The 40,547-nt window shown below is 67.0% G+C and carries 36 protein-coding genes and 1 tRNA gene; 10 read left to right on the plus strand and 27 right to left on the minus strand.

What is annotated here, in order from left to right:
* Positions 1-73: 73 nt before the first annotated feature.
* The gene (locus tag ACUH78_RS15935) at positions 74-373 is read right to left on the minus strand and encodes a hypothetical protein (RefSeq protein ID WP_445333981.1); all 300 of its coding nucleotides are present in this window, start codon (positions 371-373) and stop codon (positions 74-76) included.
* Between the two features lie 238 nt (positions 374-611).
* Here ACUH78_RS15935 and feoB point away from each other — a divergent pair, with 238 nt between their 5' ends.
* The 3 genes from feoB to ACUH78_RS15950 all read left to right on the plus strand — a co-directional run bounded on the left by feoB (position 612) and on the right by ACUH78_RS15950 (position 4,610).
* Entirely contained in the window at positions 612-2,570 is a 1,959-nt protein-coding gene (gene feoB, locus ACUH78_RS15940; protein WP_445333982.1) for a ferrous iron transport protein B, read from the plus strand.
* Positions 2,571-2,580: 10 nt separating this feature from the next.
* A complete protein-coding gene (locus ACUH78_RS15945; RefSeq protein WP_418363728.1) occupies positions 2,581-2,835 on the plus strand; it encodes a ferrous iron transport protein A in 255 nt (84 codons plus the stop codon).
* A gap of 134 nt (positions 2,836-2,969) precedes the next feature.
* Positions 2,970-4,610 carry an acyl-CoA synthetase gene (locus ACUH78_RS15950; RefSeq protein WP_435750634.1) on the plus strand — a complete coding sequence of 547 codons (1,641 nt, stop codon included), beginning with the start codon at positions 2,970-2,972 and terminating at the stop codon, positions 4,608-4,610.
* Between the two features lie 81 nt (positions 4,611-4,691).
* Here ACUH78_RS15950 and ACUH78_RS15955 read toward each other — a convergent pair whose 3' ends face one another.
* From ACUH78_RS15955 to ACUH78_RS15990, 8 genes are all read right to left on the minus strand, one after another.
* On the minus strand, positions 4,692-5,018 hold the full coding sequence (locus tag ACUH78_RS15955) for a branched-chain amino acid transport AzlD family protein (RefSeq protein WP_445333983.1): 327 nt from the start codon (positions 5,016-5,018) through the stop codon (positions 4,692-4,694).
* An 11-nt stretch (positions 5,019-5,029) separates the two neighbouring features.
* The gene (locus ACUH78_RS15960) at positions 5,030-5,734 is read right to left on the minus strand and encodes an AzlC family ABC transporter permease (protein WP_445333984.1); all 705 of its coding nucleotides are present in this window, start codon (positions 5,732-5,734) and stop codon (positions 5,030-5,032) included.
* A 92-nt stretch (positions 5,735-5,826) separates the two neighbouring features.
* Entirely contained in the window at positions 5,827-6,402 is a 576-nt protein-coding gene (locus ACUH78_RS15965) for a TMEM165/GDT1 family protein (RefSeq protein ID WP_445333985.1), read from the minus strand.
* A 63-nt stretch (positions 6,403-6,465) separates the two neighbouring features.
* Positions 6,466-9,543: an efflux RND transporter permease subunit gene (locus ACUH78_RS15970; protein WP_445333986.1), complete on the minus strand. Its 3,078-nt coding sequence runs from the start codon at positions 9,541-9,543 to the stop codon at positions 6,466-6,468.
* Positions 9,540-10,595, minus strand: a complete 1,056-nt coding sequence (locus ACUH78_RS15975; protein ID WP_418363734.1) for an efflux RND transporter periplasmic adaptor subunit — start codon at positions 10,593-10,595, stop codon at positions 9,540-9,542. The genes ACUH78_RS15970 and ACUH78_RS15975 overlap by 4 nt, the downstream gene beginning before the upstream one ends.
* A gap of 62 nt (positions 10,596-10,657) precedes the next feature.
* Positions 10,658-11,572 carry an adenylate/guanylate cyclase domain-containing protein gene (locus tag ACUH78_RS15980; protein WP_435750630.1) on the minus strand — a complete coding sequence of 305 codons (915 nt, stop codon included), beginning with the start codon at positions 11,570-11,572 and terminating at the stop codon, positions 10,658-10,660.
* A 214-nt stretch (positions 11,573-11,786) separates the two neighbouring features.
* Entirely contained in the window at positions 11,787-12,686 is a 900-nt protein-coding gene (locus ACUH78_RS15985; RefSeq protein WP_445333987.1) for a ribose-phosphate diphosphokinase, read from the minus strand.
* Positions 12,687-12,773: 87 nt separating this feature from the next.
* Positions 12,774-14,366: a thymidine phosphorylase family protein gene (locus ACUH78_RS15990; protein WP_435751451.1), complete on the minus strand. Its 1,593-nt coding sequence runs from the start codon at positions 14,364-14,366 to the stop codon at positions 12,774-12,776.
* A 219-nt stretch (positions 14,367-14,585) separates the two neighbouring features.
* On the opposite strand from ACUH78_RS15990, the gene ACUH78_RS15995 reads away from it, so the two are divergent.
* On the plus strand, positions 14,586-15,008 hold the full coding sequence (locus ACUH78_RS15995; protein ID WP_418363738.1) for a CBS domain-containing protein: 423 nt from the start codon (positions 14,586-14,588) through the stop codon (positions 15,006-15,008).
* A 34-nt stretch (positions 15,009-15,042) separates the two neighbouring features.
* Here ACUH78_RS15995 and ACUH78_RS16000 read toward each other — a convergent pair whose 3' ends face one another.
* The 14 genes from ACUH78_RS16000 to ACUH78_RS16065 form a co-directional block, all read right to left on the minus strand.
* The gene (locus tag ACUH78_RS16000; RefSeq protein WP_435751452.1) at positions 15,043-16,149 is read right to left on the minus strand and encodes a DUF5924 family protein; all 1,107 of its coding nucleotides are present in this window, start codon (positions 16,147-16,149) and stop codon (positions 15,043-15,045) included.
* Entirely contained in the window at positions 16,146-16,886 is a 741-nt protein-coding gene (locus ACUH78_RS16005) for an SDR family oxidoreductase (RefSeq protein ID WP_435751453.1), read from the minus strand. Before ACUH78_RS16005 ends, ACUH78_RS16000 begins: the two co-directional genes overlap by 4 nt.
* Before the next feature lie 13 nt (positions 16,887-16,899).
* A complete protein-coding gene (locus ACUH78_RS16010) occupies positions 16,900-17,529 on the minus strand; it encodes a class I SAM-dependent methyltransferase (protein WP_418363741.1) in 630 nt (209 codons plus the stop codon).
* A gap of 137 nt (positions 17,530-17,666) precedes the next feature.
* Positions 17,667-18,128 carry a CopD family protein gene (locus tag ACUH78_RS16015; RefSeq protein ID WP_418363742.1) on the minus strand — a complete coding sequence of 154 codons (462 nt, stop codon included), beginning with the start codon at positions 18,126-18,128 and terminating at the stop codon, positions 17,667-17,669.
* An 82-nt stretch (positions 18,129-18,210) separates the two neighbouring features.
* Positions 18,211-19,023 (minus strand): enoyl-CoA hydratase/isomerase family protein, encoded by an 813-nt coding sequence (locus tag ACUH78_RS16020; protein WP_435751454.1) that lies wholly within the window; start codon positions 19,021-19,023, stop codon positions 18,211-18,213.
* A 248-nt stretch (positions 19,024-19,271) separates the two neighbouring features.
* Complete coding sequence (locus ACUH78_RS16025) at positions 19,272-20,039, minus strand: 3-hydroxyacyl-CoA dehydrogenase (RefSeq protein ID WP_418363744.1); 768 nt, start codon at positions 20,037-20,039, stop codon at positions 19,272-19,274.
* 19 nt (positions 20,040-20,058) lie between these two features.
* Complete coding sequence (locus ACUH78_RS16030) at positions 20,059-21,258, minus strand: thiolase family protein (RefSeq protein WP_418363745.1); 1,200 nt, start codon at positions 21,256-21,258, stop codon at positions 20,059-20,061.
* A 16-nt stretch (positions 21,259-21,274) separates the two neighbouring features.
* Positions 21,275-22,411: an acyl-CoA dehydrogenase family protein gene (locus ACUH78_RS16035; protein WP_418363746.1), complete on the minus strand. Its 1,137-nt coding sequence runs from the start codon at positions 22,409-22,411 to the stop codon at positions 21,275-21,277.
* 150 nt (positions 22,412-22,561) lie between these two features.
* Positions 22,562-24,412, minus strand: coding sequence for an AMP-dependent synthetase/ligase (locus ACUH78_RS16040; protein WP_418363747.1), 1,851 nt, complete (start codon positions 24,410-24,412; stop codon positions 22,562-22,564).
* A gap of 8 nt (positions 24,413-24,420) precedes the next feature.
* Positions 24,421-25,233 carry an ABC transporter ATP-binding protein gene (locus ACUH78_RS16045; RefSeq protein ID WP_418363748.1) on the minus strand — a complete coding sequence of 271 codons (813 nt, stop codon included), beginning with the start codon at positions 25,231-25,233 and terminating at the stop codon, positions 24,421-24,423.
* 3 nt (positions 25,234-25,236) lie between these two features.
* Positions 25,237-26,406 carry an ABC transporter substrate-binding protein gene (locus ACUH78_RS16050; protein WP_418363749.1) on the minus strand — a complete coding sequence of 390 codons (1,170 nt, stop codon included), beginning with the start codon at positions 26,404-26,406 and terminating at the stop codon, positions 25,237-25,239.
* Positions 26,407-26,455: 49 nt separating this feature from the next.
* Entirely contained in the window at positions 26,456-27,496 is a 1,041-nt protein-coding gene (locus ACUH78_RS16055; RefSeq protein WP_418363750.1) for a branched-chain amino acid ABC transporter permease, read from the minus strand.
* Positions 27,496-28,380 (minus strand): branched-chain amino acid ABC transporter permease, encoded by an 885-nt coding sequence (locus tag ACUH78_RS16060; protein ID WP_418363751.1) that lies wholly within the window; start codon positions 28,378-28,380, stop codon positions 27,496-27,498. Before ACUH78_RS16060 ends, ACUH78_RS16055 begins: the two co-directional genes overlap by 1 nt.
* A 1-nt stretch (position 28,381) precedes the next feature.
* Entirely contained in the window at positions 28,382-29,215 is an 834-nt protein-coding gene (locus ACUH78_RS16065; RefSeq protein WP_418363752.1) for an ABC transporter ATP-binding protein, read from the minus strand.
* A gap of 248 nt (positions 29,216-29,463) precedes the next feature.
* Between ACUH78_RS16065 and ACUH78_RS16070 the strand changes: the two genes are divergently transcribed.
* From ACUH78_RS16070 to ACUH78_RS16085, 4 genes are all read left to right on the plus strand, one after another.
* Complete coding sequence (locus ACUH78_RS16070) at positions 29,464-30,489, plus strand: AraC family transcriptional regulator (RefSeq protein WP_418363753.1); 1,026 nt, start codon at positions 29,464-29,466, stop codon at positions 30,487-30,489.
* Positions 30,490-30,581: 92 nt separating this feature from the next.
* Complete coding sequence (locus ACUH78_RS16075) at positions 30,582-31,415, plus strand: class I SAM-dependent methyltransferase (protein WP_418363754.1); 834 nt, start codon at positions 30,582-30,584, stop codon at positions 31,413-31,415.
* Positions 31,416-31,565: 150 nt separating this feature from the next.
* Complete coding sequence (locus ACUH78_RS16080; protein ID WP_418363755.1) at positions 31,566-31,871, plus strand: monooxygenase; 306 nt, start codon at positions 31,566-31,568, stop codon at positions 31,869-31,871.
* Between the two features lie 91 nt (positions 31,872-31,962).
* Positions 31,963-33,141 carry a multidrug effflux MFS transporter gene (locus ACUH78_RS16085; protein WP_445333988.1) on the plus strand — a complete coding sequence of 393 codons (1,179 nt, stop codon included), beginning with the start codon at positions 31,963-31,965 and terminating at the stop codon, positions 33,139-33,141.
* A gap of 25 nt (positions 33,142-33,166) precedes the next feature.
* Here the strand turns inward: ACUH78_RS16085 and ACUH78_RS16090 are convergent, their stop codons facing one another.
* Both ACUH78_RS16090 and ACUH78_RS16095 read right to left on the minus strand, forming a co-directional pair.
* Positions 33,167-34,951, minus strand: coding sequence for a putative bifunctional diguanylate cyclase/phosphodiesterase (locus ACUH78_RS16090; RefSeq protein ID WP_418363757.1), 1,785 nt, complete (start codon positions 34,949-34,951; stop codon positions 33,167-33,169).
* Positions 34,948-37,218 carry a sensor histidine kinase gene (locus ACUH78_RS16095; RefSeq protein ID WP_435751461.1) on the minus strand — a complete coding sequence of 757 codons (2,271 nt, stop codon included), beginning with the start codon at positions 37,216-37,218 and terminating at the stop codon, positions 34,948-34,950. Before ACUH78_RS16095 ends, ACUH78_RS16090 begins: the two co-directional genes overlap by 4 nt.
* Before the next feature lie 428 nt (positions 37,219-37,646).
* Between ACUH78_RS16095 and ACUH78_RS16100 the strand changes: the two genes are divergently transcribed.
* Both ACUH78_RS16100 and ACUH78_RS16105 read left to right on the plus strand, forming a co-directional pair.
* Positions 37,647-39,281 (plus strand): methyl-accepting chemotaxis protein, encoded by a 1,635-nt coding sequence (locus ACUH78_RS16100; protein ID WP_418363759.1) that lies wholly within the window; start codon positions 37,647-37,649, stop codon positions 39,279-39,281.
* Between the two features lie 182 nt (positions 39,282-39,463).
* A complete protein-coding gene (locus ACUH78_RS16105; protein WP_418363760.1) occupies positions 39,464-40,195 on the plus strand; it encodes a pentapeptide repeat-containing protein in 732 nt (243 codons plus the stop codon).
* A gap of 17 nt (positions 40,196-40,212) precedes the next feature.
* On the opposite strand, the gene ACUH78_RS16110 is transcribed toward ACUH78_RS16105, so the two are convergent.
* Together ACUH78_RS16110 and ACUH78_RS16115 are read right to left on the minus strand one after the other, a co-directional pair.
* Positions 40,213-40,309 (minus strand) — tRNA-Sec (locus ACUH78_RS16110).
* Positions 40,310-40,363: 54 nt separating this feature from the next.
* A partial coding sequence (locus ACUH78_RS16115; RefSeq protein WP_445333989.1) for a SelB domain-containing protein occupies positions 40,364-40,547 on the minus strand: 184 nt, incomplete at its 5' end.

Here is a 40,547-nt window from a genome sequence, read left to right on the forward strand (position 1 = left end):
CGATCTCTGAAGTCGCCGGCTCCGCCGGGGGGGCGGGGTTGCTCGGACGGTTACCCTTCGGATACCTTTGGCATCAGGGTTGTACGCCGCAGACGTGCGAAGAGCGCGAGCGAAGCGGCCTCGAAGTCGAAGCCTTGTCGCGCCCGCCCGCAGCGGCGGACGCCCACGCCGGAACTGGCGGCGGGCGGTTGAAAATTGCCTGTTCGAGTTGTTCGCATGATCGGATCAGCTCCTGGTCGATCGGGCGGGTATCGAGCTCCCTCAACAGCACCCCGGCCTCGTGCGCAGCACGCGGACAGCCCGTGTCCAGATAACGCGCCAAATGGGACAGCAGCCCGGCGAAGAGGGAGGCTTCCGCAGATGGATCATGCATGACAATCTCCTTGGTGCGAACGGTTCTCATTATTGTTATTAATATCCGAGAGGTCAACCCTCCACTGCCGGCTTTCAGGCATTCCGGAATCTGCCGCAGGAAGTCCATGGAGCAGACGCAGCGCACCCCCTTGAACGGGGTACCTAGATCTCGCTCGCTGTGGCGTGCTTGACGGAGATCAGAACGAGGAAAAGTGCGACCCATTATCATTTTGCGGATCACCATCAACTAGCGCGCCATGAATCACGCCCTCGCCGCCAGCGCGGCTTCATCCTCTCCCGTCCTCGCCCTCGTCGGCCATCCCAACGTCGGCAAATCGGTCCTCTTCCACCGCCTCACCGGCACCTACGTCACGGTGTCCAACTACCCCGGCACCACGGTCGAGGTCTCGCGCGCCACCCCGCGCTTCGACCGCGGCGCGTCCCTGCTCGACACGCCGGGCGTGCTCGCCCTGCCCTCGCGCAGTGATGACGAGCGCGCCACCATGCGTGCGCTGCTCAACGAGGACATGCGCACGCTGATCCAGGTCGGCGACGCGAAGAACCTGCGCCGCACGCTCAACCTCACTGCGCTGCTCGCGGAACTCGGCGTGCCGATGGTGATGGCGCTCAACATGACCGACGAGGCAAAGGCGCGCGGCGTGACGGTGGATACGGGTGCACTCGCCGAGGCGCTCTCCATCCCTGTGGTGGCGACCGTGGCCACCGGCGGCGAAGGCGTGACTGCCCTCACCGATGCGCTACCCAAGGCCGCCGCACCCGCTGCGCTGCTGCGTTACGACCAAGCGCTGGAACAGCAGATCGCGGGCATCGAGCAACTCATCCTCACCCACTGCCCGCACCCGCGCCTAGCCGCGCGCGGGCTGGCGATCCTCGCCATCGGGAGGGATCCTGAAGTGGGTGCCTGGCTTGAGGCGCAGCCCGGCAGCGCACCCGTGTGCGCGGCGATCGCCGACCTCACCGCCCCTACCGGACGCGACTCGCTGCCCGCGCGGCTGGCACGCGAGCGCAGCACCGCCGCCGAGGCACTCGCGCGCACCGTCTCCCGCCAGGCCAGCGGCAAGGATCGTACGCTGTCGATGCTGCTCGGCCGGGTCGCGGTTCACCGTGTATGGGGCTGGCCGATGCTGCTCGGCGTGCTCTATCTCGTCTATCTGTTCGTCGGCGACTTCGGCGCCAGCACCCTGGTCGGGCTGCTGGAGGAGGATTTCTTCGGCGAGGTACTGAACCCCGCCGTCACCGATTTCGTCACCCGCAACATCTCCACACCTTGGCTCGCCGATCTCTTCGTCGGCGAGTACGGGCTCTGGACGATGGGCATGACCTACGCACTGGCGTTGATCCTGCCCATCGTAACCACCTTCTTTCTCGCCTTCGGCATTCTGGAAGACTCGGGTTACTTCTCTCGCCTCTCGGTCATCGCCAACCGCATGTTCGCCGCGATCGGCCTCAACGGCCGCGCGGTGCTGCCGATGGTGCTCGGCCTGGGCTGCGTGACCATGGCCACGCTCACCACCCGCATCCTGCACACCCCGCGCGAGCGCCTGATCACCATCTACCTGATGGCGTTGGCGATTCCGTGCTCGGCGCAGCTGGGCGTGGTGCTCGGCCTGCTCGGCGGCATCTCCTTCGGTGCCACCGTCATCTGGGTGCTGGCGATCGTCGGCGTGCTGCTATTTACTGGCTGGCTGGCAAGCAAGGTCGTGCCCGGACGGCGCGTGCCCTTGATCACCGAACTGCCGCCGATGCGCATGCCGGTGCTGGGCAACGTGCTCAAGAAGACCGGCGGGCGACTGAAGTGGTACCTGATCGAGGTGATCCCCCTTTTCCTCATCGGCACGCTGATCATGTTCGCCCTGGATCGCGTCGGCGCCCTGCCCTGGATCATCGAGGCCGGCAAGCCCCTGGTGGTGGGCTGGCTCGGTCTTCCGCCGGAGGCGAGCGCCGCCTTCGTGATGGGCTTCCTGCGCCGCGACTTCGGCGCGAGCGGCCTGTTCGCGCTGCAGGGCGAGCTGTCGATGGTGCAAGCAGTGGTCGGCATGGTCACGATCACGCTCTTCGTGCCCTGCATCGCCAGCCTGATGATGATCATCAAGGAACAGGGCATGAAGGTCGCCGCACTGATGCTGGCGATGATCATCCCCACCGCCTTCCTGATCGGCGGCCTGCTCAACCACGGCCTGCGCCTGATCTTCTGAGGACTCGAGCATGAACGCGACCCACGCCCCCACGCACGAGCGCATCCGGCTGCTCGGCACCCCTGTCGGCCGCATGGTCCGCGTTGCAGACTTCGGCGACGAGATCGACCCCCTGCAGCGAGAACAACTGCACGCCTACGGACTGTCCGCAGCGCATGCAGTGCGCGTACTGCAGCAGCACCCAATGACCGTGTTGCTATGCGAACACGTGGAACTGGCGATCGAACACGAGGTGGCACGCCATGTCTGGGTAGAGCTCGCCTGAACGGGTAAACCCGTAGCAAAACCCGAGACAATTGCTGCGCCATCCTCCATACTTGCCGGTATGGGAAAGACGCGCCCGAGCGGGTGCGCCCACTCCATGCCTGCAAGCTTTGTCCGTAGATGGGAGAGGAAAGCATGTCGCAAAACGCATACGAAAAAGGTCTGGACAAGAACCGGGCCAACTATGTAGCACTATCCCCGCTGAGCTTCATCGAGCGCTCCGCCATGGTGTACCCGACGCGCACCAGCGTCGTGCATGGCAGCCGCAGCTACACTTGGTCCGAAACCTACACGCGCTGCCGCCGCCTGGCCAGTGCGCTGGTCGCCCACGGCGTGAAGAAGGGCGACACCGTCGCCGTCATGCTGCCCAACGTGCCGCCCATGGTCGAAGCCCACTTCGGCGTACCGATGACCGGCGCCGTGCTCAACACCCTGAACACCCGGCTCGACGCGGAGGCGATTGCCTTCATGCTCCAGCACGGCGAAGCGAAGGTGCTGATCACGGACCCCGAGTTCGCCGGCGTAATCCGCGCCGCGCTCGAACTGCTCGAAGGCGACAAGCCGCTCGTCATCGACGCGCTCGACGACGAATACCCGGGCAAGGACTGCGTCGGCGGCATCGAGTACGAGGAATTCCTTGCCGGCGGTGACCCGAACTACGCCTGGCAGATGCCCGAGGACGAGTGGGACGCAATCTCGCTCAACTACACCTCCGGCACCACCGGCAACCCCAAGGGCGTGGTCTATCACCACCGCGGCGCCTACCTCAACGCTGCCTCCAACATCATCAGCTGGGGCATGCAGCCGCACGCCGTGTACCTGTGGACGCTGCCGATGTTCCACTGCAACGGCTGGTGCTTCCCCTGGACCATGGCGGCCAACGCCGGCGTCAATGTCTGCCTGCGCAAGGTCGACCCCGCCCTCATCTACGAGCTCATCCGTCGCCACAAGGTCACCAACATGTGCGGCGCGCCCATCGTCTACGGCATGCTCATCAACGCCCCCGACGGCCTGCGCGCGGGCATCGAGCACAGCATCGCCGGCCTCATCGCCGGTGCCGCGCCCCCGGCCGCGATCATCGAAGGCGCCGAGCGCGTGGGCTTCGACATCACCCACGTCTATGGCCTCACCGAGACCTATGGCCCAGCCGCCGTGTGCGCCAAGCACCCCGAGTGGGATGCGCTGCCCATCGACCGCCGCGCCGAGCGCAACGGCCGCCAGGGGGTGCCCTATCACATGCAGCAGGCGATGACAGTACTCGACCCGGTCACCATGGAGCAGGTACCCGCCGACGGCGAAACCATGGGCGAGATCATGTTCCGCGGCAACCTCGTCATGAAGGGCTACCTGAAGAACGAGAAGGCCACGCAGGAGTCCTTCGCCGGCGGCTGGTTCCACACCGGCGACCTGGCCGTGCTGCACCCGGACGGCTATGTGAAGATCAAGGACCGCTCCAAGGACGTGATCATCTCGGGCGGTGAGAACATCTCCTCGCTCGAGGTCGAGGATGTGCTCTACCGCCACCCGGCGGTGATGACCGCGGCCGTGGTCGCGCGCCCCGACGAAAAGTGGGGTGAAGTCCCGGCGGCCTACATCGAGGTCAAGGAAGGCGCCGGCGTAACCGCGGAGGACATCATCGCCCACTGCCGCGAGCATCTCGCCCGCTTCAAGGTGCCCAAGCACATCGAGTTCTGCGTCCTGCCCAAGACCTCCACCGGCAAGATCCAGAAATTCGCCCTGCGCGAACTCGCCAAGTCCGCCTCGGCCATCGAGTAAGCCGCCGGCAAGGCCGCGGATCGACGGGGCTTCGAACTCCGGATCCGCCCGCAGCCAAGGGGCTGGTGCGGGTAGCGCAAGCTACCAGCCCAGCCCTTTCCTCATCAGCAGCAGCACCGCCATGCCCAGGATGAAGGGCAGCCAGGGGTTGCGCGAGCGCAGCGCGAGCAGGATCACCAGCGCCCCCGCAGCGAGCTTGGGATTGAGCGGATCGAACACGCCCCCATCGAGCAGCAGGTCGGGCATCACCAGTGCCGACAGCGCCGCCGCCGGCGCATAGCGCAGGGCGCGCTGCAGGGCCGGCGGCAGGCGACCCTTCTCTCCGGCGAGGATGAAGCTGCCGCGGGTCAGGACGGTGGTCGAGCCGATCGCAAGCAGGGTCAGCCACAGCCACAGGCCTTCGCTCATCACGCCCTCGATCATCGCGCAGCCCGCCCCGCCAGCATGCGTTCAGCGGCAAAGCCGGCGGCGATGCCGAGCGCGATGCCTGCGATCAAGCCCAGGCGCAGCGGCAGGTCACGCAGCAGCACCGCGCCCAGCCCGCCCACCAGCCCCGCCACCCACATCGGACGCTCCCGCAGCATCGGCACCATCATCACCATCAGCGCGATCGTGGTCATGAACTCCAGTGACCAGCCCTGCGGGATGACGCCCGCGCCCAGCACCCCGATCAGGGTGCTGCACTGCCACAGCATCCAGCAGTAGATGGAAGGAACAATGTAGTAACCCCAGCGCCAATCCGGATCTTGCGCGCGCCGCAGCTTGTCGGCACCGACCGCGAACATGCCGTCGACGAGCAGGTAGCTCGAAGCCAGCCGGCGCATGAAAGGATGGCCGTGGAAAGCCGGTGCCAGCGTGGCACTGAAGATGATGAAGCGCAGGTTGAGCACCAGCGCAGTAAGGAAGATCAGCCACAGCGGCGCACCGCTGCCGATCAGCGGCAGCGTGCCGAGTTGGGCGGTCCCGGCATACACGAGCAGATTCATGCCCATGGCCTCGAGCGGTGACAAGCCGATCGAGCGCATTGCAATGCCGGTGACCATCGCCCAGGGCACGAGTCCGACCGAAAGTGGCAGAAAGTCGCGCATGCCCTCGCGGGCGCCGCTACGGAAGGTGGATTCCATGAGGGCTGACTGCAAAAGCGCTCTAGCATAGCAGGCGTCGTGCATCGGCGCCGCCGTGCGCGAAAGGGGTCACGAAAGGGGGTACGAAAGGGTCAGAAACCGAGCGACTCGCCGGCGCCCGCAAGGGTCGCGATCCCCAGCCCGAGGAAGATCGCCGCTGCAATCCCATGCACCAGCTTCACCGGCATGCGCTGGGCGATTCGGTCGCCAAGCAGCACTGCCGGCACGTTGGCGATCATCATGCCAAGCGTTGTGCCGATCACCACTGCAAGCATGGCCTGGTACTGCGCCGCCAGCGCCACCGTGGCCACCTGGGTCTTGTCGCCCATCTCGGCAAGGAAGAAGGCGATCAGCGTCGTTCCGAACACCCCGAAGCGCGGAAGCCGGGCGTCCTCTTCATCGAGCTTGTCGGGGATCAGGGTCCACACCGCCATCGCGAGAAAGGACAGGCCGAGCACCCAGCGCAGGGTGTGCGGCCCCATCAGCGTGGTCAGCCAGGTACCGACCGCGGCAGCGAAGGCATGGTTGGCGAGGGTCGCGACCAGAATGCCGAGCACGATCGGCCATGGTCTGCGAAACCGGGCGGCGAGGATGAAGGCGAGCAACTGCGTCTTGTCGCCGATTTCAGCGAGCGCGACGATGGCGGTGGAAACGAGAAAGGCGTCCATTACAGCGGATCCGGTGTTATGCGCAGCGGCCGAACGCCTGCGCCTCGACCCGAGCGCGGCATTCTAGCGGCCGCCGCGCTCCATCGCCATGCGATACACCAGCGGAATGGCGAAAAGGGTCAGGACCGTGGAAAAACCCAGGCCCCACACGATGCTCGCCGCCACCGGACCCCACATCAGCGACTTGCCCCCCAGCCCGATCGCAAGCGACAGCAGCCCACCAATGGTGGTGGTGGTGGTGATCAGGATCGGCACCACGCGCCGGCGCGCGGCGTAGATCGCTGCATGCTGCACGCTCATGCCCGCCGCACGACGCTCGTTGGCTGCGTCGATCAGCACGATCGCCGAATTCACTGCGATTCCGGTGAGCGCGATCACGCCGTACAGGGTGTACAGCGACAGCGGATTGCCCGACACCAGCAGCCCGAGCACCACACCGGTGAAGGCCAGCGGCACCGTTACCAAGATGATCAAGGGTTGCCAGTAGCTGCGGAACTGGGTCGCGAGGATCAGGTAGATCAGGCCAATGCCGAGCATGAAGAGCTTGCCCATTGCGTCCAGGCTCTCCTCGATATCCTCGAGTTCACCCGAGAAATCAAGCTCCACACCAGGGAACTCCGGCTGCATGCGCACCCACGCGGCCTTGAGCCGGTCGTTGGCCTCCACGGTGTCGATCTGCGACCTGTCCAGATCGGCTTCAACGGTAATTGCGCGGGTGAGCTGATAGTGGCGGATGTAGCCCTTGGACAGGCGCAACTCATGATCCACCAGATCGCCCAACTGCACGCTGCGGCCATCGGCGAGCGGGACCACCCGCTGCAGCAACTCGGTGACGTCGTTGAGGTTTTCCGGACGGGCACGGACGACCACCTCGATCTTCTCTCCGCCCTCGCGGGTCGTGGCGACGATCTCACCCTCCCCGTACAGGCGCAGCAGGCGTGCGACCTCGGCCGGATTCACCCCTGCGCGGGCTAGCTTCTCGCGGTTCAGCAGCAGGCGCATCTCGCCACGGCCGGGCACGTCGTCATCCATGAGGTCCTTGACCCCGGGCAGGAGCGCAACCTCGGCAAGAAACGCGTCCGCGGCGGCGCGCAACTGCGGGTAGTCGTCAGACTTCATCTTCACCGAGATCGGCTTCGCGGTCGGCGGGCCGCCCTTCATCTCCATGAAGGAAAACTTCGCCTCACCCTCCAGCGCCTCGATCCGCGGACGCACCGCGGCGATGATCTCGCCGGTTTCGCGCATGTCGCCGTGGCGTGGCAGAAGGGCTACCAGCACCTGCCCGTACTGGTCGCCATAGACCGGCTCGGTGTCGGTGAACTTGAGGCCCGAATAGCTGGCGATCGACCGCAGCTCCGCCGGGTCGACCGCCTCCTGCAGCACGCGGGCGGCGCGCTCGGCCTCGGCCAGGGTCCGCTCGGGACGGACCCCGGCGGGCATGTCCACGCTGACATAGAAGAAGCGCATCGAATCGAAAGCGAAGAACTGCACCTTCACCAGGCCACCCGCCACCGCCGCACCGGCCCCCACCATGAGCAGCACGAGCACGGCCATGCCGATCCGGCGCCGGCGAAGCACTGCCACCAGCGCACGCGCGTACTTCACCCGCAGCCAGTGCGTGAAGCGCTCGCGCAATACCTGCGCACGGGTGCGCCGAGCAGAGGGCTGCAGGCCCAAGGCAAGAACGTGGGTGGGCAGGATCCAGAACGCCTCGGCCAGGCTCACCAGCAAGCCCACCGTGACCACGAAGGGCACGACGAACATGAAGCTGCCGAGGATGCCGGGCAGCAGCATCAACGGCAGGAATGCAGCAATCGTGGTGAGCACCGAGGCGATCACCGGCAGCCCCACCTCACGCACCCCGCCCACCACCGCCTCCTGCGGCGCCTCGCCACGCTGCAGGCGGTAGTAGATGGCTTCCACGATCACCACCGCGTCGTCCACCAGCATGCCGAGCGCGATCACCACCCCGAGCAGAACGGTGAGGTTGAGGGTCGAACCGATCAGATCGACGCCGATGAAGGTGCCCGCAAGCGAAAACGGCACCCCCAGCCCCACGAGCAGCGCCAGGCGCGAGCCGAGGAAGATCCAGCACATCAGCAGCACCGCACCGAGGCCGAAGAGTGCGTTCGACTCCATCACGCCGATCGCGCTACGGGTCGCGTGGGTCTGATCATCGATCAGGGTCAGCTGTACCCCCTGGCCGGCGAGCAACGGATTGCGCGCGCCAGCGAAAGCCTGCAGGCGCTCCACCAGCTCCAAGGTGTTGGCGTCGGGTTGCTTGGTGACGGACAGCATCACCGCGGGCTGGCCGTTGTAGATGACCAACTGGCTCGCGCGCTCCTGGCCACGTGCAACGCTTGCGATCTCGTCCAGCGCCACACGGCCTCCTGGCGTGATGACGGCTGCGCCTGCCAGGGTTTCCGGGTCAGGCGTCTTGCCCTCCATGCGCACCAGCCACTCGCGGTCCTGCACGCGCACGCGACCGCCGAGCGTATTGCGGAACCACGCAGCCACCGCATCGGACACCTGCACCGGCGACAGGCCGGCTGCGGCCACCCGCGCCGGATCGAAATCGACCTGCAGCTGCGGCTCCTCGAAGCCGGCGGTGATCACCTGGTCCACCCCCTCCAGCGCCTCGAGCTCCTTCTTCATCACGAAGCCGGCGCGCCGCAGGCGTTCACCGCCAGCGCCATGCAGCACCATGATCGCCGTCGGAAAACCATTCGAACTGGTGATCTCCATGACCACCGGGTCGGTAGCGTCCGGCGGCAGCTCGGCCGACGCCTTGTTCTGGATCTCACGCCGCAGGTCATTGACGCGCTTGTCGAAGCGGCGCTCGGACAGCTCCTCGAAGCGCACCAGGATGGACGACACCCCCTCGCGGCTCGAAGAGGATGCGAAGCGCACATCCTTGACCTGCTTGATCGCATCCTCGAGCGGGCCGGTGAGCTCACGCTCCACATCCTCCGCCGAGGCGCCCGGCAGCGCGGTGATGATGCTGACCCAGTTGAAGTTGATCTCCGGATCCTGCGCCCTCGGCATGGCCAGATAGCTGAGCAACCCGCCGAGCAGCACCATCACGAAGGCGATGTTGGCCAGCGGATGATTGTCGATCAGCTTGCGGTAGAAGGCGCTCACTGCGCGCCTCCGGACGCACCAGCGCCAGCAGTCTGCGCATCCAGCCCGAGCGCGAAGCGCCCTTCATCGACGATCAGCGTGTCGCCCGCCCAGTCGACCGCCACGGCACGTCCCGCCTGTGCCTGCGGCAGCACCCTGAACACCGGCACCCCGTCCTGCATCACCCAGGCCCCCAGCGCACCCTTGCGCTCCTGCACGAAGCCCGCCGGCAGATGCGGCGTACCGCTGCGCCAGCGCAACTCCCCACCCAACCCGGGCGACAGTTCCGCATCGCCGCGGAAGATCGCCTCGCGGGTCTGGCCAGCCACATCCAGCAGCGGCGATATGCGCTGCAACTGCAGGGCGTGCTCGCGCCCGCCCGCCGCCAGCGTCCATTCCGGGGCGGCGCGCAAGCTGTCGATGTGCATGGAGGGCACTTGCGCGCGCACCTCGGCATCGCCCGTCGCGGCGAACACCAGCAGAGGCGCACCCACCGCCGCCAACTCGCCCACGGCCACCCGGCGCTCGCGCACCACCCCATCGAAAGGCGCGACGATGCGCGTGCGCGCCAAGGCGAGCTCGGCCGCCGCCCGGGCGGCGAGCGCCGCGTCGCGCTCGCGCTCGAGCACGCCCAGCTCGGTTTCGCGGATGCGTAACCCGTCGGCGCTGATGAAGTCGCGCTGCGCCAGCGCACGCGCCTGGTCGAGCTGGGCGCGCGCGAGGCTGATCCGGCTGTCGATCAGGGCCAGTTGGGCACGCACACGGTCAAGCTCGATACGGTAGGCAGCGTCGTCCAGTTGCACCAGCAGCTTGCCGCGCGCGATCGCCTCCCCCTCGCGCACCGGCATGTCGACGACACGCGCGGCAACTTCCGCGGCGATGCGCGCTTCCTCCCGGGCGACCACCTGCGCCGGAGCGCGGAACTCCGGGTAACTCGCGAGCTCAGCCAGGGGCCGGGCATCAAGCGAACCCACGCCGGATTCGTCCGCGGCATGGACCGTTACGGCAAGGAGTAGCAGGAAAGGCGCAACGAGGCGGGAAGCAATGAAGCAGGGGGCGGTCAGGCGATTCACAATGCGTCGGTCCGGTTCTTGTCGTTGGAGAGGCGGGCGCCTCGACCGCGCAGCAGGGCGGATCAGCCCTCGTCGATGACGCGGAAGCTCAGCGTAGGGGCGGTAAAATCGTCCGGGGTCGCCCCCACTCCGATCTCGCCCTCGCCATAGAGGGTGCAGCTGTCGCGGCGCAGCACCACGGGGGCGCAGGTGCCGGCGAACCGTACCCAGCTGCCGTTGCTGCTGAAGTCGGTAAGCAGGCACTGGCCGGCCGCCCATTCGATGCGCGCATGACGGCGCGACACGCGCGGATCGTCGATCGAGAAACCCGCGCCGTCTCCGCGCCCGATGATCAGGGGCGCTTCGTCGTCGTGCAGTTCGATGTGCTGATCGAGCCGTGCCAGGTCAACACGGCGGATCGGCCGCCCCGCATCGATCAGCCCCTGAAAGCCGAGCAGCGCGGTCAAGGTCGTTTCGGCAGTGCGCGAGAAATCGACGCGCCAGACCCGCACTGGCTCGGCCTTGCCCTTGATGGTAATGCGGTCGAGGCTGTGACAGGCCAAGCGAACGGGGTCCGGCAAGCAGGAGAAAACGGACTCGCTGATCAGCGTCTCCCCCGCCTCGGCACGGTCGCTGAGGCGGGCGGCCACGTTCACCGCGTCGCCGTAGCAGTCACCGTCGTGTTCCACGATGGCGCCCCGGTCGATGCCCGTCTTCACGCCCAGCGGGCCGCGCTGCAACTCGACCGCCGTCAGCTCGCGCAGGACTTCCTGCATGCGCGCGCCGGCCTGTACCGCCGCGACCGGGTCGTCAAACAGCACCAGCACCCCGTCACCGAGATACTTGACCACCTGACCGCCAGCACAGGCGAGATGACGGCCGAGCACATGCGTGCAACGCGTGACGATCTGTGTCGCCGCGACATTGCCTGCAGATTCAAACAGTCCGGTGCTTCCCGTAAGATCGGCGAACACCACGGTCCTGACCGATTGTTCCACGCGCCTCCCCGTTTATTTTCGTTGTGGTACGCAGCGACGCCAAGCCACGAATCGACCACAGACCGCTGCCGTACCAGCCGCGATGCTAGCACTAAGGCTTGATCACGTCATCGGTCGCGCAAGTCGCGCGGCATGAAAAATGCTTGGAAAGGCTTTGCGGGCAGCAAAAACGAGAAACGACCCGCCCGTCGTGGCACAGCGGCCCGCGGGCGGATCAGGCGGGAAGAATGGCGCGCAAGGCCTCGGCGAGCAACGGCGCAACCTGTACCGCATTGCTCGGGTGCACGATGCAATCGGTGCTCCAGATCTCGCCAACCCCAGCGTTGTGAATGGCCTCGAGCGCGCCTTGCGCAAAGAGCGCATGCGTGACCGCCACGTCGACCGAGCGTGCACCGGCCTCGCGCAGCAGGACCGCAGCGCGGGCAAGCGTCTGACCCGAGCTCGCCACGTCATCGAGCAGGATCACGGCACGCCCTGCTACCTCGGCGCCCGCGGGCAGCGCAATCACAACATCATGGTCGCCACGGCGAATCTTGCTGCACACGATACTGTCAAGACCATGCCGTCCGGCTGCGGTCTCGATCCACTGGCGCGATTCGGCGTCAGGACCGACGAGCAGCGGGCGCTCCCGACGCTGCACGGCGATGTCCGCAAGCAGGCCGGCACCCGAAAGCGCGATCGCGTGTGGGGCGGGGATCGCCTCGGTCAGGGTATCGACGCGGTGCAGGTGCGGGTCGACGGTAATCACCGCATCGAAAAGCCCGGCCAGGAATTCACCCACGATGCGCTGGCTGACCACCTCGCCCGGACGGAAGGCCTTGTCCTGGCGCATGTAGGCCAGATAGGGCGCGACCAGGCTGATATGCGCGGCACCCAGCTTCCCGGCACTGCGCGCGACCAGCAGCAACTCCAGCAGCTTCTCGTTGGGGCGGTGCAGGCTGCGAAAGAGCACGACATGCTGCGGCAGCGACGGAGGCAGCCTCAACCGCAACTCGTCATCCGGAAAGCGGTGGCGTTCGATCAGTGCTGCGTCCAGGCCGGCGGCGCGCGCCAGCCGGGCGGCTTCATCCGTCTCGTCCTCGAAATGCAGCAGGAGGGGCGTGTTGTTCTTCATCGGTAAAAGCCTACCCGGGTCCCTCCCGCGCCGAAAGTTGATCCGGGCCTCGTCTGCGAAGGAATTCACACCCGCGCGACTGGGGGCTCAGAACTCCACGAACAGATGCGGCACTTCCTCCGCGCCACCGATCGCATAGCCGCTGGCGCGAGCGCTCGCCTGGCGGGCAAAGTCGAGGTCGGACGGGTAATCGGCATGGACCCTGTAGAGTGCCTCCCCCTTCTGCACCGGATCTCCGAGCTTCTTCAGCAGATCCACGCCCGAAGCGAGCATCTTGGGCGCGCCTGCCAGACGGGCAATGCGCGCGAGCTGCAGGTTGTCGATGCCGGTGATCACCCCATCCGCCTCGGCCAGCACGTCGAATGCGAGGCGGGCGAGTTGCGGCGCGTTGTGATCGAAGGCCTTGCCGCCCTGCGCGCGGACGATGGCGTCCATCTTCGCCAGCGCGCGCCCCGAGTCCAGAATGTCGCGCGCAATGGCGAAGCCGTCCCCCCCACGCACGTCCGGATCGAACTCCAGCATGCGCCCCGCGAGGCGCAGCGCCTTCTGGCGCAGATCGTTGGGCGCACGCGGATCGTTCTCCAGCACCTGCATCACGTCGCGCGCCTCGAGCACCGGGCCGATGCCGTTGCCGATCGGCTGGCGGCCGTCGGTGATCACCACGTCGATGGTCAGGCCCATGCGCGTGGCGACAAACTCGAACAGCTTGCGCAGCTTCTGCGCCTCCGGCATCGAGCGCACCTTCGCGCTTGGTCCCACCGGAATGTCGAGCACCAGATGGGTCGATCCGGCGGCTACCTTCTTGGACAGGATGGAAGCGACCATCTGCCCGGGCGAATCGATCGACAGCGGGCGCTCGACCGAGATCAGCACGTCGTCGGCCGGCGAGAGCTTGGCCGTGCCGCCCCAGGCGAGGCAGCCGCGGTGCTCGCGCACGATCTCGTTCAGGCGCTCCACCGGAAGCTCGACCTGCGCCAGCACCTCCATGGTGTCGGCCGTGCCCGCCGGCGAGGTGATCGCGCGCGAGGAGGTCTTCGGGCACAGCATGCCGTGCGCGGCGACGATCGGCACCACCAGCATCGAGGTCCGGTTGCCCGGGATGCCACCGATGCAGTGCTTGTCCACCACCGGCCGCTCCTGCCAGTCGATGCGGTGCCCCACCGCCGCCATCGCCTCGGTGAGGAAATACACCTCCTCGCGGTCGAGTTCGCCCTGGTTGGTCGCGACCACGAAGGCGGTGAGCTCGATCTTCGAATAACGATGTTCGGCGATGTCACGCACGATCGCACGGAAGTCATCCCGCGCGAGCCGCTCACCGGCGATCTTGCGGTGCAGCGCAGGGATGGAGGTCGGCGGCTCGGCCTGCGCAATCATCGCCGGGTGCCCATTCTCGACCCCCATCTGCGCAAAGGCGTCGATCGACAGCCCGACCTCATGGCAGCGCACGATGCGCGGATCGTCCACCACATTGAGCGTGGCGAGGACACGCCGGCCATTGGCGCGCACCTCGACCTTGGACAGTGCCTGGAAACCTTCAGCGCGGTAGATCTCGCAGTCCCGGTGCAGGTAGGCGACGTTTTCGCGGTAGGTATCCACTGCCACGCGGCGCAGCCTGAGCGGGAAGGCATCCCCCTCTTGCGGCGGCGGCAGGGCGGGATGGTCGTCATTCTGTGCATTCATGGTGCAAGACTACACCCTGGCTCCACACCCATGAAGCCGCTCGCAGGCACGGATGCGTCACATGACACAGGGACACCCACGTCACGGACAGACACACCGGGACCGCCAGCATTACGCCTGGCGAAACCCCTGCGCAAAGCTTAACGAACGTCAACATGGTCAAGCCCGATCGACCATAAAATGAGTACAAATTCACACACCAGCACAACGGAGGGCGACATGACGAACCGAAACATCTCTTTCATCGTCAAGGACCAGAACCCCTTGATGCTGCGTCCGACGGATACCGTCCAGAGCGCGTGCCAGGCAATGTGCGAGCGCAGCGTGGGCGCGGTACTGGTAACGGACACCAGGGCCCACCTGAAGGGCATCTTCACCGGCCGCGATGCGGTGCAGGTGATCGCCAATGGTGGCGACCCGGCGACGGTTCATCTGTCCGAAGTCATGACCCGCGACCCCGACACCATCGAACCCGACCGCAAGGCGATCGACGCGCTGCACAGGATGTGCGACGGCGGCTACCGGCACTTGCCGGTGACGGTCGACGGCAAGGTGGTCGGCATCATTTCGCGCAGCGACTTCAAGGGCCTCGAGCTCGACCAGTTCGAGGACGAGCAGAGCCTGTGGGAACGCATCTGCTGACCCCCACTCGACCCGGCGCGCCCGGTCCAGAAGCTCAGTCGACCCGAAACCGGAGCGTGCCGATCATGCGGTCGTCCGCAGTGAGCACGCGCACTTGCCAGCGCCCGCGCGGATCATCCGGGAAGTTGCGCTTGTACGTCCACGCGCGGTAGCCGTCGGTTCGTCCGCCGGTCACATCCAGTTCGATGCGGTCGACCTCGCGCCCTTCGTGCAGCCAGACATGACTCACCCGCTCCGTGAGCCCCAGCGGCGCGCGGATTGCAGTGTAGGCGTAGAGGCCTGCCTCGCGCAGGTGCGCGGCATCCAGCGCCCGCAGGCTCTGCGCTGGCGCCCGTTGCTCGACATCCATGGCCGTGCTGACCGCCACCTGGGTCAGCCGCAGGGTGGCAGGCGGCACCCACAGGCGCGCCAGCCATCCGGCGAGGCCTAGGGCCACCAGCAAGACCAGCACCAGCAGTCCGCGCCACCAGCGTGGCATGGTGACCGCGCCCGCCAAGGTCGGAAACGACAGCACCACGGCAACCGCGAGCGCTGCCTGATAGCTCGCCATCGCCGGGACCTGCAGCACCAGCGGCAACACCACCAGCAGCAGCGCGAACAGGGTCAGCGTGTGATAGCTCAGGAAAAGCCAGCGTCGCTTCGCCAAGCGCCCGTAGTACAGCGGATCGATGATCGCTACCAGCGCCATCACCCCAAGCGCGGCGGTGAACATCGCCTGACCGCTGTTCCAGGAGGTACTGGCGACGAAGAAAGGCAGCGCAAAAAACAGGCTCTCCTGGTGCGTGAACTGCGTCAGGTAGCGCACCAGCGCGGCGGGCACACCGAAGCCGAAGCGCCGTTTCAGCGCGCGATCGAGCACGCGCTCCAATACCAGCAGCAACCAACCCGCCAGCATCGCTACCGCCATCACCCTCGCCACGCCCTCATGACGTTCGACGAGAAGGAAGCTGAGCACACCGGAAACGAAGCCGAAGCTCGCCACCAGCCAGGGGTGGCGGCGCAGCCACACCATCAGACGCAGTCCGCGCCATTTCAGTCGCTTGAGCCGGCTGCCGCGCCCACCCGGCGCCGCCGATACGGGCAGCGCGGGCTCCGCATCCGGGGGCAACCCAGCCCGTGGCTCGACGGGGCCGGCGCTCACTGCATCAGGTCGCGCAGATCGGCGACCGGCGAACGGCCGAAATCCGCGTCGAGCATGAAATCCACCAGATGCATCGCACACGCCTCGGGGGCCACCAGGCTGCCGCTGCGCTTCAGGTCGACGAAGCGCTCCCGCATGGGAAAGCGCTCGGGGGCGATCGCACGGATCTCGCCCTGCATGTCGGTGTCGATGACGCCCGGCGCCAGCGCGCAGATGCGCAGCCCGGGCGTGGCATCCATCTGGACCGCACGCGCATGGTGGTCAAGTGCCGCCTTGGTGGCGCAATACACGCTCCAGCCCGAATAGGCGGCGCGCGCTGCGCCGCTCGACACGTGCAGCACGCGCCGCTCCCGAATCCCGTCCGCCTGTGCGAAAGCCGCCGCCAGCATCAGCGGCGCCGCCACGTTTATCGCCACGGCGTGCGCCACCGCTGCCGGGTCCTGCAGCGGCAAAGGCCCCATCGGCTGCAGGGTGCCGGCATTGTTTATCAGTAGCGCTTCATCTGCATCACCCAGCCAACCGGCGAGCCCGCCCGCCGCAAGCCAGGCTGCGAGGGCTTCGGTATCGGCCAGATCAAGCGCCACCTCGGCGAGCTGCCCGCCGTGCGCCACCGCCAGGGCGGCATTCCCCTGCCGCGCCAGCCCAAGCACCGGAACACCGCGTTCGAGCAGTTCCGCCGCAATCGCCGCACCCAGCCCGCGGCTGTGTCCACTCACGATTGCCCGGATACCCGTCATCGTGCTTCTCCGCTCACGCAGCCGGTTTGCGCGCGACCAGGCCTACCAAGGCCGAATGCCCCTTGTGGCCGACCCCTTCATCGAGCACGTCCTCGTATTCCTGCAGATGCAGGATCTCGAGCGCGCCGAAGGCTTCGCGCAGCATGTCCGCGGTGTACAGATGGTCGACCGCCGACGGCCCGCCGGTACGGAACTCGAGTTGCTTCGGCGTATAGCCCTGCAGGATCAGATGGCCGCCCGGCTTGAGCGCGCGAACCATGCCCGCAAAGATGCTCGCGCGCTGCGCCGGCGTGGCGAACTGGATGAAGATCGCCACCACGAAATCAAACGCGGCCTCCGGATACGCCCAAGCAACCGCATCCGCAAGCACGAAGTCGACCTCGACGTGACGGCCAGCCGCGAGCTTGCGCGCCTTCTCCAGCGCCACCGGCGAGATCTCGGTCGCCGTCACCTGCAGGCCCTGCTCGGCCAGCCACACCGCATTGCGCCCCTCGCCATCGGCCACCGAAAGCGCATTGGCGCCGGAAGCCAGCAAGGCCGATTGCGCTGCCAGAAAACGGTTTGGGGTGGTGCCGAATACATAGTCCTCGCCCGCGTCGCGAAAGCGCGAAGACCACATGCGTTCCTGTTCGTGTGCGTTCATCGTTTCTCCTGAAATCGTGCTGCGACATCGCGCCCGTGCGCATCGCCGCCCCCCCGTGGCTCGCGGACCCAGCCACCCGCTACCAGGGCAGGCGCTCGCCCGCGCCCGGATGCATCCGAACGGTCAACACGGAATGCTCAAACCAGCCAGCGGCCGAGTGTCGCCATCGCGATGGTCAGCAGGCCCAGGGTCAGGTTGGTCCCGACAAGCTGACGGATGCGCCCGAGCGCCGCGCCGCCCGATTTCCATTCCTCCGTTGCGACGGCCTGCTTCAGGCCTGCATACGGAACGAAGAAGACGAAGGCGTAGATGGCGATCATCACCAGGCCCATCAGGAGCATCAGGTGCTGGTAGAGCGGTGCCGCAGCAAAACCATAGCCCAGGATCAATGCGAGCCCGCTCGCGAGCACGGCCACGACCGACACCCACACCCAGACAAAGAAGCGCGCAAGCACCCCGCGCCACAGCCGCAGGCGCGGCGGCGGCTCGAGCTGGCTGGCTGCCTCCGGACGCAGGCAGACATAGGCAAAGAACATGCCGCCCACCCAGACGACGACGCCGGTCACGTGCAGGAGGAGCAGAAAGGAATCAAGAGCCATGGCGCCACCTCAAAAGGTATCGAAAGCGTCCTGATTGTGCCGCAAAAGAGGCCCCGCGCGGCAAGCGCCGCGATCGGCCCTGCTATCGGCCCTGCCAGCGCGCCGGACGCCGCTCGCAGAAGGCGCGCACGCCCTCGCCGAAGTCCGCATTTGCCGACATGGCGAGAAAGCTCGCCTTCTCCGCATCAAGCGCACCCGCGAAGTCGCTGTTCAGCCCCGACCGCAGCAATCGCTTGATTCCGGCCTGCGCTGCCGCCGGCCCGTCTGCGAGGCGGCGCGCCATGGCGAGCCCGCTGTCCTGCAGCTGCGCCACCGGCACGACCTCGGCCACCAGGCCGATATCCTTCGCCTGTGCGGCATCGATCTGCGGATTGAGCAACGCGATCGCCAGCGCGCGCTGCAGCCCCACTCGGCGCGAGAGATGCCAACTCGCCCCGCCGTCCGGCGTGGTGCCGATCGCGCTGTAGGCAAACACGAAGCGCGCATCGTCGGCCGCAACCAGAATGTCACAGGCGATCGCCAGCGACATGCCGAAACCCGCCGCCGAGCCGGCCACCAGGCCGATGACCGGGCACGGCAGTCTCGTGAGGCCCGCAACCGCCTCGTGCACCGCATCGATCAGGCACCCGATCTCCTCGGCGCATTCCTGCTGCGAGTCCTGCAGCAGGGCATCGAAACGGCGCACATCGCCACCGACCATGAAATGTGCGCCGCTGCTGCGCAGCACGACCGCCCGTGGCGGCTCCGCTTGCAAGGCGCGCACGGCATCGCGCAAGGCGAGCCCCATCGCGAGATCGAGGCTGTTGCGCGAGGCCGGACGGTCAAGGGTGATGAAGGCAATCCCGCCCTCACGCTCGAGGCGCACGGATGAATCGGCAGCGGTGGAATCAGACATCGGCATAATCTCCTTGAGTACATTCTTTGCGTATGCGGACGAGGATACGCGATGCGCCATCGCCGGGCACCCCCCCCCCGCCACACCCCTCGCCCACCCCCTGACCCGACACGCCCCGGCCCGCACGCCCGCGCCCGCACAGACACACGTGGCCGCGCCTGCCTCAGGGGCGAGGCCCTACCGGGAGAAGAGGGGGAGCGAAACAGCGAGCAGGATGGAAAGCGAAATGCGCAACTCGAACACGCAGCTTACTTGGCCGCCATGCGGATCGCACCGTCCAGGCGGATGACCTCGCCGTTCAACATCGGGTTCTCGCAGATCGACTTCACCAGCTGCGCGTATTCGCTGGAACGACCCAGGCGCGAGGGGAAAGGCACCATCTGGCCGAGCGAATCCTGCACCTGCTGTGGCAGCCCGCGCAGCATCGGCGTCTCGAAGATGCCGGGCGCGATGCTCATGACGCGGATGCCGTAGCGCGCCAGCTCGCGCGCGATCGGCAGCGTCATGCCGACCACGCCGGCCTTGGACGCCGAGTAGGCCGCCTGGCCGATCTGGCCGTCGAAGGCGGCGACCGAGGCGGTGGTGACGATCACGCCGCGCTCGCCCTCCTCGTTCGGCGCGGCCTTGCTCATGGCGTCGGCGGCGAGGCGGATCGGGTTGAAGGTGCCGACAAGGTTGATCGTCACCCCGCGCATGAAACTGTCGAGGCGGTGCGGGCCTTCCTTGCCCACGACCTTTTCGCCCGGCGCCACGCCGGCGCAGCACACCAGACCGTGCAGGCCGCCGAAGCCCGTCACCGCGGCATCGACCGCTGCCTGCGTCGACGCCTCGTCGGTGACGTCGGTGCGCACGAAGCAGGCCGCTGCGCCCAGCTCCGCCGCGAGCGCCTTGCCCGCCTCTTCATTGAGATCGGCAAGCACCACCTTGCCGCCGCCTTCGACCACCATGCGCGCGGTGGCGGCGCCCAGGCCCGAGGCGCCGCCGGTGACGAGGAATACCGAGTTTGCGATCTTCATTGCGTGTGCTCCCTGTGTCTCAGATGCGTTCGATGATGGTTGCGGTGGCCATGCCGTGGCCGACGCACATGACCTGCAGGCCGAAGCGGCCGTCGCGCTGCTCGAGGCCTGCGAGCATCTTGGCCATCAGGCCGGCGCCGGTGCCGCCCAGCGGGTGGCCGTGGGCGATCGCGCCGCCCCAGGGGTTGAAACGGTCCATGTCCGGCGCGAACTCGCGCATGAAGCACAGGGCCACGCTGGCGAAAGCCTCGTTGACCTCGATCCAGTCCATGTCGCGGATCGACAGCCCGGCCATCTCCAGCGCGCGGCGCGCCGCCGGGATCACCCCGGTGAGCTGCATCACAGGGTCCGAACCGACCGCGACGCGGGCGCGGAAGCGCGCGCGCGGCCGGATGCCCAGCGCATCGGCCGCCGCGCGCCGACCGACCAGCACCGCGGCCGCGCCGTCGGACATCTGGCTGGCGTTGGCCGCAGTCACGCCGCCCTCGCCCGGCTGGCGGAACACCGGCTGCATGGCGCGCATGCGCTCGACATCGATCACCGCACGGATGCCTTCGTCGTGCGCCAGCGTGATCGTGCCACCCTCCTTGTCCACACCCGCCACCGGCAGGATCTCGGTGTGCAGGCCGGCCGCGCGCGCCGCCTCGGCACGGCAGTGGCTTTCCATCGCGTAGTCATCCATCTCGGCACGCGAGATCTGCCACTGGTCGGCGATGCGCTCGGCGCTCTCGACCTGATGCGGAATGGCGAAGCGCGCGAGGATCTTCGGATGCAGATTGTCGAAGCCACGGAAGTCGCCCTGCCCCAGGGTCAGATCGAGGAACATCGGCACCCGGCTCATGCTCTCGACGCCGCAACCGATGGCAAACTCGAGGTCGCCCGCAGCCACCGCCTGCGAAGCGGCATGGGTGGCGAACTGGCTGGAGCCGCACATGCGGTTCATCGACACGCCCGGCACCTCAGCCGGCAGCCCGGCGATCAACAGCGCCTGGCGGGCGATGTTGGCGCCCTGCTCGCCGGCCTGGCTGACGCAGCCGGCCAGCACGTCGCCGACCTTATCGGCCGGCAGTCCGGTGCGCGCCAGCACGCCGCCGATGGCGGTGGCGAGCAGTTCGTCCGGGCGGGTCTCGCGCAGCGCCCCGCCGCGGCGGCCGAAGGGGGTGCGGACGGCGCCCAGAATCAGCGCTTCGTTCGGATTGGAGGAATTGGATGGGGTCATTGCTGGGTCCTCGGGTTCAGGCCCGCTGCAGTTCGCGGGCGATGATGTTGCGCTGGATCTCGCTGGTGCCTTCGTAGATCTGCAGCACCTTGGCGTCGCGGAAGAGCTTTTCCACCGGGTATTCGGTCGAGTAGCCCATGCCGCCGAAAATCTGCACCGCCTCGGTCGCCGCCCACATCGCGGCATCGGCGGCGAAGGCCTTGGCGATCGAGGCCTCGATCGTGTTCGGCCTGCCCTGGTCGAGCAGCCAGGCCGACTGGTAGGTAAGCAGGCGCGCGGCCTCGAGCTTCATGCGCATCTCGGCCAGCTTGTGCGCCACGGCCTGGTGGTCGATCAGGCGCCGGCCCATACTGCTGCGCTGAGTGGCGTAGGCGAGCGACTCGTCGAGGCAGCGCTCGATGAGGCCGACGCCGAAGGCGGCCACCATCGGCCGCGAGTGGTCAAACACCGCCATCGCCAGCGCGAAGCCGCCGCCCTCCTCACCGAGGCGGTGATCCTCGGGCACGAACACCTGATCCAGGAAGACCTCACAGGTGGGCGAACAGCGTTGACCGAGCTTGCCCAGCGGCTCACCCACCGTCAGACCCGCACTGGCACGCGGGACGATGAAGGCCGTCATGCCACGATGTCCGGCATCCGGTGCGGTCTTGGCGAAAACGACGAGAAATTCGGCCAGGTTGGCGTTGGAAATCCAGATCTTGCTTCCGGTGAGGCGATAACCGCCCTCCACCCGCTCGGCGCGGGTCCGCACGCCGGCAACGTCGGAGCCCGCGCCCGGCTCGGTCATGGCGAAGCTCGCGAGCGCGCCGTTGGCAGCCGCGCGCAGATAACGATCACGCTGCATCTGGCTGCCGGCGATCGCAATCGGCTCGGTGGCCAGCGCATTCACGCACAGGGCAGTGCCGATCCCCAGACAGCCGCGGCAGAAGGCTTCGGTAACCAGCACCAGTTCGAGGCAGCCCAGACCGCCCCCACCCACCGCCTCGGGCAGGTTGATCCCCAGCAGGCCGAGTTCCTGAGCGCGCTGATGCACCTCGACCGGGAAGGCCTTGCTGGCATCGGCCTCGGCTGCGCGCGGCACGATCTCGCGCTCGGCGAAGCGGCGGGCGAGATCGCGGATCTCGCGCTGCTCCGCATTCAGTTGGAAATCCATGATGTCTCCGGCGCGGCGACCCCGGGCAGGCAGCGCCGCGCACAACAGGCTCCGGCGTGCCCGCGCACGCCGCGCCGAAAAGAAGGGAAAACGTCGTCGAAAACCCCGGGGACTCAGCCCGGTGGCGCACCCGCACGCGCCGGGGAGTGGTCACGCATGGGCGGCCTCTCCCCGGTACATGGCTTCGATCACGTCGGCATAGGTCTTGTAGATGCTGGAACGGCGCACCTTCATCGTCGCGGTCACCTCGCCGTCGTCGTGGTCCAGTTCCTTGGTCAGCAGGTGGAAGCGGCGGATGTGCGAGACCTGCGCGAGCTGGCCATTGCCGCGTGCGATCTCGGCGTCGATCAGCGCGCGCACCTCCGGGTGCTCGACCAGCGAGCGGAAGTGGGTGAAGGGGATCTGGCGGCCCTCTGCCCACTTCGCCACCGTCTCGTAGTCGATCTGGATCAGGGCGGAGACGAACTTGCGCCCGTCGGCGACGACGATGCACTCCTTGATATAGGGGCTGGCCTTCATCGTCTTCTCGATCTCGGACGGCGTCAGGTTCTTGCCGCCGGCGGTGATCATGATGTCCTTCAGGCGATCGACGATGTAGAGCTGGCCGTCGCGCGCCTCGACCACGTCGCCGGTGTGCAGCCAGCCGTCGCGGATGCTGTCGGCGGTCGCCTCCGGGTTCTTGTAGTAGCCGGCGAACACCATCTCGCCCCGGATCAGCAGTTCGCCGCGCTCGCCGATCCGGTGCTCGACACCGAGGATCGGCGTGCCGACCGAGCCGAAGCGGGCCGCATCCAGCGGCTGGCCGGTGATCATGCCGGTCGATTCGGTCAGGCCATAGACCTCCACCAGCGGCACGCCCAGCGTGCGGAAGAACTGCACCACCGCGGGCGGGATCGGCGCGGCGCCGGTCAGCGCCACCTGCGCCCGGCGCAGGCCGATGAAGTTCTGCAGCGCGCGCAGGATGAGCCAGTACCAGAAGGCGTAGCTCAGGCGCTCGCCCGCGGTGCGCTGCGCCGCCGCCTTGTGCGCGAAGGGCGCGCAGGCGGCCATCGCGCGGTCGAACAGCCAGCGCTGCAGCGGACCGCTCTCCTGCATCTTGATGCTGATCGCCGAGTGCAGCTTTTCCCAGATGCGCGGCACGCCCAGGAACATCGTCGGCGCGATCTCGCGCAGGTCTTCCTGCACGGTGCGGATCGACTCGCCGAAGGCCACCGTGGAGCCCAGGTAGATCGGGCAGAAGGTGGTCAGCATCTGCTCGGCGACGTGGCACAGCGGCAGGTAGGACAGATGGCTGGTGTCCGCCGACAGGCCCAGGCGATCGGCGATGCCGGGCGCCACGCCGCGGATGTTGGCGTAGCTGATCATCGCGCCCTTGGGTTTGCCGGTGGAGCCCGAGGTGTAGATCATCAGCGCGATGTCCTCGAGCCGCTGCGTCGCCAGCGTCTCCTCCACCAGGTGACGGTGGGTGGCCTCGTATTCGACCCCGAGCGTCTCCAGGTCGGCGAAGGACAGGATGCGGTCGCGCACACGCTCATCGGCGTTGCGCAGGCCCTTGGTCTCCATCACCACGATGGCGCGCAGATGGGGCAGCTGGTCGAGCGCCTCGACCACCTTGTCGGTCTGCTCCTGGTCCTCGCACACCACCACCTCGACGTCGGCGTGGTTCAGCACGTAGGCCACCTCGGGCGCCGGGCTGGTGGGATAGACACCGACCGCGATGCCGCCGACCAGGCCGCAGCCCATCTGCGTCAGCACCCATTCGATGCGGTTCTCGGCGAGCACGCCGACGTGGCCGCCGGCGGACAGGCCGAGCGCACGCAGCCCCAGGCCGACATGGCCGGCGCGGCGGTAGTAGTCGTCCCAGGAAATGCCCTGCCAGATGCCGAAATCCTTCTGGCGGATGGCGATGCGTGCTGGATGCTGCCTTGCCTGCTCGCGCAGCATCTGCGGCAGGGTCAGCCTGGGAAGCGGATTGACTTCGGGGTTCTTGCTCATGGCCATCCTCTCGCTCACGACAGCCAGCGCTTGCGGCGCTTGTAGTGCTTGATGTCGCGGAAGCTCTTCATCTCGCCGTGCCCGCCCATGCCGAGGTAGAACTCGCGCACGTCCTGGTCGGCGGCCAGGCGTTCGGCCGGGCCGTCGGTGACGACCTTGCCGTTCTCCATGATGTAGCCGTAGTGCGCCACCGCCAGCGCCACCGAGGCGTTCTGCTCCACCAGCAGCATCGACACCTTCTGCTCGGCGTTGATGCGGGCGATGATCTGGAAGATGTTCTCCACCAGCAGCGGCGCCAGGCCCAGCGAGGGTTCGTCGAGCAGGATCAGCTTGGGCCGCGCGATCAGCGCACGACCGATCGCCAGCATCTGCTGCTCGCCGCCCGACAGGTAGCCCGCCAGGCCGTTGCGGCGCTCGTACAGGCGCGGGAAGTACTCGTAGACGAGGTCGTAGTCGGCCTTCGCGCCGCTGCGCCCGGTGAGCGCATAGGTCGCGGAGACGAGGTTTTCCTCCACGGTCAGGTCCTCGAACACGCGGCGCCCTTCCATTACGTGGAAGAGCCCCGCGCGCACGAGTTCGTGCGGCTTGGAACCCGCCAGCGGCTTGCCTTCGAAGCGGATCTCGCCGCGCGTCAGCTCGCCGTTCTCCAGCCCCAGCAGGCCGGACACGGTCTTGAGCGTGGTGCTCTTGCCCGCGCCGTTGGAGCCGAGCAGTGCGACGATCTGCCCACGCGGCACCGACAGCGACAGGCCACGCAGCACCTGCACCGCCTTGTTGTAGATCACCTCGATGTTGTTCACCTCGAGGACGGATTCGGCCGCACTCATCGCTTACTCCAGCACGATCCAGTCGGAGGCCGGCACCATGCGCTTGGCCTTGGTGTCGGCGCGGTAGATGCGGCCGACCGGGATGGTGTTGCCACGAATGGTGATGGGCACGCCGATCAGGCCGCCGGTGTCGAAGTTCTCGATCGAGTTCAGCGCCGCCTTGAAGTTGGCCGCGGTCATCTCCTTGCCCGCGGCGATCGTGCGCCGGGCAGATTCGGCGTAGAGCATGGCGGACAGGAAGCCCTGGATGTAGGGCACGTTCTGGTACTCCGGCCGCATCGCGCGGATCTTCTCCAGCATGGGCGCCGGGGTGGAGTCATCGTAGTAATAGCTGTAAGGCATCACCCCCATGAAGCCCTCGGCGACGTCGCCCATCTGCATGACCGTCGAGTTGTCCATCGTCCAGAAGGTGCCCATGAACTTGGTGTCCAGGCCGAGCTGGCGCGCCTGGCCGATGAACTCCGGGATCGGGCCGAGGATGTAGCCGTGGAAGATGATGAAGTCCGGCCTCGCCCGGCGCATCTTCGCCATCTCGGTCGACACATCGACCGCGCCCGGCGGGGTCATGATCTCGATGGCAACGTTGAGCCCCAACTCCTTCGCGACGCCGCGGCTGCTCTCGATCGGGTCGCGGCCGAACTCGGTGTCGGAATAGACGAAAGCCACCTTGGCGCCCGGTTTTTCCTTGGCAATGTAGCGCAGCAGGATGCCGAACTGCTGGGTGTAGTCGGGGCCAGCGATGAACTGGTAGGGGTACTTCTTCGGGTCGTTCAGCTCCGTGGCGAAGGAAGCACCCGACATGATCATCGTGCCGGCGCGGTCGAGCTCGGGGTTGATGGTCTTGCTGAAGGCGGTGGAGTCGCCGTAGTAGAAATTCACCTTGTTCTGGCTGGTGATCTTCTTGAACGCGGCCACCGACTGGTCGACCTTGTAGGCGCTGTCCTCGGGCACATAGCGCAGCTTGTGGCCCTCGATGCCACCGGCGTCGTTGACCATCTTCACGTAGTCCTGGATGCCGGCGTGGATGCCGATGCCGGCGAAGGCGAACACGCCGCTCATCGGGATCGAGCCGCCGATGACGATTTCCTTGTCTGCCGCCTGGACCCCGGGCATGCCTGCGGTGGCTGCCAGGACCGCGGTGGCCAGCAGGCTCTTGAGTACGGTTCTTCTCATGCTTGTCTCCTTCTCTTTATGTGTGGTGATGCGATGAGGCGAGGAAAACTCAGGCCCGGAACGGCCAGAGGTGGAAGAAACGGCGGATGCGGCGCCAGATTTCCTGCAGGCCGAGCGGCTCGAACACGAGGAAGCCGACGATCAGCGCGCCGAACACGATGGTGCGCACCGGCGACAGGATCAGCGTGGCGTCGGCCGACAGCGGCAGCCAGCCGACGATGAGCTTGAGGGCCTCGGGCACCATGGTCATGAAGACCGCGCCGAGGATGGCGCCGAGGATGGTGCCCATGCCGCCAACGATGACCGCGGCGAGGAAGAAGATCGACATGATCAGCGGGAAGCTCTCCGGCGTGACCACGCGGAAGAAGTAGGCCCACATGCCGCCCGCCACCCCGGCATAGAAGGACGACAGGCCGAAGGACAGCAGCTTGTAGCGCAGCAGCGGGATGCCCAGCACCTCGGCCGAGATGTCGCGGTCGCGGATCGCGATGAAGGCGCGGCCGATACGGGTGCGGAACAGGTTGGCAGCACCCAGCACCATCAGGATGGTGATCGGCACGAACAGCCAGTACAGGCGGAACGAGGTGTCGAAGCTGAGGCCGAGGATCTCCGCCGGCGCCACCGTGATGCCGGCATGGCCGCCAGTGACCGAATGCCAGTTGGCGAACACGAAGTGCAGCACCACCGACGCGGCGATGGTGGCGATCGCCAGGTACAGGCCCTTGACCCGCAGCGAGGGCAGGCCCACCACCAGCCCGCCGAGCATCGCGACGAAGCCGCCGGCGAGCAGGTTGAGCAGCACCGGCGTACCAAGCTTCTGCTCCAGCGCCGCCACCGTGTAGGCGCCGATGCCCATGAAGGCGGCCTGCCCCAGGCTCACCAGCCCGGTGTAGCCGGTGAGGATGTTGAGCCCGGTGGTGCTGGCGATGTTGATCGCCACCAGGCAGGCGAGGTAGAGCCAGTACTCGTCGGCGAAGAAGGGGAAGCCGAGCAGCGCGACGGCGAGGACGGCCAGCCAGGCGTACTGGGTGCGGCTGTCGAACAGCGACTCGTCGTGGCGGTAACTGGAGCGTGCGGTTCCGATGCGCATTACAACCTCTCGATTTCATGGGTGCCGAACAGGCCGTAGGGACGGACCAGCAGCACGACGATCAGGATCATGAAGGTGGCCAGCAGCTTGAACTCGCCGCCGAGGAAGCCCCCCGCAAGGGATTCGACGACGCCGATGAAGAGGCCGGCGACCAGTGCGCCGAGCACGCTGTCCAGCCCGCCGACGATCACCACCACCAGCACCGACAGGCCGAACACCCCCATGGTCGAGGAGATGCCGCCCACCGCGCCGACGATGACGCCGGCGACGGCCGCGATCATTGCCGCCACCGTCCAGGACAGCGAGAACACCTTGGGCACGTTGATGCCCATCGAGTAGGCCGCCTGCTGGTCCGAGGCCGTTGCCCGCAGCGCCACGCCGCCGCGCCAGAAGCGGAACACCGCCAGCGCCACCCCGATCAGCACCGCCGCGACGAGGAAGCCGTAGAACACCTTGGGCGGCACGAAGGCCTCGCCGATCATCACCGGCGTGCTCGGCATGAACTCCGGCAGCCGGCGCGGCTCCGAGGTCCAGATCAGCTCGACCACGCCGACCAGGATGGACGCGAGGCCCACCGTGACCATGAACACCGAGATCGGCGACTCGCCCAGCATCGGCCGGATCGCCACCCGCTCGAGCAGCGCACCCGCCACGCCACTGCCGATCACCGCAACCAGGATCGCCAGCCACATCGGCATGTTCATCGCCGTGGCGAGACCGAAGCACAGGTAGGCACCGATCATCAGCATCTCGCCGATCGCCAGGTTCACCACTCGTGTGGCCTTGTAGATCATCACGAAAGCGAGGCCGGTCAGTGCGTACAGGCCGCCGGCGCCGAGGCCGGCCAGCACGATCTCGGCCAGGAAAAGCCAGTCGAATTCCATCTCAGGCTCCCACTGCAAGAGGTTGATGGAGGCGCTGGCGCAACTCGGAGACGTCACCCGAACCCAGGTAGGCCTTGATCACTTCCGGGTTGGCCTGCACCTCGGCCGGCGTGCCGTCGGCGATGACCTGGCCGAAGTTGAGCACCACGACGTGGTCCGACAGGTCCATGACCATGCCCATGTCGTGCTCCACCATCAGCACGGTCACGCCCCACTCCTCGCGCACGTCGAGGATGAAGCGCGCCATGTCCTCGGTCTCCTCGCGGTTCATGCCGGCGACCGGTTCATCCAGCATCAGCACCTTGGGTCGCATCGCCAGCGCGCGCGCCATCTCCACCCGCTTCTGCAGGCCGTAGGACAGCACCGACACCGGCATGTGGCGGATGTGGTCGATCTCCAGGAAGTCGATGATGCGTTCCTCGACCTCCTGGCGCAGCTTCATTTCCTCGTGCCGCGCACGGCCGAAGTAGAACAGCGCGTCGAGCACGTTGGTGCGCAGGTGGGCATGGCGACCGAGCTTGATGTTGTCGAGCACGGTCATGCCGCGGAACAGCGCGATGTTCTGGAAGCTGCGCGCCAGACCCAGCTTCGCGCGCTCGGGCGGCCGGGTGGCGGTGATGTCCTCGCCCTGGAAGCGGATGCGCCCCGTCGAGGGTTTGTAGAAACCGGAGATCGTGTTGAACAGCGAAGTCTTGCCCGCGCCGTTCGGACCGATGACGGTGGTGATGGACCCCGGAGCGACTTCGAAGCCCACATCGGTCAGCGCCTTGATGCCGCCGAACGACAACGTGAGCCCCTCGACCTCGAGGATCGGATTGGCCTTGCCTGGATGCACCTTGTCTCCTCCTGCCAGCCGCCTCTTGCCGGACGGACTGCGCGTGCTGTGCTTTAATTGCCAGCGAACGCGAACCTTTTGGGGATCGCGAGCCGCCGGCTTGGGCATTAATCTTTTTTCTGCCGCTATTTGCAGGCCATACTAGGCAGTACGGGCCTGGTTGTGGATGGCAGAACCGGCCGATCGATTGACATTTCCTGCCACTTGATCGAGACATCCCGACCTCGCACTGCAGCATCGCAAGCGCCATGACCGAACGCCTGAACGCCCCCGCCGTCACCGTGCCGATCCGCATGATCGGCCAGCTACTCGACCGCCTCGTCGAACACCGGCCGCTGGCGCTCGACTGCATCGGCCGTGCCGGCATCGCCCCGGCGCTGCTCCAGCAGGACTCGGCTCGTGTCACGGTGGAACAGTTCGCACTGTTCTACCGCACGCTCGCCATCGAGCTCGACGACGAAACGCCGGGCATGTTCTCGCGGCCCCTGCGCGCGGGCACGCTCAAGTTCCTGTGCCTCGGCATGCTGGACGCCGCCAACCTGCGCGTCGCCCTGCACCGGTTCTGCTGGTTCTTCCGCCTGGTGCTGGACGACCTGCATTACGAGATGGGCGAGGAGGACGGACTGACGCGCATCACCTTGGTCGAGCGCACCGACCTCGGCCGCCACCGGATGCTGATCCTGGAGCTGATGCTGATGCTGGTGCAGGGAATCGCGTCGTGGATGATCGAGCGCAAACTGCTGTTCGCAAGGGTGGATCTGAACTACCCCGCCCCAGCGCATGCCGGCGAGTACATCAACATGTACGCCGGCCCGGCGCGCTTCGACCAGGCGCTTACCGCACTGCACATCGAGCCGGCCTTCATGGACGCGCCGATCCGCCAGGACAAGGCCTCGCTATCGGCCTTCCTGCGCAAGGCGCCGATGGACTGGATCCACGTCTCGGTCAGCGAACGCCTGTTCACCCACCGCGTGCGCGACCTGCTGGAAGCCGGGCTAGGCCGTCCGCAGACGGTGGAGGACGTGGCGCGCGCCATGCACATCTCGCCACGCACGCTGGCACGCCGGCTAGACGCCGAGGGCACGCACTTCCAGGCGGTCAAGGACGCCCTTCGGCGCGACGTGGCCATCGCCCGCATCTCGCGGACCGACGAACCGATCGCCAGCATCGGCGCCGACCTCGGCTTCGACGATCCGGCCGCTTTCAACCGCGCCTTCAAGCAATGGACCGGGACGCCGCCGGGCAGCTATCGGCGCGCGCGCGCCAAAGTCTGAGCGCTCGTCCGCGCAGAAACCACACTTGGTACGCGCCCGGCGTCAGGGTACATTCGGCCCATCCTCCCGGCCTCCTCCTTCTCTTCCAGTCCATGACCGCCCAGCACCCCGAGATCCGCCCCGACCAATCCATCGAGCTGCTCAAGCAGCTCCATATCCTCACCCGCGACGGCAAGCTCAACCAGGACAGCCGGCGCAAGCTCAAGCAGGTCTATCACCTCTACCAGTTCATCGAGCCGCTGCTGGCCGAAGCGCTGGCCGAGCACCCCGACCTGCAGCTGGTGGACCACGGCGCGGGCAAGTCCTACCTCGGTTTCATCCTGTACGACCTGTTCTTCAAGCAGCACGCGCCGGGCGGGCGCATCCACGGCATCGAGACGCGCGACGAGCTGGTGACGAGCTCGCGCCGGCTGGCGGACAAGCTCGGGTTCTCTGCGGGCATGCGCTTCCAGAACCTCAGCGTGGCCGAATCGATCGACTCGGACCGCCTGCCCGGGCGCATCGACATCGTCACCGCGCTGCACGCCTGCAACACCGCCACCGACGACGCGATCCGCTTCGCGCTGCACAAGGGCGCACGCGCCATCGTGCTCGTGCCCTGCTGCCAGGCCGAGGTTGCCGCGGTGCTGCGCAAGCACAAGCAGCAGGCACTGCGCCACCCGATCGCAGAGCTGTGGCGGCACCCGATCCACACGCGCGAATTCGGCAGCCACCTCACCAACGTGCTGCGCTGCCTGCAGCTCGAGGCACACGGCTACGAGGTCACCGTCACCGAACTCGTTGGCTGGGAGCACTCGATGAAGAACGAACTGATCATCGCGCGCCATCAGCCCGACCGGCCGCGCAAACGCGCTGCCGAACGCCTCACCGAGCTGCTCGGCACCTTCGGCCTCGACGAACTCTCCGAACGCTTCTTCACCGCCTGAGGGCGATCTGCGCGACACCCCGGCCGGCCCAGTTGCGCCCCTGGAGGCGCGCTGGTGTCACAGGGCGGGAATCCTCCACCTGATACACTGCGAACGTCCGGCCGGCAGAGAAGCGCTACGCCGGCCACATACACTTACACGGAGGTATTCATGGCTGTCCTGCTGCAGGTTGACTTCCCTTTCAACGGCCCCTGGGGCGAAGAGATGAGCACGGGCATGCGCGATCTTGCGGCCTCCATTGCCGGGGAGCCTGGCCTGTCCTGGAAGATCTGGACCGAGAACCGCGACACTGGCGAGGCGGGCGGGATCTACCTCTTCGAAGACCGCGCCAGCGCCGAGGCCTACCTCGACATGCACCGTGCACGCCTGCTTGGTTTCGGCGTACCGACGGTCAACGCCAAACTTTTCGAGGTCAACGTTCCCCTTTCGCAGATCGATCGCGCCCCGCTGGTCTGAAGAGGTTTACGACTTCCTTCGGCGCGACGAGCACCCTGTGGGTCGCCGGACCCGATGCCTGACCGAGCCCCCTGAACGTGAAATACGACCCATGGCGGTGACGCCCTCCTCCCTGCTCGCAGCGCTCATCGTCGCGCTGACCGCCCTCGGCCCGCTGTCCACCGACTTTTATCTGCCCTCGCTGCCCGCGATCGCAGATGCGCTCGGCACCGACAGCGCCGGGGTGCAGCTTACGCTGTCGGTGTACCTGCTCGGCTTCGGCACCGGCCAGCTCGTCATCGGGCCACTGTCCGACCGCTACGGCCGGCGCCCGGTGCTGCTGTGGGGTATGGCAGTCTTCCTCGTCGCGTCCGCAGCCTGCGCGTTCGCGCATTCACTCGAGGCGCTCGTGGCAGCCCGCCTGCTGCAGGCACTGGGCGCCTGCACGGGGCCGGTACTCGGACGCGCGGTGGTGCGTGACGTGTATGGCCCGCAGGAGTCGGCCAGGGTGCTCTCACACGTCTCCACGGCCACTGCGCTGGCGCCACTGCTCGCGCCCATGCTCGGCGGCTGGCTCACCTCGGGCTTCGGCTGGCGCGCGACATTCGTCGTGCTCACGCTCTACGCGGCACTGCTGATCGTGCTGCTGTGGCGCGCACTGCAGGAAACCAACGCCCACCCCGACCCGCAGGCCCTGCAACCTGCCCGCATGCTGGCCAACTACCGTACGCTGCTGGCGGACCCAAACTACCGCACCGCGCTGCTGGTGGGCTGCGGCGCATTCGCGGCGCTGTTCGCCTTCATCTCGGGCTCGCCATTCGTCTACATCGGCCTGTACGGCATGAGCCCGGAGCAGATGGGCCTTGCCTTCGGCGTGAACGTGACCGGCTTCATGCTCGGCACCATCCTCTCCGCACGCCTGTCGCGCCGCATCGGCCCTGCGCGGCTGATGCGCCACGGCGTGCTGCTCGGCGCGGTGAGTGGCACCTTGCTCGCCGGACTCGCACTTGCCGGCGTGGTCCACCCTGCGGCGGTCATGGTGCCGATGTGGGGCGTCACCGCGGCGATCGGACTCACCCTGCCCAACGCCACCGCCCTTGGCCTGGCCGGCTACCCGAAGATGGCGGGGGCAGCTGCTTCGCTGATGGGTTTTGTGCAGATGGGCCTGGGCGCAGGCGCAGGCATGGTGGTCGGCCATGGCGTGCAGGACAGTGCCTTGCCGCTGGCGCTGATGGTGGCGGGCGCGATGCTGTTCAGCCTGCTGGTGTGGGCGCTCGGACCGAGGCGCTGACGCGCGGCGCCTTCGGCGGAGATCGTCAGCCCGCTGTCCCGAACGCCCCAAACCCGCTCGCCACGGCGCGCAGCAGCGCCTCCTCCGCAAGCGGCGGCGCAAACAGGAAGCCCTGCACGACATCGCACCCCATGTGCGCGAGGCGTTCGAGTTGCTCCACGTTCTCGACCCCCTCGGCCACGGTAAGGAAGCCGAAGTGCCGCGCCATGTCGATCACTGTGCCCGTCAGGCGCTGGTCCTGCGGGTTGGTGTGCAGGTCGCGGATGAAGGCACGATCGATCTTGAGTACCGACACCGGCAGCGCCTTGAGGTAAGCGAGCGAGGAGTAACCCGTGCCGAAGTCGTCGATCGCAATGCCGAACCCGGTGCGCGCAAGCGTCTCGAGCTGCGTCATGGCCAGCGCCATGTCCTGCATCAGGCCCGACTCGGTGACCTCGATCTCGAGCAGGGCGGGCGGCACACCGCGCGCCTGCGCAGCCGCGATGATTTCGTGGGCGAACTCGGGGCGCATCAGCTGCACGCTGGCGACGTTGACCGCGAGGCTGAAGTCCGGCGGCACCACCGCCTGCCGACGCCAGCGCGCGAGCAGATCCATCGCCTCGTGCATCACCCATGCGCCGATCGCGACGATCTCGCCGCTGGCCTCCGCGAGCGGAATGAACTCCGCCGGTGACACCGGGCCGAACTCGGCGCTGTTCCAGCGCAGCAGCGCCTCGGCCCCGCACACCGTACGCGTCTTCAGGTCGACCTTGGGCTGACAGGCGAGGTGGAGTTCTCCGCGCGCGATCGCGTGGCGCAGGGCGTGGGCCATGCGCGTGCGACGGCGGAGCGCCTCCTCGAGCTCGGCCGAGTAGGCCTGACACAAGCCGTCACGCGCAGGCAGCGCCAGCGCCGCCCTGCGGATCCAGTGCTCCGCGGACCCCGCGGCGGCGCCTGCGCTGCGACCTATGCTGGCGCGCAACTGCAGGCTCATGTCTTCCACCTCGAAGGGCGTGGCGAAATGCTCGAGCACGGTCTCGCCAAGCGCCCCATGCGCATCATCACTGCCGGCGTGATCCGTCAGCAGCACCCACTCGGAGCTGTTCCAGACCCCCAGCATCGCGTCTGCGTCCGCCTGCAAGGGGCGCAGGCGCTGAGCGAGCTGCATGCCGAGCCGGTCGGAGATGACGTAACCATGCAGGCGTGCGATGTCATCCAGCCCACCGATGGCGATGAACAGCACACCGGGATTGCGACCCTCCGCCAGCAGACGTTCGGCATGCTCGAGCAAGGCGCGGCGGTTGGGCAGCCCCGTCACAGGGTCCTCGCGCGAGAGCGCCTCAAGTGCGCGCGTGCGCTCCTTCACCAGCCCCTCGAGCAGCACGGCGCGCTGCGAACGCTCCTTGATCAGCCAGTGCCGGTCCAGGGTATTGTGTATGCGCTGCAGAACCTCGACATGGTCGAAGGGCTTGATCAGAAAGTCCTGCGCCCCGAGTTCCAGCGCGCGGTGGCGTGTTTCCTCGTCGATCTGCGCGGTGAGCACGATCACCGCCGGCGCCTGTTCACGCGGCAACGCGCGCAGCCGCTCCATGATCTCCAGTCCGCTCAGCCAGGGCATGCGCACGTCAAGCAGGATCAGGTCCGGGCACTGGCGCTGCACGCGGGCTTCCACCCGCCGCGGATCGGTCATGCCCTCGAGCCGGTCATAACCTTGGTCCTCGAGCAGCCCGATCAGGAGCTCTACATTGGCCAGGTTGTCATCGACGACGAGGATGTCGGCGTCTGCGTAGCGTTCCTTGAACGGCATGGATTCCTCGCTGAGATTCGTCATTTCACCGCGTCCGCATGCGTGCCCTGCCGCCCCCTGGGCACTCCAGGTGTATCGGGTGAGCGTTCGTCCCCGAGGTCGGCGGCCGGCAGCTCGAACCAGAACGCGCTCCCCTCGCCCTCCACGCTTTCCACGCCGATCTCGCCCCCCATCAGGTGCACGAGCTTGCGGGTCAGCGCAAGGCCAACGCCCGTTCCTTCCACCTCGCCCGACTCCGCACCGAGCCGGTTGAACGGCTGGAACAGCTCCCCGAGCTTGTCCGCCTCGATCCCCATTCCGGTGTCGCGCACGCCAATCCGCACCAGCGGCCCGGTGCGCACGCACTCCACCCACACCTGCCCCTCCGGCCGGTTGTACTTGATGGCGTTGCTGAGCAGGTTGATCAGCACCTGCTTGAGCCGCACGTAATCGGCCTGCACCTGCAGCGGGCAGGCCTCTGGGGCGGGCATGTGCAGCGCGACACCCTGTTGCGCTGCCAGCGGGCGGATGCTCTCCACCGTCTCTTCCAGCACATCGCACAGCGCCACCGGCTCGAGCAAAACCTGCATGTGCCCCGATTCGATACGTGCGAGATCGAGCACCTCATTGATCAGGCTGAGCAGGTGGCGCCCGCTGCGCTCGATGTGCCCGGCGTGGCGAGCCTGTCGCCCGGTCAACGGCTGGCGCCCGTTCTGCAGAAGCTGGGCGAAGCCCAGGATGGCGTTGAGCGGCGTGCGCAGCTCGTGGCTCATCGAAGACAGGAACTCGGTCTTGGCCTGGCTGGCGCGCTCGGCCTGATCGCGCGCGATGCGCAGCTCTTCGGTGAACCGACGCTGTTCATCGAGCTGGCGATAGAGGTTGATGAGCAGCGCGCAGGTCGAGGTGAAAGGCTCCAGCCACTTCACCAGCGCATCGTCGTAGGGCTCTTCGGCATTCGCGATCGCGTACATGCCGATCACCTCGCCGCGGTCGATGATCGGCACGCCGAGGTAGCTGTGCAGCGGCGGGTGCCCGGGGGGCAGGCGCCCACCCCTCGGATCGGTCGCCATGTCGTTGCTGAGCACCACCTTGCCCCCGGCGAACACCTGCCCGAGCATGCCCTGCGGATTGGTCAGCATCATGTCGCCGCTGCTCAGTTGCTGCATCAGCGCGCGCGTCTCGTCGTTCCACGACAGGTCGGTGATGGCGTGGATCTTCAGCGCGGGCAGACCCTCCTTGGGGACCACTTCGCCAATCAGCGCATATCGGCTGCCGGTGAGCGCGCGCAGCGCCTCCTTCAGGAAGCTCCAGAGCGTATTCTGCGAGAGCAGCGCGCGATAGTCGGTCAGACCGCGGTGTAGCACCTCGAGCAGCGCATGCTCGCGCGCCTGGCGCTCGCGCACGGCGTTGATCTCGCGCAGATCGGTGAGAATGCCGATGAACTCCCGCGCCTCGGGCGGGCAATCGGGATCCGCGCAGGCCACTTCGCTCAAGGCCAGCTGAACCGGAATTGCTTCTCCATTGCGGTGAAGGGCTTCGACTTCGCGGGCCTTGCCCAGCAACCGGGTCTTTCCGCTCGCGATGTAGGCCGCGAGATAGCCGTCATGCTCGCTTGCGATCTCAGGCGGCATCAGCATCTTCACGTTCCGCCCGGCAAGCTCGGCCATGCCGTACCCGAGCATGTCCCGAGCGTGCGGGTTGACCTCCTGCATCTGCCCCAAGCCGTCGATGCGCACGATTCCGACGGCCGCACCTTCGTTGATCGTCTGGTAGCGCGCGGTGATGGCGAGCGTCTTGCGCGCTTCCGTGCGCAACTCGTTGGTACGTTGATGCAGGCGAACGAGGTGCTCCACCTGGTCTGCGAGCTGGCGCAGCCGCCCCCGGGCGGTTTCATCGAAGTCGCGCGGCTGGTAGTCGATCAGGCACAGCGTCCCCAACACATGTCCTTCCTCGGAATGTATGGGCGCGCCGGCATAGAACCTCAGGCCCGGATCGCCGGCGACCAGCGGGTTGTCTGCAAAGCGGGGATCCCGCCGGGCGTCCTCCACGACCAGAAGGCTGTCGAGGAACACGACGTGGCTGCAGAACGCGACATCGCGCGGCGTCTCGGTCGCACACAAACCCAGCCGCGATTTGAACCATTGCCGATCGCGATCGACCAAGGACACCAGTACGGTCGGAACGCCGAACAGACCGGCGGCGAGCCGGGTGAGATTGTCGAAGGCCGGTTCGGGAGAGGTATCGAGGATATCGAGCGACTGCAGCGAAGCCAGGCGCGCGGTTTCATTCTCGGGGAAAGGGGCAGACGGCATCCGGGGTCCTGAAGGTGAGCATTTCGGGGCGGCCGAGCGGAAGGTCATCCACCGTCCTCGAAGCCGCGTCCCAGCCCGAAGCCTGCCCGTCTGTGCGAAGAATCCGCGTCACTCTACCAACAAAGCCTGCTTCGGAAGCACCTGGAAGCACCTGAAAGCACCTCGAGAGTGTCTGGGTTCGCAGTATCGAAAGGCGAGCCCCGCGGAGGAAGCCAAACCCGCGCGCAGGCGGATCATCGCGGACAACTTTTCAGCTATATTTGCATTATTCTGCAAAATTCGTCACATATTATTTTCTCAAGTTTGTTTTTGCTGTGCCGAAGATAGACTCGTTAAAGATTTTTCCACTAGCTTTTTCCCTGCCGAACACCGGCAGGAAGAGCGGCTGCAAGCGGTCCGGACGTTCCCAAGATCAATAAGAGAGTTCCATGCGCAACAACCAGCCAGTCACCAACGTCGAAACCCTCCTGCCCGAAAACGAGTTCATCTACTCCCAGACCAACCTGAAGGGCATCATCGTGGAGGCCAACAAGGCCTTCGCGGACATCAGCGGCTTCACCCAGGAGCAGATGGTCGGGCAACCACACAACATCGTCCGCCATCCCGACATGCCTCCCGAGGCCTACGCAGATATGTGGGAGGACCTGAAGGCGGGACGTCCATGGCAGGGGCTGGTCAAGAACCGCCGCAGCGATGGTGGCTTCTACTGGGTGGTGGCGAATGCATCCCCCGTCCGTGAAAACGGCCAGATCGTCGGCTACCAGTCGGTGCGGACCCGCCCCTCGCGCGAACAGGTCGCCGCAGCAGAGGCGGCGTACAAGCGCCTTCGCAGCGGCGATCGCTCCATCCGCATCGAGCACGGACGGGTAATTCCGGCGCGCCTGTCGGTGTGGGCGCGGTTCAACGACGTCCGGGTGCAGACCCTGGGGGGGAGCCTGCTGATGGTGCTGATGGCCGCGCTGCTCGTCCTCGCTCCGCTCGTCGCCGTCCCATTCGAAGGCGACCTGATGCTGGGCCTGGGCGCCCTGGCACTACCCTGGGCGCTGTGGATGCTGTTCGGCAGCATGCCAAAACTGAACCGGGATCTCGTCGCACTGGACGATTTCCTGCGGAAGGTGCTCAGCACCGGAGACCTTCGGCACCGCTTCAGCCTCGCACGTTACGACGCCCTGGGGCGCATCTCACGCAAGACCGATCGCTTCATCTCCTCGGTGCAGGCGACCATTCAGGGCATGGAAGATACCGCTCGGGGCGTCGCGGACGTGTCGGGCGAGGTTCGTTCGGGCGTCGTCATCGTCGACAAGGCCGCACGCAAGCAGGCGGACGCAACCCAGACCGCGGCCGCCGGCATCGAGGAAATCACGGTTTCGATCGCCGAGGTCGCCGAACATGCCTCTTCGACGCACGCTGCGGCGGCGTCGGTGAGCAAGTCGTCCAAGCGCGGTGCAACGCTCTCCGAAGAGGCGGTCCATTCCATCCGGACCCTGGCCGACACCGTCAAGGCCTCGGCCGCGCGGGTGGAGTTGCTCGGCGAGCAGTCGATCGAGATCTCGCGTATCACGGACGTGATCCGCGAGATCGCCGATCAGACGAACCTGCTCGCACTCAACGCGGCCATCGAAGCGGCTCGCGCGGGCGAAGCCGGTCGCGGGTTTGCCGTGGTGGCCGACGAAGTGCGCAAGCTCGCCGAACGCACGACCAAGGCCACGCTCGACATCAGTCAAATGGTGTCCTCGATCAGCGCCGACACCCACCAGGCCGTCGAGGGCATGCGCGCCGGCGCCGTGCACGTTGAAGACAGCGTCAAGCTGGTTGGCCAGGCAGAGGAGGCGCTGCGCGAGATCGACGCGCAGATGTCGCGAACGCTGGAGATGGTCAACGAGATCACGCACTCCTCAAGCGAGCAGCGCAATGCCATGCAGCTGATGGCGCAAAGCGTGGAACAGGTCGCGGACATGACCGACCAGAATGCGAGTGTGGTGAGTCAGACCAGCGCAGCCGTGGAGCGGCTGGACAATTCCGTCGCGCGGATGCGCAAGGCGGTGGGTCAATTCGCCATCTGAGCCCCCTGCAGCGCCCGTGCCCGCCGCAGCCGCCGCCGGCGCTGCGGTCGGCCACAGGCGGGCCTGCAAGCTTCCACTACAGACAAGCGCACATGGGGGCGCGCCAGGTGGGGACGGCGCGCTAGAATGCCGGGCTATCGGCCCTATGGGCCTGCCTGTATCGCTATCGCTGGAGCGCCTCGATGAAAACCCTCTCCGCCGCCCTGCTCATGCTCGCGTCCCTCACCGCGCTGGCCGCGACTCCGCCCAAGGGCGACTGCGCCACGCCAGCACCCCGCCAGGACCTGAGCAACTGCGACTTTTCCGGTCGTGACCTGACCGGCCACGATTTCTCCGGTACGGTGCTGGAGAACACGCGCTTCAACGGCGCACAGCTCAAGGGTTCGCGCTTCGACAAGGCGATGGCGAAGTGGACCAACTTCACTGGCGCGCGCCTGGAGGGCTCGAGCTTTGCCGGCGCAAACCTGTTCCACGCCAAATTCAACGACGCCGACCTCAGCGACGCCAACCTGCAAGGCGCCAACCTGTTCGGCGCCATGCTGGTGGGTACGCGGGCGCCGCGCGCGGATCTTACGGGTGCGTTCATGAAGGACGTGCACATGCCGGGCGCGGACCTCACCGGGGCCAGCCTGCGCAAGATCTATGGGCTACGCTTCATCCTCGACGGCTCGAAGCTGCAGGGCGCGGACCTGTCCGAAGCCGACCTGACGGGCGCCAACCTGGAGGCGGTGGATTTCACCTCGGCCAAGGTGCGCGGCACACGTTTCTCGGGTGCGGTGATCCCGGAAGCGGTGTTCCGCAATGCAGATCTGTCCGACGCAGACTTCAGCCACGCCGATCTGGAAGGCAGCGATTTCGCCGGCGCGCAGAACATGCCCGCCAAGCTCAAGGAACAACTCGACAGCGCGCGCTGAGCGCACGCCGGAGCGGATGGCGGAAGAGAATGGGAGTCGAACCCACCTGGGACCGGCTGACGGCCCCACCTGGTTTTGAAGACCAGTCGCCCCACCGGGGAACGCCTCTCTTCCGTCGTGTCGTGAGCGGATTCTAACCTCGCAGGCCGCGCTTCGGCCGCCTGCGCATCAGTTTTCCCCCCATGCGGGCGGCTCGCCGCGCAGCACGTGCGCAAGGCGGTGTCCCGCGCCGACGCGGCGGGTAAAGCCGACGCGGTCGAAGAACTCCAGGATCTGGATCGCGCGCTTGCGCCCGCCGTAACCGTCCGAGCAACCCCGCCCCCCCGGCGGAGCCGGCGACTTCAGAGATCGA

The organism is Thauera sp. ZXT1-4, assembly GCF_052598215.2.

Bases quoted from the DNA above. Each gene is read 5' to 3' on its own strand.
- ACUH78_RS15935 (WP_445333981.1), bottom strand. From the start codon at position 373: ATGCATGATCCATCTGCGGAAGCCTCCCTCTTCGCCGGGCTGCTGTCC.
- feoB (WP_445333982.1), top strand. From the start codon at position 612: ATGAATCACGCCCTCGCCGCCAGCGCGGCTTCATCCTCTCCCGTCCTC.
- ACUH78_RS15945 (WP_418363728.1), top strand. From the start codon at position 2,581: ATGAACGCGACCCACGCCCCCACGCACGAGCGCATCCGGCTGCTCGGC.
- ACUH78_RS15950 (WP_435750634.1), top strand. From the start codon at position 2,970: ATGTCGCAAAACGCATACGAAAAAGGTCTGGACAAGAACCGGGCCAAC.
- ACUH78_RS15955 (WP_445333983.1), bottom strand. From the start codon at position 5,018: ATGAGCGAAGGCCTGTGGCTGTGGCTGACCCTGCTTGCGATCGGCTCG.
- ACUH78_RS15960 (WP_445333984.1), bottom strand. From the start codon at position 5,734: ATGGAATCCACCTTCCGTAGCGGCGCCCGCGAGGGCATGCGCGACTTT.
- ACUH78_RS15965 (WP_445333985.1), bottom strand. From the start codon at position 6,402: ATGGACGCCTTTCTCGTTTCCACCGCCATCGTCGCGCTCGCTGAAATC.
- ACUH78_RS15985 (WP_445333987.1), bottom strand. From the start codon at position 12,686: ATGAAGAACAACACGCCCCTCCTGCTGCATTTCGAGGACGAGACGGAT.
- ACUH78_RS15990 (WP_435751451.1), bottom strand. From the start codon at position 14,366: ATGAATGCACAGAATGACGACCATCCCGCCCTGCCGCCGCCGCAAGAG.
- ACUH78_RS15995 (WP_418363738.1), top strand. From the start codon at position 14,586: ATGACGAACCGAAACATCTCTTTCATCGTCAAGGACCAGAACCCCTTG.
- ACUH78_RS16005 (WP_435751453.1), bottom strand. From the start codon at position 16,886: ATGACGGGTATCCGGGCAATCGTGAGTGGACACAGCCGCGGGCTGGGT.
- ACUH78_RS16010 (WP_418363741.1), bottom strand. From the start codon at position 17,529: ATGAACGCACACGAACAGGAACGCATGTGGTCTTCGCGCTTTCGCGAC.
- ACUH78_RS16015 (WP_418363742.1), bottom strand. From the start codon at position 18,128: ATGGCTCTTGATTCCTTTCTGCTCCTCCTGCACGTGACCGGCGTCGTC.
- ACUH78_RS16020 (WP_435751454.1), bottom strand. From the start codon at position 19,023: ATGTCTGATTCCACCGCTGCCGATTCATCCGTGCGCCTCGAGCGTGAG.
- ACUH78_RS16025 (WP_418363744.1), bottom strand. From the start codon at position 20,039: ATGAAGATCGCAAACTCGGTATTCCTCGTCACCGGCGGCGCCTCGGGC.
- ACUH78_RS16030 (WP_418363745.1), bottom strand. From the start codon at position 21,258: ATGACCCCATCCAATTCCTCCAATCCGAACGAAGCGCTGATTCTGGGC.
- ACUH78_RS16035 (WP_418363746.1), bottom strand. From the start codon at position 22,411: ATGGATTTCCAACTGAATGCGGAGCAGCGCGAGATCCGCGATCTCGCC.
- ACUH78_RS16040 (WP_418363747.1), bottom strand. From the start codon at position 24,412: ATGGCCATGAGCAAGAACCCCGAAGTCAATCCGCTTCCCAGGCTGACC.
- ACUH78_RS16045 (WP_418363748.1), bottom strand. From the start codon at position 25,233: ATGAGTGCGGCCGAATCCGTCCTCGAGGTGAACAACATCGAGGTGATC.
- ACUH78_RS16050 (WP_418363749.1), bottom strand. From the start codon at position 26,406: ATGAGAAGAACCGTACTCAAGAGCCTGCTGGCCACCGCGGTCCTGGCA.
- ACUH78_RS16055 (WP_418363750.1), bottom strand. From the start codon at position 27,496: ATGCGCATCGGAACCGCACGCTCCAGTTACCGCCACGACGAGTCGCTG.
- ACUH78_RS16060 (WP_418363751.1), bottom strand. From the start codon at position 28,380: ATGGAATTCGACTGGCTTTTCCTGGCCGAGATCGTGCTGGCCGGCCTC.
- ACUH78_RS16070 (WP_418363753.1), top strand. From the start codon at position 29,464: ATGACCGAACGCCTGAACGCCCCCGCCGTCACCGTGCCGATCCGCATG.
- ACUH78_RS16075 (WP_418363754.1), top strand. From the start codon at position 30,582: ATGACCGCCCAGCACCCCGAGATCCGCCCCGACCAATCCATCGAGCTG.
- ACUH78_RS16080 (WP_418363755.1), top strand. From the start codon at position 31,566: ATGGCTGTCCTGCTGCAGGTTGACTTCCCTTTCAACGGCCCCTGGGGC.
- ACUH78_RS16085 (WP_445333988.1), top strand. From the start codon at position 31,963: ATGGCGGTGACGCCCTCCTCCCTGCTCGCAGCGCTCATCGTCGCGCTG.
- ACUH78_RS16090 (WP_418363757.1), bottom strand. From the start codon at position 34,951: ATGACGAATCTCAGCGAGGAATCCATGCCGTTCAAGGAACGCTACGCA.
- ACUH78_RS16095 (WP_435751461.1), bottom strand. From the start codon at position 37,218: ATGCCGTCTGCCCCTTTCCCCGAGAATGAAACCGCGCGCCTGGCTTCG.
- ACUH78_RS16100 (WP_418363759.1), top strand. From the start codon at position 37,647: ATGCGCAACAACCAGCCAGTCACCAACGTCGAAACCCTCCTGCCCGAA.
- ACUH78_RS16105 (WP_418363760.1), top strand. From the start codon at position 39,464: ATGAAAACCCTCTCCGCCGCCCTGCTCATGCTCGCGTCCCTCACCGCG.